A 50,342-nucleotide genomic window follows, 5' to 3' on the forward strand; every position below is an offset into this window, starting at 1 on the left:
GTCGACGCCGCCGCCGACGACACCCTGACGCTCGTCCCGGCACCGACCACCGGTGGTTGAGGAGCGAGCGGTGTCCCGGCGGTTGAGGAGCGAGCGCAGCGAGCGGGGCTTCCGGTGGTTGAGGAGCGAGCGCAGCGAGCGTCTCGAAACCCGGTGAGTCGAGGCGGTACCTACCCCAGGACGACGACGCCCGACGGCGTCGCGGCCGCGGTGACCGATCGATCGTGCGGTTCGACCGGCACGTCGTGGCCGACCTCGTCGTCGTAGAGCAGGCAGTAGACCGGAGTTCCGACGGGCACGCGCGCCAGCGCCCGGTCGTAGGAGCCGCCGCCGCGCCCCAACCGCATCCCGGACGACGAGACCGCGAGCCCGGGTACCAGCACGACGTCGGCGGTGGCGACGGCGTCGGGGCCGAGGGTCGTGCCGGTCGGCTCGAGGAGCCCGAGTCGCGCCGTGGCGAGGGAGTCGTCGCCGAGGTCGAGTCCCCAGTCCAGATCGCCATCGGGCTGCAGCACCGGGAGGAGCACCCGGATGCCGGCCTCGCGCAGCGCGTCACGCACCCAGGTGGTGCCCGGCTCGGTGCCGACGGCGACGTAGGCGGCCACGGTCGCGGCACGGCCGACGGCGGCGTCGGACAGCAGCACGGTGGCGAGTCGGCGTGCCTCCGCGCCCACGTCGGCCAGCGACCGGCGACCGCGCGCGGCGAGGATCTGGTCGCGCAGCGCCAGCTTGGCCGCGGACCGATCCAGGGGAGGTTGTGACAGGGCCACGTGGTGAGCCTAGGCTCCCGCTCATGGGGAGTCCCGCACTGGAGCAGGCTCGCGAGAAGATGGCCGCCGCCGGCGTCGACCAGGTCGCCATCGACACCTTCGCGCACTACTTCCGACTGATCGAGCACGGTGAGACCGGCATGATGCCGGAGTCGGCGATCGAGCCCGTCGACATCGAGAGTCTCGACGGCGTCGTGGTCGACGACGAGACCGCCGCCGAGGCGGTGCGCAGCACCGTGGTGATCAAGCTCAACGGCGGTCTCGGCACCTCGATGGGCATGGACCGCGCCAAGTCCCTGCTGTGCGTGCGGCGAGGGCTCTCCTTCCTCGACATCATCGCGCGGCAGGTGCTGCACCTGCGCGAGCAGTACGGCGCCCCGCTGCCGTTGATCTTCATGAACAGCTTCCGCACGTCGGCCGACACGATGGCCGCGCTGGCACGGTACGAGGATCTCGCCGTCGAGGGCCTGCCGCTGGAGTTCCTGCAGAACAAGGAGCCGAAGCTGCTGCTCGACAGCCTGGCTCCGGTCACCTTCCCCGACGACCCTGACCTGGAGTGGTGTCCTCCGGGCCACGGCGACCTCTACACCGCGCTGCGCGGCACGGGTCTGCTCGACTTGCTCATCGATCGCGGCTACCGCTACGTCTTCGTCTCGAACTCCGACAACCTCGGAGCCGTCCCGGACGCGCGGGTCGCCGGATGGTTCGCCCAGAGCGGCGCGCCCTTCGCCATCGAGGCGGTGCGGCGCACGGCGTCGGATCGCAAGGGAGGCCACTTCGCCCGTCGCAAGGCCGACGGGCGCATCGTGCTGCGCGAGACGGCTCAGACTCCCGACGCCGACCTCGAGGCGCTCGCCGATCTCGACCGGCACCGCTACACCTCCACGAACAACCTGTGGTTCGACCTGCTCGCGATGAAGCACGCCCTCGACGCGCGCGACGGCATCTTGGGTCTGCCGATGATCCGCAACGTCAAGAACGTCGACCCCAGCGACGCCAGCACGCCGAAGGTCGTCCAGATCGAGACCGCGATGGGTGCGGCGATCGAGGTGTTCGAGGGGTCGGCGTTGATCGAGGTCGGTCGCGACCGGTTCGTCCCGGTCAAGACGACCAACGACCTGCTCGTGCTGCGCTCCGACGTCTACGCGCTCGGTGGCGACTTCGTGCTCGACCAGCAGGCGCCCGTGATCCCCTTCATCGACCTCGACGGCGAGCACTACAAGCTGGTCGGAGAGTTCGACAAGCGCTTCCCCGAGGGTGCGCCGTCACTGGCTCGTGCGACCTCCTTCACCGTCGACGGCGACGTCACCTTCGGGCGGGACGTCCAGGTCGTCGGCGCCGTGGAGGTGGAGGCCGAGAGCGCCCAGCGCGTCGAGCCGGGCACCGTGCTCGCCGGCGATCAAGGCTGACCTCGGTGCCCGACGGGCTGCGATCGGTCGAGGAGCACCTCGACGCGATCCTGGGGGAGATCGAACCCCTCGCCGACTTCGCCCAGCCGCTGATCGACGCACTCGACCTGGTCTGCACCGAGGAGATCGTCGCCCCGATCCGGCTCCCGCGCTTCGACAACTCCGCGATGGACGGCTACGCCGTGCGTGCCGAGGACGTCGCGACGGCGGCGGAGGAGTCGCCGGTCAAGATGCGGGTGGTCGGCGAGATCGGTGCGGGGCAGGGCAATCGGCTCAGCCCGGGCGGCGCGCGGGCGCTGCCCGAGGGCACTGCGGTCAAGATCATGACGGGCGCCCCGATGCCTCGCAACGCCGACTGCGTCATCCCCTACGAGTGGACCGACCGCGGCGTCGACCAGGTGTGGATCGCGCAGTCGGCGCACCGGGGGCAGCACGTCCGCTACGCCGGTGAGGACGTCGCCCTGGGCGACCTGCTGATCGAGCCCGGCACCCAGCTCGGTCCGCGTCAGCTCGGGCTGCTCGCCTCGGTCGGACGCAACGCGGTGCGGGTGCGCCCCCGCCCTCGGGTGCTGATCGTCTCGACCGGCTCCGAGCTGCGCGACCCGGGCGCGGAGCTCGCGCCCGATTCCATCTACGACGGCAACTCCTACCTGCTCGCCGCGGCCGCGCGCCGTGCTGGGTGCGTGCCCTCCCGGGCGGGCGCCCTCCCCGACGACCCGACGTCGTTCCTCGCCGGCCTGGCCGCCAAGGTCGGGTCCGCCGACGTCGTCGTCACCTCCGGCGGCATCTCGATGGGCGACTACGACGTGGTGAAGGAGGCGCTCGGTGGGGACGACGAGGTCTGGTTCGGCGGGGTCGCGATGCAACCGGGGAAGCCGCAGGGGTTCGGCCACCTGCGGGTGGGTGCCGACGAGCGCCGGGTGCCGTTCTTCGCCCTGCCGGGCAATCCGGTCTCGGCCTACCTGTCGTTCGAGATCTTCGTGCGCCCCGCCCTGCGCCGGATGATGGGTATCGCGCCGGAGAGCCGTCAGCCGATCACCGCGCGGATCACCCACGACGTCCGCTCGCCCTACGGCCGCCGCCAGTTCCTGCGCGGCACCCTGACCGATGCCGGCGGACACCGCTCGGTCGCCGAGGTGGTACCGGTGGGTGGCTCCGGCTCGCACCTGGTCGGTGACCTCTCGGCGTCCGACTGCGTCATCGTCGTGCCCGAGCGGGAGATGGAGATCGCCGCCGGCTCGATGGTCAGCGTGATCCGCCTCGACGACTGATCCCTCCGCCGCCTCGCTCGGCGGCTCCACCCCTCTCCGTCTGCGGCCCGCCCGCTGACCGATCCGCTCCGAAGGACTGACATGGCCGACTCCGACCGACTCACTCATCTCGACGAGTCCGGCGCGGCGCGGATGGTCGACGTCTCCGGCAAGCCCGTGACCGCGCGGATCGCGACGGCGTCGGGTCGGGTCCTGGTCTCCGAGCGCGTCGTCGCGCTGCTGCGGGGGGACGGCGTGCCCAAGGGCGACGCGCTCGGCGTCGCGCGACTGGCGGGCATCATGGGCGCCAAGCAGACCTCGACGTTGATCCCGCTGTGTCATCCGCTGGCGCTCTCCTCCGTCGACGTCGGCCTCGTCGTCGCCGACGACGCCGTCGAGATCACCGCGGCCGTGCGCACCACTGACCGGACGGGCGTGGAGATGGAGGCGCTGACGGCGGTCTGCGTCGCGGGGCTCACTGTGATCGACATGGTCAAGGCAGTGGACAAGGCCGCGTCGATCACCGACGTCCGCATCGAGACCAGGAGCGGCGGCGTCTGGGGGGACTGGCAGCGATGAGCGACACGTCGCCGCCCGGCCTGCCCGCCGTCGTCGTCGTCGCGCCGAACCGCGCCGCCGCCGGCGTCTACGCCGACGAGACCGGTCCGTTGATCGTGGATGCCCTGCGGGCGTGGGGATTCGGTGTCGGCGACGCCGTCGTCGTCGGTGACGGTGACCCTGTCGGTCAGGCTCTGCGCGACGCCGTCGACGGCGGTGCGCGGGTGGTGTTGACCACCGGGGGCACGGGGCTCACGCCGACCGACCGGACGCCGGAGCAGACCCGGCCCCTGCTCGACCGCGAGGTGCCGGGCATCGCCGAGGCGATCCGCGCGGCCGGGGTGGCGAAGGGAGTGCCGACGGCGGTGCTGTCGCGCGGCCTCGCGGGGGTGGCGGGCCACTGCCTGATCGTGAACCTGCCCGGGTCGCGTGGGGGAGTGAAGGACGCCCTCGTCGTGCTCGAGCCCGTCGTGCGGCACGCCGTGGAGCAGATCGTGGGGAGCGACCACCGGTGAGGTGGCGACGCGGCGCGCCCGGGTGGCCCGTCGTCCTGACGTCGGGGTCGGCGCCGGTCGTGCGGGTGCGACCGCTGCGGTCCTCCGACGCGCGGGCCTGGGCCGAGGTGCGCGCGCGCAACGCGGCCTGGCTGATCCCGTGGGACGCCACGCCGCCGCCGGGTTCGCCGCCGCGCGGGGCCTCGTTCGTCGAGCTCGCACGGCGGATGCGCCGCCAGGCTCGCCGCGGCACGACGTTGCCGTTCGCGATCGAGGTGGACGGCGTCTTCGCCGGCCAGGTGACGGTCAACAACGTCGTGCGCGGTTCGGCTCAGTTCGCCTCGATCGGCTACTGGATCGACCGGAACGTCGCCGGCCGGGGCGTGATGCCGCGTTCGGTGGCGATGGTGATCGACCACTGCTTCCGCGAGGTCGGACTGCATCGGATCGAGATCGCCGTCCGGCCGGAGAACTCCAACTCCCTGCGCGTGGTCGAGAAGCTCGGCATCACCGAGGTCGGCTATGCCCGACGATTCCTGCACATCGACGGAGACTGGCGCGACCACCGGATCTTCGCCGTCACCAAGGAGGAGGTGCCGCTCGGCATGCTGCGGCGCTTCGAGGAGGGCGGGCTCTGACCGGCCTTCCTTCCCAACTGTCACACCCGCAATTTGCGACACACGGGTAGACATCCGTCCCGGCCTCCGCTATCGCTCCTAACCTCGGCACGTGGACTTGAGTGCGTTGATCTTCGTGGCCCTGGCGGTGGCCTGGGCCGTCTACCTCATCCCCCAGGCGCTCAAGCACCACGAGAACAGCGCCGCCACCCGCAACGTCGAGGGCTTCTCCTCCCGGCTCAGGGTGCTGGCCCGTCGCGAGCCGGTCGACTCGCGCACCGCTCGACTCGTCGTCGAGGGGCGTTCGGCGGAGGCGGAGCCGTCGGGCTCGTCCTCGTCGTCGTCCTCCAGGTCGTCGGTCAAGGTCGGCGAGACGCCTGCTGCACCGGTGGGTGCGGCCCACCTCGCCGCTCGTCGGGCCGCGGCCAAGCGCGCCACCGGCCGTCGACGCCGCGTGCTCGGCGCGATCCTCGCCGCGCTCGTCGGCGTCACCGGCGTCGCGATCGCCGGTGTGATCTCCGGGTGGTTCGTCGTGCTGCCCGTCGCCGTCCTCGCGGCGTGGTTGGTGGCGTGTCGGCTGATGGTGCGCCGCGAGATCGCCGAGCTGCCGCAGCGTGTAGTCGCGCCGTCCTCTCTCGATGAGGACGCCGTCGGCGAGACGACCGAGGAGATCGCGGCCGTCGTCGACGTCGCGGACACGGAGAGCACCGAAGCGACTCCCGGCGAGCCGAGTGACGGCGTCTCGCCGCCGCCGCCCGCCGGTGGCTGGGATCCCGTTCCGGTGACCCTGCCGACCTACGTGGGCAAGGAGCCCGCGGCCCGCCGTCGCGTGCGCACCATCGACCTGGACTCCACCGGCGTGTGGACCAGCGGCCGTTCCGCCGCCGATTCCCAGCTCGCCCGCGACGCCGAGGAGGCCGACCAGGCTGCTCGCGCGCAGGCCCGCGCCGCCGCCGCCCGCGACGAGCGCCGCGCCTCCGGCTCCTGACGTCTTGCCCGGTTTCAGGGCGACGTGGAACCGGTGCTAGCGTGTCCTCGCGCGTCCTCGTGGCGCGAAAGCTGGGGCTGTGGCGCAGTTGGTAGCGCGTCTCGTTCGCAATGAGAAGGTCAGGGGTTCGAATCCCCTCAGCTCCACCATCTGATGAATCCGGGCGCGCGATGCCCCGCCTGCGTCGGCGCTCAGCGCGCTCGCTTCACCGGGACGACGGCGACGGCCGCGGCCGCGACGAGCACGAAGGCGACGAGCCAGATCATGCGGTACCCACCGGTCGCGGCGACGACCCCGGCCGCCACCACCGGGCCGATGAGCTGGCCCAGGTTGGTGGCGATGCCGGCGACGCCGAGGTCGCGGGCCGCGCCGTCCTCGCGATCGGGGAGCACGTCGATGAACAGCGCCTGATCCACCGGCAGGTAGATCCCGAAGGCCAGGCCTCCGAGGATCGCCTGCGCGACGAGGGCGGGCACGGTCGGCGACGCGAGCGGGATGAGGAACGAGATCGCCATCAGCGCGGACGCCGCGATCACGAAGGGCTTGCGTCGTCCGAGCTTGTCGGAGAGTCGGCCGGCGACGACGACGGCGACGAGGATGGCGGGTGCGCTGACCGCCCCGAGGATCGGCACGAACCGGGTCGCCTCCGAGGGGCTCATGCCGGGCTCGACGTAGCTCTGCAGGATGAAGAAGCTCAGGGCCGTCGAGACCGTGTAGCCGAAGAACAGCAGAGCCCTCGCCACCCAGACGAGTCGGAAGTCGGCGTCGGTGAGAGGGATGAGGAACCCGCGCAGGAACGTGCGCCAGCTGAACGGTGGCAGCTCGACGTCCCGGGAGGAGCGGTCGGGCGACCCGAACACGAGGAAGGCCACCGCGGCGAGCAGGACGATGCCGAACAGGAGGTAGAAGTCGACGCCGAGCACGTGGAACAGCGCGCCCGTGACGACGATGCCGACCACGCCGCCCGCGAAGTTGCCGACGCCCGTGGCCGACGAGACCCCGCCCACCCGGTTCTCCGGCACCCGGTCGGCGATGGTGGCCAGCAGCGGGGTCTGCACCACGTTCCCCGCCATGACGAACAGGGGCCACAGGAGCATCAGGAACGCGATGGACGGCGAGAGACGCAGCCCGGCGAGCGCCAGGCACCCCGCCGCCGCCCCGGCCAGCGCCCAGGGCGCGCGCCGGCCGAGCCGGGAGCGCGTCCTGTCGGAGGCCACGCCGACCAGGACCTGCGAGATGATCGACGCCAGAGCGGCGAGCGTGGCGACCAGGCCGAGTGCGCTCGCGCGCGAGGAGTCGAAGCTCTCATAGGCGTCGAGCAGACGTCGCTGCTCCGCGTCGGGCACGACGGTGCCGTCCTCCACCTCCGACTTCAGGTCCGCGAGATCGGCGACGTCGACGTCGGCGTCCTGGCCCTGGAAGTAGGTGCCGAACGTCATGTCCTGAACCTGGTTGGGCAGCAGGATCGCCGGGGCGGCGGAGAAGATGACGGTGAGCGCGGCCAGCGCCAGCGCGAGCCTGATCGTGTAGCGGCGCAGCGAGCGACCTTCCAGCGACGGGCGGTCGCCGGGTACCGACACCTCAGGCGCCGCCATGACGCCCTCCGGTCCGTGAGCTCGCACGTCGAGTGGCGGCGAGCAGGGGGCGGCAGCGCCTCATCTACGTCCTCGGTTCGGGAGCGGACGCCGTCGAGTCGGGGCGCCGCGGAGTCAGGTCGGGCAGAATTAGAACAGGTTCTAGCTCAGGAGTGGAGTCGGCGCGGATGGCTGCCGTGGCGCAGCCGACCTCGGTGTGGCGCTCTCGGACCGGCGGCTCGGGTGGCGGGTCTCTGAGCTCGGGCGTGCTTGGATGACGGCGTGGAGACCGTCGCCCTCGTCATCGCGGCCCTGGCCGCGCTGCTGCACGTGTTCATCTTCTATCTGGAGTCCCTCGCGTGGACGGGTCCGCGAGCCCGTGCCGTGTTCGGCACATCGACCGACGAGGCGGAGGTCACCAGGTCGTTGGCGTTCAACCAGGGCTTCTACAACCTCTTCCTCGCCGTCCTGGTCGGTCTCGGCATCGCACTGGTCGCGGCGGACGAGCAGGTCGCCGGCCGCACGCTGGTGTTCGCAGGCGCCGGCTCCATGGCCGCCGCGGCGCTGGTGCTGCTGCTCTCCTCGCCGGCCCATCGCGGGGCGGCGATCAAGCAGGGCCTGCTGCCTGCCGTGGCTCTCGTGCTCCTCGCCGTCGCGGTCGCCTGACTCGCTCAGCTCCGTGCGCGCTCCTCGTAGGCCGCGCGCGCTGCGGGGTCGGCGTCTGCGAGAACGGAGTCGGCCTTGAGGGCTCGAGCCAGAGCATCACGGACGGCGCGCGGCATCAGGTCCGCGCTTCGGGCCAGGGTCTTCCCCCACCGCGGAACCCAGGTCTCGGGCCGGGGGCGGTCGAGTACCGACTCGATCGCCCGCGCGACGTCGTCAGCGGTGACAGGCTTGACACCACGTGCGGGCGGAACGCCGGCGGCGAGCTCGGTGAGCACCACGGTCGGCATCACCAGGCTGACGTCGATGCCGTGCGGCGCCAGCTCGCCCCGGGTGGCCTCGCTGAAGCCCACCACGGCGAACTTCGACGCCGAGTACGTGGCGCCGTGCGGAGAGGCGACGCGGCCCACGGCCGAGGCGACGTTGACGATGTGACCACCGCCCCGGGCGATCATCGCCGGGCCGACCGCCTTCGTACCGTGGATGACTCCATGGAGGTTGACGTCGACGATCGCGCGCGTGACGTCGTCGTGCTCCTCGACGATCGCGCCCAACGGCATGATCCCGGCGTTGTTGACCAGCGCCTCGACCGGGCCGAGATGGGCGATCCGACTGAGGAAGTCGCGCCACGAGCCGGCATCGGTGACGTCGAGGTCGCCGCCGTAGCAGGTGCCGTTGCTCGACGCTGCGATCTCGGCCGCCACCTGGGCGGCGAGCTCGCCGTCCCGGTCGCCCAGTGCCACGACGCGTCCGGCGCGAGTGAGGCGCTCGGCGGTCGCACGTCCGATGCCCCTGGCGCCTCCGGTGATCACGACCGTTCCGGGTCGGGTGGGCGTCTGGTTCATGCAGCACTCCTGTCGATGCGGTGGAGGGCGACGGGCTGGCCGTCGGCCGGGAAGGGGAGAGAGAGGTAGTTCAGCGGCGAGGTGGTCTCGGCGGTGGTCCAGGCGTACCGGCGCAGCAGGTGCACCAGGAGCAGCTTCACCTCGGCGCCGGCGAAGAACATGCCCAGGCACTTGTGCACCCCGCCGCCGAAGGGCTCCCAGGCGTGGCGGTGGGAGCGATCCTCGCGCCTCTCCTCGTCGAAGCGCTCGGGGTCGAAGACGTCGGGGGCGGTCCACCACTGCGGGTCGTGGTGCTGGTGGTGCACCATCGTGGCGGTCAACCGGCCCGCCGGGATCGGCACGCCGCACACCTCGGTCGGCTTCACGGTGTGCCGCGCCAGCACGGGCACGGGCGGCACCAGGCGCAGGCACTCCTTGATCACGAGGTCGAAGTCGGTGAGCTCGTCGAGTTCGGCGAGGGTCGGATGCTCGGGCAAGGAGCGTGCTTGCTCGCGGAGCCGTTCCTGCCAGGTCGAGTGCCTGCCGAGCTCGCGCATCGCCGTCGAGGTGGTGATGGTCGAGGTGTCGTGGGCGGCCATCAGCAGGAAGATCATGTGGTTGACCACGTCGCGGTCGGAGAAGGTGTCGCCGTCCTCGGAGAGCCGGCAGAGCACCGAGAAGAGGTCGTCGCCCTGGCCGGCGCGACGACGGGGGAGGTGGCGCGTCAGGAACTCCTCCAGCAGACGGCGTCCGGCGAGTGCCCGCCCCCAGCGAGTTCCCGGCAGGGGAAGTCGCACGAACGCCGTCGCAGCCTGCACGCAGTCGATGAACGCGGTGTTGACGGCGTCCAACTCGCCGGGTCGCGCCAGTTCGGCTCCGCCCATGAAGACGGCGGTGGCCAGGTCGAGGGTCAGCGTCTTCAGGGCCGGGTAGGCCAGCACTGAGCCGTCGTCGGGCCAGGCGTCGAGCAGAGCCGACGTCGTCGGGGAGAGCGCAGCCACGTAGGAATCGAGTCGGTCGCGGGTGAACGCCTGCTGCATCAGCCGGCGGTGACGGTGGTGCTCGTCGAAGTCGAGGAGCATCAGGCCGCCGTCGAAGAAGGGGCCGACCAGTGCACCCCAGCCGGGTCCGTTGGCGAAGGCCTTGTCCTTGTTGAGCAGCACCTCCGAACAGGCGTCGGCACCGATCACGACTGTCCACCGCCGTCCAGCGAACGACATGTGCGACACCGGTCCATGGTCGGAGAGCCGGCGCGCCATGAAGGCGGTGGGGTCGTGCAGATAGTCCAGGGTCGGACCCAGGAACGGGACCGCGCGGCGGAGGGGCGGAGAGGAGGTGCTCATCGACGCGTCCAATCTGACAGGGAGGACTGTCAGTTTTCCCATACCGAGGGGTCCTTCGTCAAGGGTCGGCCGTTAGAGTCCTGCGTCATGACCGGGTCGAAGCGCTCCGTCGCGCGACGCACCTACGGTGGCCAGACCGCCGACGAGCGCCGTGCCGACCGGCGGCAGCGCCTCGTGGATGCCGTCATCGCCGAGCTCGCCGTCCCCGGCCAGACCGTCACGATGACGGGGGTGTGCGCCTCGGCCGGTCTCACCGAGCGCTACTTCTACGAGAGCTTCGCCTCGCTCGATGCGCTGCTGGTGGAGGCGTTGGAGACGGTCGCGACGGAGATCCTCGCGGTGACCACGACAGCGGCCGCCGCGACGTCCGGGCCGGCGTCACGCCGTGTGCAGGACGTCGTCGAGGCATTCGCGCGCTACGCCGAGGAGCGGCCCGAACGCCTCCACCTGATCGTGATCAGCTCGCAGGCCTACCCGCATCTTCGGACGCGACGAGCAGAGCTGCTCGACACCTTCGGCGAGGCCTTCGCGGTGGAGTCGGCTGCGATCTACGGCGAGCACGCGTGGCCCGCACGCCGAGCGAAGGCGCATGGGATGGCGATGGTGGCCGGCCTGGCCGAGTTGTTCGCCGCCCAGTTCGCCGGCACTCTCGACCTCTCGCGCGAGGAGCTGATCGACTCGGCCCGGGCGATGTTCGAGGCGTTGGGGAGCCGGCACTCGCCGGTGTGACGCGAGGTCGCTCGAACCTGGCCGGGGCCCGGCTCAGGGGCTTGGTGACGTGGTGTCGTCCGGCGCCGGATCGTCGGTGGGCTCCTCGGTCGGGGTCGACGTCGGCGTGGCCGACGGGGTGGCGCTCGGCGTCGGCGAGTCGGTGGCCGAGGGCGGTGCGCTCGACGGCGGCGGGGTGCGGCTCGGGGTGGGGTCGGAACGCGGCGACGGTGTCGACGTCTCGTTCGGCTCGGACGTCGGGCTGCCGGCAGGTTCGCTCGGCTCCGGTGTCGGGTCGGGGGTGGACGTGGGTCGCGGCGTCGAGGGGATCGTGGCGTCACGCGGTTCGACCGGCTTGACGACCGCGTAGAGGCTCAGCGCCAGCACGAAGATCACGATGAGGATCACCGTCGAGCGGCGTGGCCCGTTCTCGTGCCAGTGGCGACGTATCTCGGTCAGGCTGATGGCCCCGGTCACTGCTCGGCTCCCGTCGCCTCGCCGGTGGAGACCTCGGCGCGCAGGTTCATGCCCTCCACGCGGAGCGTGCGGGTGATCAGCACCCGCAGCTGACGTCCGACCTCGAACTGCTTGCCGGGCAGGGTGCGCGCCACCACGCGGATCTTGAACAGCTCGGCCTCGATCGTCTCCACGCCCATCACCGCCGGGACGTCGAGCAGCAGCGGACTCAGCTTCTCGTCGGCGTATGCCGCTTCACCCGCCTGCCGCAGCACCTGGCTGACCTGGTTGACGTCGTAGCTGATCGGCACGGGCACGTCGATGACCGCGCGTGCCCAGTCGCGGGAGAGATTGGTGACCTGCACGATCTGGCCGTTGGGGGTGATCACCACCTCGCCGCTGTTGGTGCGCAGCGTGGTCACTCGCAGGCTGACGTTCTCCACGGTGCCGAGCACCGGGATCGTCACGCCGGTGACCGAGATCCTCACCAGGTCGCCGTAGCCGTACTGCTTCTCGGCGACGAGGAAGAAGCCGGCCAACAGGTCCTGGACGATGCGCTGCGCACCGAACCCGAGCGCGACGCCGGCGACGGTCGCCAGTGGCACGAACGCGGCCAGCGAGATGCCGATCAGCTGGGCCACGCCGACCGCTGCCAGGGCGTAGATGATCACCACCAGCACCCAGGTGAAGACCTGCGCGACGGCCCGCCGGTGCTTGGAGTCCTCCGAGCGCACCAGCGCGTCCTGGGAGGCCAGGTGCTCATCCGAACGCTCGGCGGCGAGGTCGGAGCTCCAGCGCACCAGGCGTGCCAACAGCACGGCACCGGTCGCGAGCAGCACGATCTCCAGACCGCTGCCGCGCAGCCAGTAGCCGACGTCGGCGAAGGAGTCGCCGATCGAGAGCGCTGTCACGGGCAGAGCTCGGGGCATGGGGCCATTCTCTCCCGGAGGCGCGATCACCTCAGGGTGAGTCCCAGCAGGACCGCGTTCAGCGCAACGATGACGCCCACGACCAACCAGGCCAGGAGGGACGTACTCCGCCGGTTGACCCACACGCCCATGACGTCGCGACGCTGGGTGAACAGCGCCAGAGGTATCAGTGCGAAGGGAATGCCGAAGGAGAGGACTACCTGAGACAGCACGAGCGCCCGAGTGGGATCCATGCCGACGGCGAGCACGACCAGCGCCGGCAGGATGGTGACGAGTCGCCGCGCTGCGAGTGGGATCTGCCGTCGGAGGTAGCCCTCCATCACGATCTGACCCGACAGGGTGCCGACGCTGGAGGCGGCGAAGCCGGACGCGAGCAATGCGAGGGCGAACAGCAGCGCGACGTCGCGGCCCAGCGTGGTCCCCAGCGCGGCGTGAGCCCCCTCGATCGTGTCGACGTCGGTGCCGCCGCCGAACACGGCAGCAGCCACGACCAGCAGCGAGAGGTTCATCAGGCCCGCAACGGTCATGGCTGTCACGACGTCGACCCGTTGGCTGGCCAGGAGGCGGGTGCGGTCGCCGTCGCGTACCGATTGGTAACGCTGAGCAGTGAGTGCACCGTGCAGATAGATCGCATGTGGCATGACGGTGGCGCCGAGCATGCCAGCGGCCAACAGCACGCTGTCGGCGCCCTCGAATCTCGGGACGGTTCCGCTCATCAACGCCGGCGGGTCGAATCCGCTGCGGAGGACGGCGACAGCGAATCCCAGCAGGATGACCGCGAGCAGTCCGGTGATAGCGATCTCGAAGGGTCGGTGGCCACGGCCCTGAAGCGTGAGCAGCCCGAAGGCCACGACGCTCGTGATGACGCCACCCAGCAGCAGGGGCAGGTCGAAGAGCAGGCTCAAGGCGATCGCGCCGCCGATCACCTCGGCGACGTCGGTGGCGATGGCGACGAGTTCGCCCTGCAGCCACAGTCCGCGAGTGACCGGCCTCGGGAAGTGTCGGCGACACAGCGCCGGCAGGCTCTCGCCGGTGGCGATTCCTGCCTTGGCGGAGAGGTATTGGATCAACATCGCCATCAGGTTGCTCGCCACCACGACCCAGACCAGCAGGTAGCCGTAGACGGAGCCCGCAGTGATGTTGGTAGCGAAGTTCCCGGGGTCGACGTAGGCGATCGCGGTGACGAAGGCCGGTCCGAGTAGCGGGAGCGTGCGACGCGCCTGTGGGCGGCGCTGCGAGGCGCGAGGGCGTCGATGCATGGAGCCTCCCTCGGTGCGCTCCAGCGCGATTGCGAATAGGGCCGACATCGGCATGAGGTGTTCGATGCGGTCAACGGATCGGATTTCTCATCTATTCGACGAAGTATCGAAATTTCTTGGTTCAGGGGGTTCCCGAATCGCTCTGAACTGTGCCTATGGTGGTGATTCCGCAGTGGAAATCCAGGGTCTAGAGCCGGGCTCGAGAAGCTGCGGGCCGACGAAGGGCAGGGTGTCTTCTTTACCGTTCGCGGGCGTTTATCGCCAGCCCCCACCGCGCGCAATCATGAGTGATCGATACGTCGATCGCGGATGACGCGCTACCCGAATCGGATTTCGATATCCATCGAGTTCCGAAAGGGAATTGATATGTTCGGGAAATCAGTAGTACGCGACATGATCAACCGCAGTGCCGAGAGCGAAGCGGACCGACGTCTGTTTCTTCGATCCGCCGGCGTCGCGGGCCTGGGCGCTGTGGGCGCCGGCGCGATCGCGACGGGTGTGGCGACCGCACCCACCGCAGCGGCGGCGGGCATCAGTGATGGCGCCGTCCTCAACTTCGCGCTCAACCTGGAGTACCTCGAAGCAGAGTTCTACCAACAGGCTGCCTTCGGCAAGAGTCTGCCGGGCAGCCTGATCGGGGGGAAGGGCGACCGCGGTGGCGTGATCGGTGGCCGCAAGGTCAACTTCGCGACGCCGATGATCGCCAAGTACGCCCGCGAGATCGCGATGGACGAGTTGGACCACGTGCGCTTCCTGCGGACGGCGCTCGGGTCGGCGAAGGTCGCTCGCCCTCAGATCGATCTGAAGCGGAGCTTCACGGCAGCGGCGAAAGCCGCTGGTCTGATCGGCGCCAACCAGACGTTCGATCCGTTCGCCAACGAGAATAACTTCCTGTTGGCGGCCTTCATCTTCGAGGACGTCGGTGTCACCGCCTACAAGGGCGCGGCACCGTTGATCTCGAACAAGACCTATCTCGACGCCGCGGCGGGAATCTTGGCAGTCGAGGCGTATCACGCAGGAATCGTTCGCACATCGCTGTATGCGAAGGACCTGCAGGGGCCGGCGCGCAAGATCTCCGATGCTCGCGATTCGTTGGACGGGAAGTCCGAGATCGACAAGGGGATCGGGACCAGCAAGAGCGCGAACCTCGTGCCGACCGATCGCAACGCCATCGCCTACTCGCGTTCTGCTCCGCAGGTGCTCAACGTCGTGTACCTGAACCCGAAGCGCGTCTCCCGAGGTGGCTTCTTCCCGCAGGGGGTCAACGGCACCATCAGGACCTCGGGCGGGAAGAAGTGAGTGCGGTGGACCTCTCGCAGGTGGTCGCACTCGCGGCCTGGGCGGCCATCTTCGTTCGCATCGCGCTCGGCGTGGCCGGGGTGCACTGCTCCGCGTCGTCGATGAGGCAGAGGATCTGACGAGCGGACTGACGGGGGCGGGTTCGGCGTGCGTCGGGCCCGCCCTCCCTCAGGCTCGAGCGAGCAGCCCGGCCGACGCCAAGAAGCGGTCTATCTCGATGCGGATCGCGACGCGCTCCGGGTTGGGCTGGGGGGTGCGGTACCGAGAGGCGTAGCGGTCGCAGGCTCGCTCGATCTCGGCCGGATCCTCGGTGACGCGTGCGCGGCCCTCCAGCGTCGACCACCGACCACCGTCCACGGCGCCCGCCGAGACCAGGGCGCCGGGGCCGGCGTCACGCAGGTTCGCCGCCTTGCGCGAGCCGCCGCGGGTGATCACCCACGCGCACTGCTGCTCGAGATCCAGGGCGACCCCGACCGGCACCAGGTGAGGACGCCCGTCGGGTCGCAGCGTGGTGAGCATGCAGAGGTGCCGCTCGGTCCAGAACTCCAGCAGGGCCGGGGGGACGTCGTCCCACCGGGGCACCCATGACGGCATCTGCGTCAGCCCCGCAGTGCGACGCGGGGACCGAGGTAGCGCTCGAGTGCCGCGCGCATCTGATCGCTGATCTCCCACGACGCCTGGGCCTCGGCATCCCAGAAGACCAGGGTCGTGTCGGCGATCAGCGCCGGCTCGTGGTCGGGAGCCACGCGCATCTCGGTGGAGACGCTGAAGGAGGTGCGACCGATCCCCGAGACCCACAGCCGCACCAGGAAGGGCTGGAACGGCGCGAACCGCATCTCCGCGTGGTAGTCGACCCGCTGGCCGCCGACCAGCTCCGCGACGCCCGACGGCATGTCGCAGAGCAGGCCGGTGCGCACCGGCTGGTGCGGCAGCGGTGCGAACCGGAAGAACTGGATCCGCGCCTCGTCGATGATGCGCATCGCCTCGATGTTGTCCACGTGCCCGCCGAGATTGATGTCGCGGAAACGCGCCTGGATCTCGCAGTCGAACAGCTCACCGGTCATGGCGGCGATCCTCGCAGGTGCGAGGACGCCGCACCGGTGCGGGATACTCCGGCATGCTCCGGACCCTCGCCGCCCCGTCGATCGCTGCCCTCGCGGCCCTCTCCCTCGCACTGCCGGCGGTCGCGGCCGACGTCGAGCATCGTGAGTCGACCCCCACCTCGCAACGCATCGGTCGCGTCGTCGCGCAGGACTGCAAGAACCTCGCCGTCACCGTCGAGTTGAACGCCGGGCAGAAACGCCGCGCCGCCGCGATGCTGCCCCGCGGTTTCAGGCTGACCTCCGAGCCGACACTGCTCGTGGAGAGCTCGACGTGCCGAACCGCCACCGTGGACGGCGTCCGCATCGGCCGGTTCTCGCTCTCGGAGTCGGCCCTCTCGATCGTCGCCCCGCACCCGATCACCTCGAGCGTGATGACAGAGCGATCGGCGGAGAACATCTTCATGCTCAGCCAGCTCGACACGAACCGACGGCTCTCCGGCTTCAAGGCCGGGGTCGGCTACCGGTCCGAGGTCACCGACATCGAGATCGACCTCGGCAACCCCCTGCTGCCCCGGACGGCGACCGCCACCGCCGGGGGCACGCTCGCGCCGTCTCACGTGGAGTCGCAGCTGACTCCGTCACTGCCCGACGGCGTGCGGATCCCGAATCCGGGCGTGGTCTACAAGCTCTGGACCCGCGACGACCGCGGCCGCGACGTGGTGACGACCAACTCCAACTTCTCCCTCGGCAACGTCGCGGTCGGCTTCGGCACCGTGCATGTCGAGCGCGGGACCCGCCTCTTCCGTCTGCTCGGTGGCGCCACGGCGTCGGGCTTCTCGTTCTCGGGCAGCGCCACCCGCTTCGTCAACGACACCCACCGCTTCGCGCGCTGAGGAGACGCTCGGGATCTCTCAGAGATGGGTCCGCAGGTGCCCGCACAGCGAGGCGTGGAATCGCTGGGCGACGCGCGCCTGCGGGGCGATCTGGTCGAACGCGTGGAACGCTCCCGGCGCGACGTGCAGATCGGTGGCGACGCCGGCCGAGCGGAGCCGCTCCGCGAACGCGAGGTCCTCGTCGTGGAAGAGGTCGCGGTCGCCCACGCCGACCCAGGTCGGGGGGAGGCCGGCGAGATCCGTGCGTCGCCCGGGCGCCGCGACCTCGGGATCCGCCCCGCCGAGGTAGGACCTCCAGCCGGCGACGTTGTCGCGTGCCGACCACACGAGGTGGCCGGCCGGCTCGGTCGCACGAGTGGTGCGGTCGTCGAGCATCGGATAGACGAGTCCGAGCGCGGCCGGCGTCACCTCGCCGCGATCGCGGGCGGTCAGGGCGGTCGCGGCCGCCAGGAGGCCGCCGGCGCTCGCCCCGGCGACGGCGATGCGCGCGGGGTCCGCCCACGGCTGCCGTGCCGTCCACAGCAGCGCGGAGTAGCAGTCCTCCACGGGCGCGGGGAACGGGTGCTCCGGCGCCAACCGGTAGTCGACGGCGACGACCACGGCGCCGACGTCGGCCGCGAGTCGTCGTGCGTAGCGATCCTCCTGCACCGCGGCCCCGATCACCGTGCCGCCGCCGTGGATCCACAGCAGCGCGGCCTGGCGTTCGCCGGGCGCAGTCGTCGTGGGTCGGTGCACGCGGACCGAGACCGCGTCGCTCACCGGATGGGACTCGACCCCGGACAGGCCGGCGAAGCGGAAGGCCACGCCCGTCGCGCCGCGCAGGAGCGGCAGGGTGCGGGGAAGGCCGAGGCCACGCGGGAGCACACGGCCGACCCGACGCAGCTCCGGGTCGAGCGTCGCGAGCAGGTCCCGTCGGGCGCTCATCGAGACGGGCTCACGGCGTCAGGATGCACGGGCACGTCCTCGTCGATCGGTTGGCGCTCGACCAGGTCGGCGACGCGCACGTGGCCGCGCTCGATCTCACCACTGGCGACGTCGAAGAGCCGGTAGCGCTGGGTCCCGCGGTGGAACGGCTGCGATTCCAGGAACACCACGCGCACCTCGCCCGGCTCGAAGTGACAGCGAGCCTGGAGAGCGGCCGCCAGCTGCTCGTGGTGCAGATGGCCGTCGCCGAAGTTCCAGCCGAGAGCGGTGCCGGCCACCAGCTCGCCGTCGAGGGCGAGGTACTCCTCGTGCTCGGGGCCGCAGGCGCGTGGCACCAGCGACCACAGCGCGCGGCCGTGCGGGTGGAAGCTGCGGAACGCGTACCCGAGATGGAGCGGCACCAGCGCCTCGTCCATCGACCCGTAGACCTTCTCCAACTGTTGATGCGGCATCAGGGACGCCTTGACGACGCCGGCGTCGAAGCGGTCCAGGGCCTTGCCGCGGAAGCACCAGACCGACGACGCCCAGTTCCCCGCGTAGTAGCGCATGGACGGGAGGAAGGAGACCTTCTCGGGCAGCAGGTTGCCGACCACGACCGACCCGAGGACGCACCCGACCAGGGCCGCGACCAGGGCCGGTTGCGTCAGGTCGCCGACGCCGGCGTCGGCATGCCCGACGAACAGCACCCCGATGCCGAGGATCATGAAGACGTTCCACTCCAGCGGAACGCCCATCGGGAAGCTGGAGATGATGTGCAGGTGGAAGGCGATCATCGCGATCGCCGCTCCGGCGGTGACCGGCCCGCCGTCGCTCAGCAGCAGGATCAGCGGTAGCCCGTATTCGACGACGGTGCCGCCATGCGCCAGCGCCTTCGAGACGCGGGAGGGGCGGAGGTCTTCGGGGAAGTCGCGGTGGAAGGCGCGCTTGATGCGCGGGCTGCGCCACACGGGGCTGTTGCTCTCCATCGCGGCGACGACGAACGGGAAGTGCCGGTTCAGCTTCGACGTCGCAGCTCCCCACCAGATGACGACGAACAGCAGCTTGGCGGCGATCACCGGGTCCTGAGCGGTGAGCAGGTACGTCAGGGCCAGCGGTGCGTAGACCTCCGAGCGGGCCGCCAGGAAGATCGCCTTGTCGCGCAGGCCGATCAGGGCCAGGAGCGCGAGTGGCAGGATCACCTGCCACTCGGGCAGCGCTCCCCAAGCCGCCCACGCGAGGCTGACGACGAAGGCGGCGTAGAGCGCGACGTCGACCGGGCCGCGGCGGTCGCCCGCGGTGAGCGGCACCTGACGCGGCCACGGGGCGAGGCGGATGGTGCCCGGGCGCAACCAGTACAGGAACGCACCCATGGGCGGGATGAACCGCAGGTTCAACGGGCCGAACCCGCAGCCCAGCCCCAGCACCTCGAAGAGCATCGTCCAGAGCACGAACTTGTAGAGGACGGTCGGGTCGGTGCCCCAGTCGCCGACGGCGAACGCACCGTCGATGCCCGGCGTCGAGAGCACCAGCACCCAGCCGACCGCGGCGTAGACGACGATCTTGAGCAGGTAGAAGACGATCAGCACGTCGGGCGAGCCGAAGCCGTGCTCGGCGAAGTGGCGGGCCATCGGCCGCATCCGCTCCTGGCGCGGCAGCGCATGCCAGGAGTCGTGGTCGACGACGGGCAGGTTCGGTTGCAGGAATCCCATGTCGCCGATCACCTGGCCCGATCGGCTGCCGGCATGCGGAGGACCGCCTTGACCACCTCGGCGCTGCGGGCCGCGACGGCGGCGTAGGCCTCGGCGGCGTCGGCGAGATCGTAGGAGTGGGTGAAGATGCCGTCGGTGCGGATGCGCCGGTCTGTCACACGCGGGACGAGATCCGCCCAGGTGCGCTGCACCGGCGCCGTCGTCATCTGGAGACTGATACTGCGGAAGACGCCCATGAGCACCGGCAGCGGGTAGGGGTCGAGGTTGTGGACGCCGATCACCGAGATGGTGCCGGCTGCACGCACCGCTCCGAACGCCTGGTTCAGGGAGGCGTCGGTTGCCACCGCGTCGATCACCGAGTCCACCCCCAGCCCCTCGGTGCGCTCGAGCACGGCACCGAGCACCGTCTCCGGGGTGTCGCCCTCGACCGGTACGGCGCCGAATTCGGTGGCACGCTCGCGTCGACCGGCCACGGGGTCTGCCGCCAGCACTCGACCGGCACCCTGGGCGAGGGCGGCACGCACGGCGCAGAGCCCGACCGCTCCGAGGCCGAGCACCAGCACGTCGTCGCCCGGCGTGATCGCGGCACGCTGCGCGCCGACCCACCCGGTCGCGAGATTGTCGGTGAGGAGGAGCGCCGCCTCGTCGTCGACGCCGTCCGGGATCGTGAGCAGGTTGAAGTCGGCCGCGGGGACGGCGAGCAGCTCGCTCTGGGCGCCCCCGAGCGCGCCGGACCCGAAGACCTGCGCACCGTCGCGGCATCGCACCGGGTCGGAGGTGGCGCATCCGGGGCAGGCGCCGCAGCCGGCCACCGAGGAGACCATCACCCGGTCGCCCACCCGCACCCGTGTCACCTCCGATCCGACCGCGATCACCGTGCCGACGGCCTCGTGCCCCAGTGCCACCGGGAAGAGCGGCAGGTCGCCGTCGTAGAAGTGCAGATCCGACCCGCAGATAGCCGCCAGGTGCACTTCGACGACCGCGGCGTCAGGAGCGGGGCCACCCGGATCCGGGACTGTGTCGACGCTGATCCGACCCGGCGCGTGGGCTACGACCGAAAGCATGAGCGGCAACCTAGGCGTGTAGACACTTGCTGACAAGTGTGTACTGTCCCGTGACGTGCGCAACTCTCACGCGGGACAGCCCTTCGATGTCACCGAGGTCTCCGACCAGCAGCTGACGGCGCTGCTCGAGGACGTCTCGGTGCCGGCGCTGCTCGCGTCGTGCCTCCACCTGGTCTCGCCGGCGCGACGAGCCGAGCTGCTGGCGGGCGAGCTGCGGCCGCAGGGCCTGTTCATCAACGAGGTCCAGGGCTTCATGACGCCGGAGCAGCAGCAGGCCGGGAGGGAGCTCGCGCACTCGATCCTGTGCGACTACCGAGACCGCGGGTGTCCCGAGCCCGAACCTCTCTCCGCCGCGGACCTGCACGCCATCATGGGGTGGCTGGCCGTCGAGCCGGTCCCTGATGAGTACCTGCCCATGCTCCTGGAGGAACTGGGATTCGACGGTGTCGACCACCGTGCACCAGCCCCCGTCCCTCACGCCGAGCACTACCCGGTCGTCGTGGTGGGTGCGGGGATGTCGGGCGTCCTGGCCGCGATCCGACTGGAGCAGGCGGGCTTCCCCTACGTGGTCCTGGAGAAGAACGACGGCGTCGGCGGCACGTGGTGGGAGAACACCTACCCGGGTGCCCGGGTCGATGTGGCCAGCCACTTCTACTCCTACAGCTTCGAGCCGGGGGACCACTGGAGCGAGTTCTTCTCCCGCCAGCCCGAGCTGCAGGCCTACTTCGCGCGGGTCGCCGCCGAGCACGGCGTCCTCGACAAGATCCGCTTCGGTGCGCAGGTCGAGGGGGCCGACTGGGACGAGGAGAGCGGTACCTGGCAGGTGCGACTGGCCTCGGGCGAGGTCGTCGTCGGCCGGGCGCTGGTGGCCGCGGTCGGACAGCTGAACCGGCCGCAGGTACCCGAGTTCGCCGGTGAGTTCGCCGGCCCGGCATTCCACACGGCCCGGTGGAGGCACGACGTCGACCTGCGTGGCAAGCGTGTGGTGATGATCGGTGCGGGCGCCACCGGGTTCCAGATCGCCCCCGCGATCGCCGACGACGTCGCCAGTCTCACCGTCATCCAGCGCACGGCGCAGTGGATGTTCCCCAACGCCGGCTACCACGATGTCGTGGGGCCCGGTGTCGCCTGGGCGACGCGCCACGTGCCCTTCTACGGGCGCTGGTTCCGCTTCCTCGTGATGTGGCCGATGTGCGACACCGGGCTGGCCGCGGCGAAGGTCGATCCGGCCTGGGGGCCGCAGGAGCGGTCCGTCAGCGAGGTCAGCGAGATGGTGCGCGGCATGTTCACCGAGTGGATCGCCAGTCAGGTCGGCGACGACGAGGCGCTGCTCGCGCAGGTCGTTCCGGACTACCCCCCGACGGGGAAGCGCACCCTCCAGGACAACGGCTCCTGGCTCCGCACGTTGCGCCGCGATCACGTGCGACTGGTCCGTGCGGGGGTCGACCGGTTGACTCCGGGCGGCGTCGTCGACACCGACGGCGTCGAGCACCCTGCCGACGTCGTCGTCTTCGCCACGGGGTTCGCCTACAACGACTTCCTGGTGCCCTTGGCCATCCGCGGCCGCGACGCCGTCGACCTGCACGATTCCTGGGGCGGGCATCCCGGCGCGCACCTCGGCGTGACGGTCGCCGGTTTCCCCAACCTCTTCCTGCTGTTCGGACCTGGGACGAACTTCGCCGGGGGCAGCAGCATCGTCTTCGGATCCGAGTGCGCCGTGAACTTCACCATGGCCTGCCTGACGCGGTTGGCGCAGGGCGAGCACCGTGCGGTCGAGGTCACGGCCGCGGCCTATGCGGAGTACGACCGCCGGCTGCAGGCCGAGATGCGCACGATGGTGTGGTCATCTCCCCACATCGAGCACAACTACTACCGCAACGAGCACGGCGAGGTGCGGGGAGTGAACCCCTTCCGCTTCGTCGACTACTGGCGGTGGACCCAGGGGCCGGCCGACGAGGACTACGACCTCCGGTGATCCGGCCCGTCGCCGCACGCGATCGCATCCTCCGTGCCGCGGAGACCTGTCTGCGTCGCGACGGGATCCGGCGGACGACGGTCGCCGCCGTCGCCGACGAGGCCGGTCTCTCGCGCGCGTACGTCTACCGGTTCTTCGCCGACAAGCCGACCCTGCTCTCGGCCGCCCTGATCCGGCGTGACGAGGAGTTCTGGCTGGCGGCGCGGCTGCGGGTCGCGGGCGCGGCGAGCATCGCGGAGATGATCGCCGAGGCCGTGTTGCTCTCCCGGGCCTCGCCGCTCGGGCCGCTCGCACTCGAGCTCGCGGAGCGCGAGCCGGAGGCCTTCGCCGAGGTGGTGGGCACCTACGTGCACGAGGTGGTGCCCGGGCTCTCCGACTTCTGGATCCGCCAGCTCGAGGAGGCCGCCGGGCGTGGGCTGCTCCGTGACGAGCTCGACATCGAGGTCACCGCAGAGTGGGTCGTCCGGATCGTGGTGTCCCTGGTCGGCGTCCCGGGGCGCAGGGTCGACGTCGACGATCGCGAGGAGCTGGTGGAGTTCCTGCGGACCTACGTCGCTCCGGCGTTGGAAGGTCAGCCGCGGCGTTGACGTCGGTCACCCACGCGGCGGATGCCGCCGAGGATGCTCAGCCCGACCGACGGGGTGACGTCCAGGGAGCGCACGAGCGCCCCGCGCCAGCGGGGCACGACCCGGAACAGCTGGCGGCTCTCCAGGAGCGCGAGGCCCGCCGCCGCGACGTCGTCCTCGGCCAGCGGTCTCGGGCCCGAGAAGAGGAGTGCGGCGCCGGGGTCGTGCGCTCGATCGGCGACCATCGCCGTACCGACGACGTCGGGGCACAGCGCGCGGGCCCGGATCGGGAGCCCGGCGTGGTGCAGGTCGCCCTGCAGCGACGTCGTGAAGGACAGCACCGCCGCCTTGGTGGCTGCGTAGAGCGCGAGGCCGGGCACGGGCATCAGCGCAGAGATCGAGGCGACGTTGAGGATCGCGCCGCCGTCGGAGCCCATCGCCCGCACGGCGGCGGCCGAGCCGGCCATCACGCCGCGGATGTTCACATCGAGGATCGCGGTGAGCTGGTCGTCACCGTGCTCCCAGCTGCTGCCGGCGAGCAGGATGCCGGCGTTGTTGACCCAGACGGCGACGCTGCCGAGTTCGGCTGCCTCGGCGGCGACCTCACGGTGGGACGCGACGTCGCGGACGTCCTGGGCGAGCCCGATGGCGCCGCGACCGATGTCGGCGGCGGCGCGACGCGCGGAGTCGCCGTCGATGTCGGTCAGCACGACGCGATGACCGGCGTCGGCCAGCCGACGCGCGAAGGCGAGTCCGATGCCCCGTCCCGCGCCTGTCACGACTGCGCTGGTGGCCACGGCCGACGATCCTAGCGGCGGGCGTCGGGACGGCCCGGTGGCATCACGGTGCGCCGTCGCCGGTGAGGGGATGTTCGGATGGCTCACCTACAGTGGGCGCCGTCCACGCCACCCCCGCGCCGACTGCTGATGAGAGGGCACACCACCACCATGCGTTCGGAGTTCCGGCTCGCGATCGTGGCACTGCTCGCCGCGCTCGTCGTGACGATCACCGTGGCGCCGTCGGGTGAGACCGCGGGCCGCGTGGTGCGCAGTCAGCTCGCCGGCGAGAACGTCCGGCTCACCCTGCCCACCGGGTCGGGCGACCCCCGTGGGCTCGTCATCTGGTTCCACGGACAGGGCGGCAACGTCAACGACCGGATCGACGGCCCGTGGCTCGGCGCGCTCGTGCGCAACGGCTACGCCATCGCCTCCTCCGACTTCCACCTCCAGTCGTGGGGGAACCCGGAGTCCACCGAGGACGCCACCCTCCTCATCGACTGGGCACGCCAGCAGATCGACGCCCCGATCGTGCTGTGGGTCTCGGGCTCCATGGGCGGCGCGGTGTCGCTGAACGCCCTCGTGCACGGCGTCGAGCCGCCGCCGTGCTGGTACGGCGTCAAGCCCGCGATCAACCTGCGCAAGATGGGCAACGTGCCCACGGCCACCCGCTACATCGGCGAGGCCTACGACGGCGAGGTGCCCGCCGACCGCAACCCGATCGACAACCTCGATCGTCTCCCTGACGACGTCCGCTACCGCGTGGTGGCCTCCGAGGGCGACGATTGGGTTCCGATCTTCCAGAACGCCGGCCCGCTGGTCAGCACGCTGGAGGAGCGCGGCGCCGAGGCCTCCTACTTCCTCGCCGAGGGTCCGCACATGGACCCGTCCCACTGGGACGCCGCCGACCTCGTCGCCTTCGCCGACTCCTGCGCGGAGTAGGTCCGCCGGCGCCGCCGGAGGGTGAGCGCCTCACCGGTGGTCGAGCTTGTCGAGACCCTCGCGACCGGTGGTCGAGCTTGTCGAGACCCTCGCGACCGGTGGTCGAGCTTGTCGAGACCCTCGCGACCGGTGGTCGAGCTTGTCGAGACCCTCGCGACCGGTGGTCGAGCTTGTCGAGACCCTCGCTGGGTTTCGAGACGCGGGTGGACACTTTGTTCCTCAGTGTCCACCAGCTCCTCAACCTCCTCGCGCTACGCGCCCGCTCCTTCGTCGCGGGCGCTGCGCTCGGACTCAGATCCAGCGGTGGAACCACATCCGGTCGAGCCAGCCATCGCGGGTGATCACCTCATAGCTGAGGATCGGGTAGAAGTAGGCGAAGTTGGCGACGACGAGCACGGTGAAGGCGCCGGCGGCGACCACGCCCGCCGTGCGCCGTCGCGACGGCGCGGGATCGGGCCCGATCAGACGGCCGAGCACCAGGGTGATGGCCAGGATCGTGAACGGCAGGCACGCGATCGCGTAGAAGTAGAAGATCGGCCGGTCGTCGTAGAGCAGCCAGGGCAGCCACGTCGAGCCGGCACCGACGACGGCCAGGCCGTAGCGCCAGTCGCGCGTGCCGACCCAGAGGAACGCGGCCGCGATGAGGGCCAGCGCGCCGCCCCACCACAGGATCGGAGTGCCGATCAACAGCACCTGGCGGTAGCAGGTGCTGTCCTCGGCGGCCGTGCAGCCCTGCTCGCCCGGCTCGACCTCCAGGTCGGTGGCCACCCCGACGGGGCGGTTGATCAGCAGCCAGCCCGACGGTGACGACTGGTAGGTGTGACTGCTGCAGTTCAGGTAGTGGGTGTGGAAGGTGTAGACGTCGCGGTGATAGGCCCACAGCGACCTCAGTGACTGCACCAGCTCGGCGGGGCCGCTCGCGTCCGGTTCCGTCGCCGTCGGCCAGCGACGGGTCGGATCGGTCTCGTGGTCGGTGGTGCGGTCCTCGCCCTCGCCGACGCACGGCCGTTCGGCGACGAACTGGGTGTACTGCGTGGAGGAGAGATACTCCTCGTACTCGCCCGCGTTGGCCAGCCACGCCGTCCACGACGCGACATAGACCACGACGGCCACGAGCACGAGCTGGGCGAACGCCGGGACGCCGTCGACCAGCGCGCTTCGCAGGACGGCGCGGCGCACGCCGAAGGAGCGTCGGGCCCCGGCGCTCCAGAGCCACACCAGCAGACCGAACGCCGCGAGCGGGTAGGCGGCCGTCCACTTGGTGCCCAGCGCGAGGCCGAAGCAGAGCCCGGCGGTGAGTAGCCAGGGGCGCACGAGCAGGCCGCGGACGGGTCCCCAGTCGCCCTGGCCGGGAGGCTCGTCCGGGTCGATCAGCCGCGCCATCCGCGCGCGATGCCAATCACGGTCGGCCACCAGGCACGAGACGCCGCACAGCAGGAAGAACGCCAGGAAGATGTCGAGCAACGCCAGTCGGGAGAGCACGAAGTGGAGCCCGTCGAAGGCGAGCAACAGCCCTGCCAGGCACCCGAGCAGCGTCGAACCGGTGAGCCGCCGAGCGAGTCGGCACAGCACCAGCACCATCAGCGACCCGATGACCACGGCCGCGATGCGCCAGCCGAACGGGTCCATGCCGAACGCCTTCTCCCCGAGCGCGATCAGCCACTTGCCGACCTCGGGGTGCACCTCCATGGAGGGACCGTCGCCCCAGAGGTCGGTCGTCCGACCGTCGATGATCGCGTCGTTGACCGGCACCCCGTCGACGTCGGCGAGGTAGTTCCGCACGTAGCCGTTCTGGAGCAGCGACCAGGCGTCCTTGGCGTAGTAGGTCTCGTCGAAGGAGAACCGGTCGGGCGTGCCGAGGCGCCACACGCGCATGCAGAAGGCCAGCAGGGCGATCCCGACGGGCACCAGCCAGCCGAGCAGCCGGTCGCCGCGACGGCCGAGACCGTGCGCGCGCGACGTCGCGCGCTGCCAGGCGTCGGGGATCGCACTCACGCGGGGACTCTACGATCACCTCATGGTGGACGGCGTGACCGGCAAGGCGGAGGGAGGCGTCTTGGTGCTCGCGGCGACGCCGATCGGGCGTCCCGACGACGCTCCGCCTCGTCTCGCGGTGGAGCTGGCCGCCGCCGACGTGATCGCCGCCGAGGACACCCGCCGGCTGAACCGGCTCTGCAGCGACCTCGACATCACCCTGTCGGGACGGGTGGTCTCCTACTTCGAGGGCAACGAGCACGCCCGCACGCCCGCGCTTCTGGAGGCGCTCGAAGCGGGGCAACGGGTGGTGCTGGTGACCGACGCCGGGATGCCGAGCGTGTCCGACCCCGGCTACCGGATCGTCGCGGCCGCCGTCGCCGCCGACATCCGGGTGACGTCGGTGCCGGGCCCGAGCGCGGTGCTCACCGCGCTCGCGGTCAGCGGACTCCCGGTCGACCGTTTCTGCTTCGAGGGGTTCCTGCCTCGCAAGGCGGGCGAACGCGCACGCCGCCTGACCGAGCTCGCCGACGAGCGACGCACGATGGTCTTCTTCGAGGCTCCCCACCGCACCGAGGCGGCGCTGGCCGCGATGGCGCAGGTCTGGGGCGAGGGCCGCGCGGGCGCGGTGTGCCGCGAGCTCACCAAGACCCACGAGGAGGTGCGTCGCGGCGGTCTCGGTGCCTTGGCCGCCTGGGCGGCTGACGGCGTGCGTGGCGAGGTCACCATCGTGGTCAGCGGGGCGCCGCACGCTCCGGCGGTGGCGACGGACGCGGACAGCCTGCGCGCGGCGGTCGCGGAGCGGGAGGATCAGGGGATGTCGCGCAAGGAGGCGATCGTCGAGGTCGCCCGCCTGGCCGGCATTCCGAAGCGCGAGGTCTACCAGGCGGTGCATGTGTCATGAGTGAGCAGACGTCCCCGATCGTCGGCGAGCCGCGGCGGATCGAGCGATTCCAGCGGGTCGGACTGACCTTCGACGTGCGTGACGAGGGGCCGATCGACGGCGCGGTGATCGTGCTGCTGCACGGCTTCCCGGAGCGCGCGTCGTGTTGGGACGCCGTCGTTCCCCAGCTGCACGAGGCCGGCTACCGCACGCTGGCCCCCGACCAGCGCGGCTACTCGCGCGGCGCGCGTCCCCAGCGCCGACGCGACTACGCCTCGCGCGAGCTCGCCCTCGACGTGATCGCCCTGATCGAGGAGGCGGCCACCGACGGCGCCCGGGTGCACCTGGTCGGACACGACTGGGGTGCGATCGTGGCGTGGGCCGTCGCGGCCGTTCGCCCGGACCTGCTCGCCTCGCTGACGGCGTTCTCCGTGCCCCACCCGCAGGCCTACCTGCGCGCCTTGGCCGGGCCGCAGCTCCCCAAGTCCTGGTACATGGCGATGTTCCAGGTGCCGTTCCTGCCCGAGCGCCTGGCCGCACGACGCGATGGCATCTTCGACCGCTTCCTGCGCATCGGCGGTATGAGCGAGGGCGAGGTGTCCCGTTTCCGCAGCGAGATGGTCGAGGACGGCGCGCTCGCGGGCGGTCTGGGCTGGTACCGGGCGATGCCGTTCATGGATCGCAGCCAGCTCGGGGTCCGCATCCAGGTGCCGACCGCGATGGTGTGGAGCGACGGCGACGGCTTCCTCGCGCGGGCCGGTGTGCTCGGCACGGAGAAGCACGTCGAGGCCGATTACCAGCTGGAGATCATCGAGGGCGTCGACCACTGGATCCCGACCCACGCGCCCGAGCGGGCCGCGGCCGCCATCCTGCGTCGGGTGGACGGCGTGGCGACCGCTTCATGAGCTCGAAGGTCCGTGGCCAGCGCGACGGCAGCCCTCCGCCGCCCGCCGAGCCGCTGCCCCATCCTGTGGTCGACAACCACTGCCACCTCGACATCGCGGCGGTGAGCGGCCTGGACGTCGCCGAGGCGCTGGCGGCTGCACGCGCGGCCGGCGTGCCGCGCATCGTGCAGATCGGCTGCGACCTGGAGGGTGCCCGCTGGGCCGTCGAAGCGGCGCGCGCGCACGAGGGACTGGTGGCGGGAGTCGCGCTGCACCCGAACGAGGCACCGCGGCTGGCGGCCCTCGGTCGGCTGGACGACGCCCTGGCCGAGATCGAGAGTCTGGCGGCGCTGGACGTCGTCCGCGCGGTGGGGGAGACCGGCCTCGACCACTTCCGCACCGGCGACGAGGGCCGGGCATCGCAGGAGGAGTCGTTCCGACGGCACATCGACCTGGCCAAGCGACTGGACAAGACGCTGGTGATCCACGACCGCGAGGCCCACGACGACGTCCTGCGCGTGCTGGACGCCGAGAGCGCGCCGTCGCGGTGGGTGATGCACTGCTTCTCCGGCGACGCCGGTTTCGCGCGGGAGTGCCTGGACCGTGGCGCTCATCTGTCGTTCGCCGGCACCGTCACCTTCAAGAACGCCGATCCCCTGCGCGAGGCGCTCGCGCTGGCACCGCGCGACCGCATCCTGGTGGAGACCGACGCGCCCTACCTCACGCCGACGCCCTTCCGCGGCCGCCCCAATGGCTCCTACCTGATCCCGTTGACGATGCGTGCGATGGCGCAGGTGCGCGGAGACGATCTCGGTGAGCTCTGCGCGGCGGTCGAGGCCAACACCTTCGCCGCCTTCGGCGGTCCCTGGGCCCCGCTGGGCGTTGACCCGTCTTCAACTGAAGACGGGTCAACGCCTGAGGCGTGACTGGTGTGACGTGTGTTACTCAAGTGAGTCCGAAGGGGTGATCCTGACCACCCGTCAGGGCTAGAAGCGCGTGTTCGGTTTGCAATCTGCAGTGAACCGCTGTTGTTGTGGACGACGTTGGCCGGGATCGGGAACCACCCGTCCGGCGCGGTCAGTAGGCCACTCGGAGCCCTCTGACGATCACCTCATGACCACCCCGGCTGGGTGGTCGGCCCGGTGATGCGCCGGCGCCCGAGGCCCGGAGAGCACGACGTTCGGAGCATGATGACCACCGATGGCCACCATCACACTTCCCCCCAGCACGACCCCGTAGACAGTCTCGGCTCGCAGCCCCCGCAGCGTGGGCTCGCCGGACGCTTCGCCGCCACCCTGGCTCACCCCCGCATCGCCCGCCTCGCGCGCAGCCGCACGGCCCTGGTCGCCCTGACGGCGACCGCCGCGCTCGCCGTCGCCGGCACCGCCTACGGCTACCAGGCGCTGAGCACGACCGTGACCATCAGCGTCGACGGGCAGGAGCGCCAGGTCTCGACCTTCGGCGACACCGTCGAGGACGTGCTCGCCTCGGAGGGCCTCGAGGTCGGTGAGCGCGACATCGTCGCGCCCGCCCTCGACGAGCCGATCGTCGACGGCTCGCTGATCAACGTGCGCTTCGCCCGCCCGCTCGACCTCACCGTCGACGGGAAGGAGTCCACCCACTGGGTGACTGCCACCAGCGTCGATGCCGCGCTCGTGCAGATCGGCCGCTCCTTCCGCGACGCCCAGCTCTCGACCAGCCGCGGCGGTCTCATCGACCGCAGCGGCCTCGAGCTCGAGGTGGTCACGCCCAAGAAGCTCACGTTCGTGATCGCCGGCCGCAAGCCGATCACCCGCACGGTGCGCGCGCTCACGGTGACCGACGCGCTGGACAAGGTCGGGGTGAAGGTGCGTGAGCACGACCGCACCGTCCCGGGCCGCAACCGCACGCTCGCCGACGGCGACAAGGTGGTCTTCACCCGCATCCGCTGGGAGCAGAAGAAGGTCAACCGCGAGCGGTTCGACGTCGACGCGATCGAGCAGGCCGACGACTCGATGACCTCGGGCACGACGTCGGTCGTGCGCGCGGGCGAGGACGGCGTGCGCAACGTCGTCTACCGCTACGTCTTCCGCAACGGCAAGCTCTTCAAGACCCACGTGCTGCGGCAGAACGTGCTGCGCGAGCCGGTCGCCGCGGTCGTCAAGGTCGGTACCGCGCCGGCCTACGCCTCCGGAAACTCGGTGTGGGATGCGCTGGCGCGCTGCGAGTCGGGTGGCAACTGGGCGATCAACACCGGCAACGGCTACTACGGCGGTCTGCAGTTCAACCCGGGTACCTGGCAGGCCTACGGCGGCAGCGGGCTGCCGCACCAGCACTCGCGCGAGGAGCAGATCCGCGTGGCCGAGCGCCTGCGCGCCGCGACCGGGGGCTACGGTTCCTGGCCCGGCTGCGCCGCCAAGCTCGGTCTCCCGCGCTGACCGAGCAGCACCACGAGGCGACGCGGACCGATCAGGGTCCGCGCGCCCGTGCTCGATACGGTGACGCCATGACGTCCGCCGGCCCCCGACTGCTGGGGCCGGCGGACGTTCGGCGTCTGGCCGCCGAGCTCGACGTCAGGCCCACCAAGCAGCGTGGCCAGAACTTCGTGATCGACGCGAACACGGTGCGTCGCATCGTCCGGGAGTCCGGCGTCGGCGCCGAGGACGTCGTGGTCGAGGTGGGCCCCGGGCTCGGTTCGCTCACGTTGGCGCTCCTCGAGGTCGCCGCGCGCGTGGTGGCCATCGAGATCGACGAGCGGCTGGCGGCCCGGTTGCCGTTCACGATCGCGGAGTACGCCCCCGAGCAGACGGGCGCGTTCGAACTGGTGACCGCCGACGCGCTGCGTGTCACCGAGCTGCCCGGCCCGCGGCCGTCCGCGCTCGTGGCGAACCTGCCCTACAACGTCTCGGTGCCGGTGCTCCTGCACCTGCTGGCGCTGCTGCCATCGCTCGAGCGGGGGCTGGTGATGGTGCAGGCCGAGGTGGCCGATCGGCTGGCCGCACGCCCGGGCTCCAAGACTTACGGCGTGCCGTCGGTGAAGGCCGCCTGGTACGCCGACGTCCGCCGTGCGGGCGCGATCGGACGCAACGTCTTCTGGCCGGCCCCCAACGTCGACTCCGGTCTGGTCGCCTGGGAGCGCCGTGACCCGCCGCCGACGACGGCGACGCGCGAGCAGGTGTTCGCGGTCGTCGATGCGGCCTTCGCCCAGCGTCGCAAGACCGTCCGTTCGGCCCTGCGGGCGGTGAACGCGGTCGAGGACGTCGACGCCGCGCTCGCCGCCGCCGGCATCGACCCGATGACCCGGGGAGAGGCGCTCGACGTGGTGCAGTTCGCCGCGATCGCGGCTGCCCTACCGCGCCCGGCAGGCGAGCCCCCGGCAGGAGCACCGGTATGAGGAGCCACGCCACTCCGGCATCGGTCCGCGTACGCGCCGCGGCCAAGGTCAATCTCCACCTCGGCGTCGGTGCCGCCCGCGAGGACGGCTTCCACCCGCTGACCACCGTGTACCAGGCGATCGGCCTGTTCGACGACGTCACGGTCGAGCGGAGCGACGTCGACCGGTTGGAGCTGCACGGCGAGAGCTGGGTCGAGACCTCCTCGATCCCGCTGGACGCGACGAACCTGGCCGCACGTGCCGCCGCGCTGCTCAGTGCTCATCACGGGCGACCGCTCCCGTCGTCGGTGTCGATCCGCAAGGCGATCCCGGTCGCCGGCGGGCTCGCCGGTGGCTCGGCAGACGGCGCCGCGACGCTGGTGGGCATCGACCGCGCGTGGGGGCTGGAGACGCCCGACGAGGTGCTCCTCGAGATGGCCGCCGACCTCGGCAGCGACGTCCCGTTCGCACTGATCGGCGGCACGGCGTTGGGCACCGGCCGCGGCGAGCTGGTCGACCCGATCGCCGACGAGGCGACCTGGTGGTGGGTCGCCGTCCCGAACCGGGTGGGGCTCTCCACCCCGCAGGTCTACGGGCACTTCGACCGGCTCTTCCCCGACGCCGACCCGGTGCCGCCCTCGGCCGACGCGCTGATCGAGGCCGTCGTCAGCGGTGAGCCGGTACGACTCGCGCGCACCCTGCACAACGATCTCCAGGCCCCCGCGGTCGATCTGCGGCCGGAGTTGGGCGAGCTGATCGACCAGGGCGAGGCTGCCGGCGCCCTACGGGGCCTGATCTCCGGATCCGGTCCCACGGTGGTCTTCCTCTGCGATGGCGCCGACGGCGCGCGCGAGGTCGCTGCGGAACTCGGCGGTGCCGGACACGACGTCGTACTGGTGGCCAACGGGCCGGTCGCCGGAGCGCATGTCGTCCACGGCCTCGCCGGGCTGGGCGAGGGGGGCGTCGATGGCTGAGGGCAACCTGCTGAACCTGGAGCGGGTCTCGAAGTCCTACGGCATCCGGCCGCTGCTGAGCGAGGTGTCGCTCGGCGTGGGCGCCGGTGACCGGATCGGCATCGTCGGGCGCAATGGCGACGGCAAGACCACGCTGCTCGAGGTGATGACGGGGATCGAGGAGCCTGACAGCGGACGCGTCTCGCGCACGCGCGGACTCCTCGTCGGCTACCTCCACCAGGGCGATGAACTCGACGACAGCCACTCCGTGCGCGACGCCGTCCTGGGTGGGCGGGCCGATCACGAGTGGGCGGCCGACCCGCGACTGCGCGAGATCGTGGCCGAGCTCCTGGCCGGGGTCGACCTCGACCGTGCGGTGCTCGGCCTCTCCGGCGGGGAGCGACGCCGTTGCGCGTTGGTGGCGCTGCTGCTCGGTGAGCACGACCTGCTCGTGCTGGACGAGCCCACCAACCACCTCGACGTCGAGGCGGTCGCCTGGCTGGCGGACCACCTGCGTCGTCGGTCGTCGGCGCTCGCGGTGGTCACCCACGACCGGTGGTTCCTCGACGCCGTGTGCGAATGGACCTGGGAGGTGCACGACGGCGTCGTCGACGTCTACGAGGGCGGATACGCCGCGTTCGTGCTCGCCAAGGCCGAGCGCACCCGTCAGGCGGCAGCGACCGAGGTCCGCCGTCAGAACCTGATGCGCAAGGAGCTGGCCTGGCTGCGCCGCGGAGCGCCCGCACGCACGTCGAAGCCCAAGTTCCGTATCGACGCCGCGAACGCGCTCATCGACGACGTTCCGCCGCCGCGCGACCGTCTCGAGCTCCAGCGATTCGCCACGCAACGGCTCGGCAAGGACGTCATCGACGTCGAGGACGTCGACCTCTTCCGCGGCGAGCGCCAGCTGCTCGACCACGCCACCTGGCGGATCGGCCCGGGCGACCGGATCGGCATCGTGGGCGTCAACGGCGCCGGCAAGACCTCGGTGTTGAACCTGCTCGCCGGCGGGCTCGCGCCCGCCGTCGGCAAGGTCCGGCACGGGCGCACGATCGCCCTCCAGCATCTGACCCAGGAGCTGGACGACCTCGACCCGCAGGGCCGTGTGCTCGACACGGTGGAGTCGATCCGCCGCGTCACCCGCACCACGGACGGGGAGATCACCGCGACGTCGATGCTCGAGCGGTTCGGTTTCACCGGCGATCGGCTGACGGCGCGCCTGGGGGACCTCTCGGGTGGTGAGCGACGCCGGTTCCAGATGCTGCGGCTGCTCCTGACCGAGCCGAACGTGCTGTTGCTCGACGAGCCCACCAACGACCTCGACATCGAGACGCTCACGGTGCTCGAGGACTTCCTCGACGGCTGGCCGGGCACCCTGATCGTCGTCTCGCACGACCGCTACTTCCTCGAGCGCGTGACCGACTCGATCTGGGCACTGCTCGGTGACGGCCAGATCTCGATGCTGCCGCGTGGTGTGGATGAGTACCTGGAGCGTCGCGAGCGCACGAGGGACGAGCGGGATCCCGTCAGGCACGACGCTCGAGCGAGCGACCCGACCGAGGAGCGACCGGGGCATCTCGAGACGCCCAAGGCCAAGGCCGGCTCAGCCGAGGAGCGTGCCGCGCGCAAGACCCTCGCTCGGCTGGACAAGCAGCTCGAGCGGCTCGCGGCCCAGGAGGCTGCGCTGAACGTCTCGCTCGCCGAGAACCTGACCGACTACGCGAAGCTGGCCGAGCTCGGCGCCGAGCTCGATGCCGTGCTGGCGGAGAAGGAGGTCGTCGAGCTGGAGTGGCTCGAGGCCGCCGAGGTGCTCGAGTAGGCCCCGCGCCATACCCCTGAGAGGTCGCGCGAACAGGGCAGATCAGGCGAACGGCGCCAGCAGCTGCCGCAGCAACCCGGCGAGACGCTCCTGGTCGCGTCCGCCCAGCCCGCTGAGCAGTGCACGCTCGGCGTCGAGCAGGGCCTCGAACGCGCCGTCCACGGCGGTCTTGCCCTCGGGGGTGAGGCGCACGATCACCCCGCGCCGGTCCTCGGGATCGGGGTACCGCTCGACGAAGCCGCGCGCGACGAGGCGGTCGACGCGGTTGGTCATGGTGCCGCTGGTCACCAGGGTCTCGCGCAGGAGGCGGCCGGGGGAGAGCTCGTAGGGCTCGCCGGTGCGGCGCAACGCTGCCAGGACGTCGAACTCCCACGACTCGATGTCGTGGGCGCTGAAGGCGTCGCGGCGGGCGAGGTCGAGGTGGCGCCCCAAGCGGCTGATCCGGGAGAACACGGCGACCGGATCGAGGTCGAGGTCGGCGCGTTCACGCGCCCACGCCTCGATCAGCTCGTCGACCTCGTCCCGCATGAGCGCGAGCATAGCGGGTGGATCGAGAATCTTGACATCAAGATAGATCGGGACACACGATGGCGTCATGCGCCTTCACCATGTCCAGGTCTCATGTCCGCCCGGCGGGGAGGAAGCCGCGCGTGCGTTCTACGGAACCGGCCTCGGTCTCGACGAGGTGGCGAAGCCGGCGGCGCTGGCGGTGCGCGGCGGCGTCTGGTTTCGGTCGTTCGACGGTGAGTGCGTCACAGCCGAGCTCCACGTCGGTGTGGAGGAGGGCTTCGCGCCTGCTCGTCGGGCCCACCCGGCCTTCGCGTACGAGACGGTCCCCGAACTCGACGGCATCATCGCCCGCCTGCGCACCGCGGGCTTCGCCGTCGACGAGCGCGAGCGCCACACCTTCCCCGGCTTCGAGCGTGCGCACGCCGTCGACCCGCACGGCAATCGGGTGGAACTCCTCGCGCCGGAAGTTACTGTCCAGTAGGGTCGGCTCATGAGCCAGGTTCAGAAGCTGTGGGACACCGCGACCGCCGTCCCCGTCGTCGGATCGTCGGTGGGCAAGCGGGTGTTCTCGTTCGCGTTCAGCCAGAAGGCTCCGTACTTCTGGACGATCCGCGCCCGCTTCGTCGACGTGCGGGCCAACCGCGCCGAGCTGGTGATCCCGAAGCGTCGCGGCGTCCAGAACCACATCGGCACCGTGCATGCGATCGCGCTGTGCAACGGGCTCGAGGCGGCGATGGGCGCGCTCGCCGAGGTGACGATCCCGGGTGACCGTCGGTGGATCCCCAAGGGCATGGACATCGCCTACACGGCCAAGGCGACCAGCGACATCACCTGCGTCGCCGAGACCGACCCTGAGCAGTGGACCGCCGACCTCGCCTCCGGTGGCTACGACCTGCCCGTCCGGGTCAAGGGTGTGCGTGACGACGGCACGGTCGTGATCGAGGGCCACATCAAGCTCTGGATCAGCCCCAAGACCCGGTCGTGACGGTGACCCGTCCGCCGGAGCGGACGGGTCATGTCAGACGGTGGTGCCGGCAGGCGCCGCGACCGCGGAGACCTCGAGCTGCTTGCGCTCGCCGACGTAGCGGCGCTGCAGCCAGGTCGCGAGCGCCGTCAGCAGCAGGTTGACGGCGATGTAGAGGCCGGCGATCACGATCATCGTCGGGATGCGGTTGTCGAACTCCAGGTAGATCTGCTTGCTGACCGCCGTCAGGCCGGGTGCCAGCACGTACTGGCCCAGAGCCGTGTCCTTCAACGCCACGATGCACTGGCTGATCAGGGCCGGCAGCATGATCTTCACGGCCTGGGGGAGGAGCACCAGGTTCATCACGGCCGTCTTGCGCAGGCCGATGGCGTAGGCCGCCTCGGCCTGCCCCCGAGGCACGGCGAGGACGCCGGCGCGCAGGATCTCGGCGATGACGGCTCCGTTGTAGACCATCAGCGCGATGACGACGGCGCGGAAGGACGAGTCGTTGTTCTGGATGCCGAGCGCGAACCAGGTGAAGATCATCATCAGCAGCACCGGGACGGCGCGGAAGAACTCCACGACGAGCCAGCAGGGCCACCGGATCCAGGCGTGCTCGGAGAGCTTGCCGATGCCGAAGACGACGCCGAAGACGACGGCGCCCACGATGGCGGCTGCCGCCATCTTCACGGTGTTCAGCAGGCCGTCGACGAGCAGCACCTCGAGGTAACGGGGAGTCGAGAAGACCTCCCACTTCTCCCCGGCGAACTGGCCGGCGTCCGCCAGCTTCCAGACCGCGTAGGCGATGACGCCGACCGTGGCGATCGTGGCCAGCACGCTGTAGAGCCGATGCCGACGCGCTGTGCGGGGGCCCGGTGCGTCGAAGAGGACGTTGCTGCCGCTCATCGTGCGACCGCCCACCGTCGCTCCAGGCGGAGCGAGAGCAACGAGACGAGCTCGACGAGGACGACGTACCCCAGAGCGAACATGGCGAAGATCCCGATCCGCTCGGTGGCACCGAAGTCGCGCAGCAGGTCGCGCATCGACTGCGTGGCCTCGGCGACGCCGAACACGGCGGCGACCGAGGTGTTCTTGATGAGTGCGATCTGCACGCTCGCCAACGGCGGCAGGGCGGCACGGAACGCCTGAGGCAGGACGACCTCGCGCATCACCCCGCCGAACGGGAGTCCGATCGCGCGGGCAGCCTCGGCCTGGCCGAGGGGGACGGCGTTGACGCCCGAGCGCATCGCCTCGCACACGAAGGCGGAGGTGTAGAGGGAGAGCGAGACGACCGCGGCGCCGTAGAAGGAGGTGAAGTTCAGGTCGCCGACCTGGACGTCGAGCCACTTGAAGTGGATGCCGAGGACGGGCGCCAGGAAGGCGAAGAACGCGAACACGATCACCAGCGGTGTGTTGCGGACGCAGGTGACGTAGACGCTGGAGGCCAGGCGCAGCACCGCGATGGGGCCGACGCGCATCGCGGCGAGCAGCGTGCCGAGCAGGAGTGAGAGCAGGCCGGAGATCACGAACAGCGCGACGGTGTAGCCGAAGCCGCGGAAGAACAGGTCGAGGTTCTCGACGATGGCGTTCATCGGCCTCCTCTCAGGCGTGGTCGGCGGGAACGGGGGTCAGGAGCGGTCCGGTCCGTGCTGCCCCGGGGTGTGAGTGCCCGGGGCAGCACGGCGTCCGGTGGTTCCTGGCGTCCAGGCGATCGGATCAGGACGGGCAGGCGTCCAGCGTCGGCGGGTCGGGAACCTCGACGCCCGAGGGCCCGAGCGTCAGCTCGAACGCCTCGGCCCACGAGCCGTCCTCGAAGGCCTCCTCGAGCACGCCGTTGATCCACGCGCACATCTCCGGGTGGTCCAGCGAGTAGCCGATACCGATGCGCTCCTCGGAGAACTCGTCGCCCACGACCTTCAGCTCGCCCTCGTTCTGAGCGGCGTAACCGGCCAGGATCGTGCCGTCGGTCGACATCGCCGAGACCGAGCCGTCGAGGACCTTCTGCACGCACTCGGAGTAGGAGTCGAACCCGACGCCCTTGGCACCGGCCTCGTTGATCCGGTCGATGGAGGTCGAACCGGTCACCGAGCAGATCTCCTTGCCCTGGAGCTGGTCGATGCTCTCGATGTCGCTGTCCTCGGGCACGAGCAGTTGCTGGCCGGTGAGGAAGTAGGGCCCGGTCTGGCCGACGACCTTGCGGCGGTCGTCGGTGATCGAGTAGGAGGCAAGCACCAGATCGACCTTGCCGGACTCCAGGAAGGGCTCGCGGTTGTCGGAGATCGTCTCGACGTAGTTGACCTTGCTGGTGTCGTTGGGGTCGATGCCGAGGTCGGCGACGAGCAGCTTCGCGATCTCGATGTCGAAGCCCGACGGCAGTTCGTCGGCCGCGCCCTTGAATCCCAGTCCGGGCTGGTCGTACTTCACGCCCACCTGGATCGTGCCCGCGTCGGCGATCTCGGCCATCCGTGAGCCGTCCTCGAACTTGCCGTCCTCGACCTCCTCCGCCTCGACGTCGCGTCCGTCGCTGTCGCTTCCGGCGTCACCGCAAGCGGCCAGGCCGCCGACGAGGAGCACGGCCGCCGCGGCGGCCCGGAACCTGAGGGTTCTCATGCGTGTTCCTTTCAGTGTTTGAGGATCTTGCCGAGGAAGTCCTTGGCGCGATCGCTCTGGGGGTTGGTGAAGAAGGTCTCGGGGGCAGCCTCTTCGACGATGGCTCCGTCGGCCATGAAGATCACGCGGTCGGCGGCGGTGCGCGCGAACCCCATCTCGTGGGTGACGACGATCATCGTCATGCCGCCCTGGGCGAGGTCGACCATGACGTCGAGGACCTCTTTGATCATCTCCGGGTCCAGGGCCGAGGTCGGCTCGTCGAAGAGCATCACCTTCGGCTCCATCGCGAGTGCGCGGGCGATCGCCACGCGCTGCTGCTGACCACCGGAGAGCTGGGCGGGGTACTTCTCGGCCTGATGTCCGACGCCGACCCGGTCGAGCAGCTCGCGGCCGCGCTTCTCGGCGTCCACCTTGGACTTCCTGCGCACCTTGATCGGACCGAGGGTGACGTTCTCGAGGATCGTCTTGTGGGCGAAGAGGTTGAAGCTCTGGAACACCATGCCGACCTCGGCCCGCAGGTTGGCGAGCTCCTTGCCCTCCTGGGGCAGCGGGCGGCCGTCGAGCGAGATCGCGCCCTTGTCGATGGTCTCCAGCCGGTTGATCGTGCGGCACAGCGTCGACTTGCCCGAGCCCGACGGGCCGATGACGACGACCACCTCGCCGCGGTGCACGGTCAGGTCGATGTCCTGCAACACGTGCAACTGGCCGAACCACTTGTTCACGCCGTCCAGCACGACCAGGGGCGTGCCCGGCGTCCCGGCCTGGCGGCCAGCCTCCTCGGTCAGGGTCATGCGTCGTGACCATAGCGACAGATAGTCACATCGGGCTACGCGGTCTAGTCACGAACCGATGACGATCCGTCGCAGCGAGGCCGCTCCGCCGGCATCCTCGGAGTTCTCGGATGGAGCTTCACGCTCTTACTCTTGGTCGGTCATGAGCAGCGCAGCGACCACGCCCCGGACCTACGAGGTCAAGACGTACGGGTGCCAGATGAACGTCCACGACTCCGAGAGGCTCTCGGGGCTCCTGGAGGACGCCGGCTACGTCGCGGCCGTCGACGGCGCGCAGGCCGACGTCGTCGTGTTCAACACCTGCGCGGTACGGGAGAACGCCGACAACAAGCTGTACGGCAACCTGTCGCACCTGGCGCCGATCAAGGCGGCGCGCCCCGACCTGCAGATCGCGGTGGGCGGGTGCCTGGCGCAGAAGGATCGCGCGACGATCACCGACCGCGCGCCCTACGTGGACGTCGTCTTCGGCACGCACAACATCGGATCCCTGCCGGCGCTGCTCGATCGTGCGCGCTCCCAGCAGGAGGCGCAGGTCGAGATCCTGGAGTCGCTCGACGTCTTCCCGAGCACGCTTCCCACCAAGCGCGACTCGGCCTACGCGGCCTGGGTCTCGATCTCGGTCGGGTGCAACAACACCTGCACGTTCTGCATCGTGCCCGCACTCCGCGGCAAGGAGAAGGACCGGCGCCCCGGCGACATCCTGGCCGAGGTGCGTGCCCTCGTCGCGGACGGCGTCAGCGAGGTGACGCTGCTCGGCCAGAACGTCAACGCCTATGGCGTCGAGTTCGGCGACCGGCAGGCGTTCTCCAAGCTGCTGCGGGCCTGCGGGGAGGTCGACGGCCTCGAGCGCGTGCGGTTCACCAGCCCCCACCCGGCCGAGTTCACCGACGACGTGATCGAGGCGATGGCGGCCACGCCGAACGTGATGCCGCAGCTGCACATGCCGCTCCAGTCGGGCTCTGACCGACTGCTCCGGGCGATGCGCCGCTCCTACCGTCAGGACAAGTACCTCGGGATCATCGAGCGGGTGCGCGCGGCCATGCCCGACGCCGCGATCACCACCGACATCATCGTCGGCTTCCCCGGCGAGACCGAGGAGGACCACCAGGCCACGATGGACGTCGTGCGCCAGGCCCGCTTCGCCGGCGCGTTCACCTTCCAGTACTCCAAGCGCCCCGGCACCCCCGCGGCGACGATGGAGGACCAGGTGCCCGCCGACGTCCTGCGCGACCGATACGACCGCCTCGTCACGCTCGTCAACGACGTGGCGTGGGAGGAGAACAAGCGTCTGGTCGGCCGCACCGTCGAGCTGATGGTCGCCGAGGGCGAGGGGCGCAAGGACGCCGCGACCCGCCGGCTCTCCGGGCGCGGCCCCGACAACCGGCTCGTGCACTTCACCGACCCCGCCGAGACCGGTCTCGGCGGGGTGCGCCCCGGCGACATGGCCACGGTCGAGGTCACCTACGCCGCGCCGCACCACCTCGTGGCCGAGCGTGTGCTCGCCGTGCGCCCGACCCGCTCGGGCGACGCCTGGGAGGCGCGGACGGCGACCCCCTCGGCCACCGGCGTCGCGCTCGGCATGCCCTCGCTCGGCATCCCTGCCGCCCTGCCGGACGCACCCGCGTGCGGCGTCTCCTGAGGATTCCGGCGAGGAGATCGTCATGACGCTGCCCGCGCTGGACGCCGTCGAGCAACGCCTGCTGGGAGCGCTTCTCGAGAAGCAGGTCACCGTGCCGGCGTCCTACCCGATGACCGCGAACGGCCTGCGCACCGCGTGCAACCAGAGCTCGAGCCGCCAGCCGGTCACCGACTACGACGAGCGCACCGTCACCGAGGGCGCCAAAGCGCTGAAGGACCGCGACCTGGTGCGGATCGTGTGGAGCGACAGCGGCCGACGGACCCTCAAGTACCACCAGCTCCTCAGCGACGTCCTCGATCTCGACGCCGCCGAGCGCGCCGTCGTCACCGTCCTGCTGCTGCGCGGGCCGCTCTCGCCCGGTGAGGTCCGCACCAGCGCCGACCGGCTGCACGCGTTCGCCGACAAGGCGGCCGCGGAGGCCACGCTGAACGCCCTGGCCGCCCGCGACGAACCCCTCGTGCGCGCGCTGCCGCGACGTGCCGGCGCACGGGAGGTGCGATGGGTCCACCTGCTGGGCGATCGCCCCGTCGACGTCGAGAGCCCGGGGGGCGCTGGAGATCCGGGGTCCGCGTCGTCCGAGCCGGACGTCGATCCGGAGGCTCGCGACGCCCGGGTGGAGGCCGCCTACGATGCGATCGCGCCGGCCTACGCGGACGCACTCGTCGACGAGCTCGACCACCTGCCGTTCGAGCGCTGGCTGCTCGACCGCGTCGTCCGCCTCGCAGGCGCGGCGCCCGTGGTCGAGGCGGGCTGCGGCCCGGGGCACCCCACGGCGCGCCTCGCCGACCTCGGCGCCGCCGCCACCGGGCTCGACGTGACGGCGGCGATGATCGAGCAGGCGCGGGCGCGTTTCGGTCAAGCCACCTACGAGGTCGGCGACCTGCGTCGCCTGATGCGTCCGACCACCGCCGGCGGCTGGGGCGCGGTGCTCGCCTGGTACTCCCTGATCCATTTCGGCGCGAGCGAACTGCCGACCGTGATCGAGGGTCTGGTGCGGCCGCTGCAGCCGGGTGGATGGCTGGTCTACGCCGGACATGCCGGCACGGGGGTCCGGCAGGTGGAGGAGTGGTTCGGCCACGACGTCGGGCTGAGCGTCGTCGAGCGCGAGCCGGCCGACGTGGCGGCGCTCTTCGAGACGGCCGGGCTGGTCGACGTCGAGTGGTACCGGCGCGCTCCGATCTCGGCGCGGGGGGAGACCACCGAGCGCGCCTACGTGCTGGGACGACGCCCCGGGGGCGGCGCCCACTAGCTCAGGCGGGTGACTCCTCCTCCTGGTCGACGTCGCTCTCGCCGTCCTCGTCGCGCGTGGCCTGCGTCGAGGTGTCCTCGGGCTGGCGCATCTCGTCGGGCAGCGCGTCCTCCACGGCCGGGTTGTCGGCGGGGTCGAGATCGGCCACCAGCGGAGCTCCGTCGTCCTCGCCGTCTCCGGTGAAGCCGTCGCTGAAGGGCACCGCGTCGGGGCCGCCCGGATCGGGCTCGCCCGGCTCGATCTGGGGCTCGGGTCGGGGGCCGAGGTCGTCGTCGCTCATCTGGCCAGCGTGCCCCGCGGGAGGGCGGCGCGGTTCACCCGACGCGGCGAGGAGACGTGGGTGGCCGCCGCGCCGGCTCAGAAGCCGAACGTCGTGTACGGCGGGATGTGCCCGGCGGCGATCCCGTCGAGGACGGCGCGCTCGTGCGGCACCACCGGCCCGGGCAGGTCGTCGAGCGACGCGAGCGGACACCAGCGCAGCTCGGCGCACTTGGTGGGCTCCACGATGCGCGGGGTGCCGGTCCACGAGCGTGCAGTGAAGAAGAAGTCGATCCGCTCGTCGATCGGCAGGTCGTGCCGGGTGCGGTGCATGCCGGTGACGAACTCCAGGTCGAGGTCGGCGACGGCGATCTCCTCGGCCGCCTCGCGGCGCGCGGCGTCGAACGCCGTCTCGCCGCGCTCGACGTGCCCCGCCGCTGCCGCGGCCCAGTGCTCGTCCATGTAGCCCGTGCCGCGACGAAGCTGCAGCAGCACCTCCGTGACGCCGTCCTGCTCGCGGAGGAGGAAGACGTAGGCGGCCGGGACGACGACGAAGCGGCCGTGCTCGGTGCTCACTGGGAGGGCTGGTCCTGCGACGACCCGGCGTTCTCCTCCTGCTGCTCGGCGGCCGCGTTCTCGCCGTCGTTCTCGTCGGGCAGGTCGTCGCCGCCCATCATCGGGGGCCTCCGGGCGCGTCGTCGCCCGGGCGCCCGTCGAGCTTCTCCAAGCCCTCCTTGGCCTTGCTCTGCGCCTTGGCGATCTTGTCGCTGTGCTTGCCGCCGGTCCTCTGATCCACGGCCGCGGCCGCCTTGTCGATGCCGCCGGTGATCTTCTCGCCGTGCTTGTCCACGGCCTTGCCCACTTGGGCACGCACCTTGTCGGCGTCCACCTTCTTCGCCGCCCGCAGCGCCTTGTCGAGGAATCCCACGTCGCTCTCCTTCTGGTCGCAGATCACGCGCCACCGTGCAGATGACGGTGTGACGTCGATGCTTGCGAGACTACCCAGGTGAGCGCGCCTGTGATCCCACCCGTCGTGGCGATCGTGGGCCCGACGGCGTCGGGGAAGACCGGGCTCTCGCTCGCCCTCGCCGAACGCCTCGACGGCGAGATCGTCAACACCGACGCGATGGCGGTCTACCGCGGCATGGACATCGGCATCGCCAAGCCGGTCCCCGCCGAGCGACGCGGGATCCCGCACCATCTGCTCGACACCCTGAGCGTGCGCGACCCCGCCACGGTCGCGGAGTTCCAGATCTGGGCCCGAGCGGCGATCGCGGAGATCCGCTCCCGCGGCCGGAGCCCGGTGCTGGTCGGTGGCAGCGCGCTCTACACGCGCGCGATCGTCGACCGGTTCGAGTTCCCCGGCACCGACCCCGCCGTCCGCGAGCGGTGGGAGGCGGAGGCCGAACGGCTCGGCTCGGCGGCCCTGCACGCCCGGCTGGCGGAGGTCGATCCGAGCGCCGCGGCGAGCATCCTCCCCGACAACACCCGGCGGATCGTGCGGGCTCTGGAGGTCGTGGAGATCACCGGGCGTCCGTTCTCGGCGTCCCTGCCGGAGCTGACCTACGACGACCCGCGCACCGTCCAGATCGGCGTCGAGATCGACCGACCGACACTGGATGCGCGGATCGAACGTCGCGTCGCGGCGATGTTCGACGACGGGTTGGTCGCGGAGGTCGAGCACCTGCTCGCCCAGGGGCTCCGCGAGGGCAGGACGGCATCGCGGGCTATCGGCTACCAGCAGGTGATCGCCCACCTCGACGGCGAGCTCGGCCTCGACGAGGCGCGCGAGCGCACCGTCGTCGCGACCCGGCAGTTCGCTCGTCGTCAGCTCGCGTGGTGGCGCAAGGATCCACGCATCGTCTGGCTGCCCTACGACGCACCCGACCTGGTGGAACGGGCCGTCGCTGCTGTGGGGGCCGTGCGCACCGTGGCGTGAGCGCCCAGCCGCTCGCCGGCCGGGCGTGTCGACAGGCGTCACGGGCGTGCCAGCAGGAATGTCGGTGGCCAGTGGCACGGTCCTCGGGTGACCTCCCGCTATCGCTACTACACCGCTGCCACCCTCGACGGCTTCCTCGCCGACGAGCACCACGACCTCGGCTGGCTCTTCGCCGCCCAGCAGGAGCGGGGCGCGGGGCACGACTACGACGCGTTCATCGCCGGCGTCGGTGCCGTGGTGATGGGTGCGAGCACCTCCACGTGGGTGGTCGACCACCTCGACCATCCCGACATCGGCGGCGCCTGGCCCTACGAGCAACCCGCGTTCGTCTTCACCCACCGCGACCTGCCGCGGGTGGCCGAGCAGATCCGGTTCGTGGAGGGGCCGGTCGCGGGCCATCGTGGGGCGATCGAGGCGGCCGCCGGTTCGCGCGACGTCTGGGTCATGGGCGGTGGCGGTCTGGCCTCCGACTTCGCCGACGCCGGCATGCTCGACGACGTCCTCATCACCGTCGCGCCCGTCGCGCTCGGGTCGGGCCAGCCGCTGTTCTCCCGTCCGGTCGACCTGCAGCTCACCTGGACCGCGCGCGACGGCGACTTCGTCGCCGCGAGCTACGACGTGCTCGGCCCGCGGAAGAACCGGTCGGACGCGGCGGAGGGCGAGGGGTGAAGAACCTGAGATCCGCATCACATCGCCCGGTCGCGGGCGTTTATCCGTTCGCCGATGAGTCCGCGCTCGTGTCAGGGTCGGTCCTGCTATGACGACGACGCCTGAGTCTCTCGAGACGCCCGACGCCCCCGACCGCCAGCCCGCGACGCAGGCGGCGTCCCCACAGGCACCTGCCGGCGAGGCGAGCCCCGACTACGGCGTGCTGCGCTGGCTGGTCGCCGGCACCTTCATCGTGATCCTCAACGAGACGATCATGGTCAACGCGATCCCGCGTCTGATGGTCGAGTTCTCCGTCGACTTCCGCGCCGCGCAGTGGCTCACGAGCGCGTTCATGCTGACGATGGCCGTGGTCATCCCGATCACCGGGTGGTTCCTGCAGCGGGTGACCACGCGCCAGGCCCTCGGTACCGCCATGAGCATCTTCTGTGCGGGCACGCTGCTCGCCGCCCTCGCGCCGACCTTCGAGGTGCTGCTCGCGGGGCGCATCGTGCAGGCGACCGGCACCGCGGTGATGATGCCGCTGCTGATGACCACCTTGATGACCGTCGTCGCCGAGCGCGACCGAGGCCGGATCATGGGCAACGTGACGCTGGCGATGTCGGTGGCGCCGGCCCTGGGCCCCGCGGTCTCCGGCGTGATCCTGGACGTCGCGTCGTGGCGCTGGATGTTCGGCGTCGTGCTCCCGATCGCCGCACTGATCACCGTCGTGGGGCTGCAGCGCCTGCAGAACGTCGGTGAGACGGTCGCAGGCTCCGTCGACTGGTTCAGCGTCGCCCTCTCGGCCGCGGGCTTCGGTCCGCTGGTCTACGGCCTCTCGCAGTTCGGTGGAGACGCGGCGGCCTGGGTGCCGTGGACGTGTGTCGCGGTCGGCCTCGCGTCGATCGCCGTCTTCGTGGGGCGCCAGCTCCAGCTCCAGCGGGGCGGCTCGCCGCTGCTCGACCTCCGCGCGCTCAAGCACCGCTCGTTCACCCTGGCGCTGTTGCTGATGTCGGTGGCCTTCATGGCGATGCTGGGCTCGATGATCCTGCTCCCCACCTACCTGCAGGAGGTGCGCGGGCTCTCCGAGCTCGAGACCGGCCTCCTGGTGATGCCCGGCGGTCTCGCGATGGGTCTGCTCGGTCCGCAGGTCGGCAAGATCTACGACCGCGTCGGCGGCCGACCGCTCGTCATCCCGGGCTCGATGGCCGTCCTCGTCGCGCTGACCCTGCTCACGCGGGTCCAGGTCGACACCTCGATGGCCTACCTGCTGCCGGTGCACATCCTGCTCATGGTCGGCCTCGCCGCCGTCTTCACGCCGGTCTTCACCATCGGTCTCGGCGCCCTGCCGCCGGAGCTCTACTCCCACGGCAGCTCGCTGCTCGGCACGCTGCAGCAAGTCGCCGCGGCGGCCGGTGCGGCGATCATCGCCGCGGTGATCACGGCGCGGGAGACCAGCCTGCTCGGTGATGGAGTCGCGGCGTTGGAGGCCAAGGTCGGTGGCATGGAGTGGGGCTTCGGCGTCGGGGCGATCCTGGCGATCGTGGTGCTTGCCATCGCGATCGTGATGCCCGGCCGGGTGGCTGCCGGTGCGCCGGGCTCGCACAGCGGTCACTGACGCCGATCGTCGCGTCGTCGTCGGCGGTCGGGAGCGCGGGTCGCGGCACTAGGTTGACGCCATGACCTCCCTCCCGACCTCCGGCGCCGCTCTCGTGACGGGCGCCTCCTCCGGCATCGGCCGCGAGATCGCGCGCGAGCTGGCCCGCCGTGGGCACGACGTCGTCCTGGTGGCGCGCTCGGCCGACAAGCTGGCCGAGCTCGCCGCCGAGCTGACCGCGAGCGGCGTCCGCGCCGAGGCGCTCGCCACCGATCTCGCCGATCGCGCGGCTCGGGCGGCCCTGCCTCAGCGCGTGTCCGACCTCGGCCTCGATGTCACCATCCTGGTCAACAACGCGGGGCTCTCGACGCTCGGCCTCATCGCCGAGTCCGACCCCGAGGATGAGATGACGATGGTCGAGGTCGACGTCGTCGCCGTGGTCGATCTCTGCTCGCGCTTCCTGCCGGGCATGGTCGCGCGGCGGAGCGGTGCCGTCCTCAACGTCGCCTCGACGGCCGCGTTCCAGCCGCTGCCGGGCCAGGCGGGCTACGGCGCCGGCAAGGTGTTCGTCCTCTCCTACACCCAGAGCCTCGCGGCCGAGCTCAAGGGCACCGGCGTCACCGCGACGACGCTGTGCCCCGGCCCGGTCGACACCGGCTTCGGGGAGACCGCCGGCTTCAGCAAGGAGGAGGCCGAGGCCGCGCTCCCGTCGGTGATGTGGGTCAGCGCCGCCGACGTCGCGCGGGCCGCCGTCGAGGGGATGGCGAAGGGCCGGCTCGTGGTCATCCCCGGAGCCGTCAACCGAGTCGCCGCCGCGATCTCCCAGGTCACCCCACGCACGCTGTTGCTGCCGATGCTCGCGAAGAGCCACCCGGCGCTGAAACGACGGGCGCGCTGAGGCGACCACCCCGTACCGTGGACGACGTGGAGGAGTGGCAGTTCGTCGATTCCGAGGCCGCACTCGCCGCGGTGCTCGGCACGTCGACTGCGGCTGCGGCCGGCAAGGTGCGCACGTCGTTGGCCGCGGAGGACCGCGCCTGGCTCGCGGCCTCGCCCTTCTGTGTCATGGCCACGGCCGATTCCGACGGGCGATGCGATGCCTCGCCCAAGGGCGATCCGGCCGGTCAGCTGGTGCACGTGATCGACGACGTCACGATCGCGATCGCCGAGCGCCCGGGCAATCGGCGCGCCGACGGGTATCGCAACCTCCTGGCCAACCCCTTCGTCGGGCTGAACTTCCTGATCCCCGGCCGCGGCGACACGCTGCGGGTCAACGGTCGCGCGCGCCTGGTGAGCGAGGCGCCGTTCTTCGACGCCATGACGGTGCGCGGACATCGCCCGGTCCTGGCAGCGATGGTCGAGATCGAGACGGTCTTCTTCCACTGTGCCAAGGCTTTCCTGCGCTCGGGCCTGTGGGATCCCGAGACCTGGGTGCCGCAGCAGGTGCCGCGACGCGCGGTTCTGGCCCATCGCCTCGAGGGCGCCGGCCGCTCGCTGGAGGAGATCGACGCGCACTATGCCCCGGAGAACTACGAGCGAGGTCTCTATGGCTGAGCAGTACCCCTTCCTCAAGGGCCACGGCACCCGCAACGACTTCGTGATCCTCCCCGACCTCGACGGCACCCTGCACGGTCAGCTCGACGACGACCGCGTGCGCGCCCTGTGCGACCGACGCTCGGGCATCGGAGCGGACGGCGTGCTGCGCGTCGTGCGCGGCGGCGTCGTCGCCGGCACCGACCCGGCTGTGCCGTGGTTCATGGACTATCGCAACGCCGACGGGTCGGTCGCGGAGATGTGCGGCAACGGGATCCGCGTGTTCGGTCGCTACCTCGTCGCGGCCGGGCTGGCACGGGCCGACGAGCCGTTGCCGGTGGACACCCGCGACGGCGTCAAGGTGCTGACCTTCACGCCGTCCGGCGAGGTGACCGTCGACATGGGCGAGCCCCGCATCGCCGAGGAGACGACGGTCTCGGTGGGCGAGAGCGTCTGGTCGGCGTTGCACGTGGACATGGGGAACCCGCACGCCGTCGCGTTCGTCGACGACCTGGCCGAGGCCGGAGCGCTGCTGGAGTCGCCGGTCTTCGACCTCGCGGTATACCCGCGGGGGGTGAACGTGGAGTTCGTGGTGCCGCGCGGGGAGCGGCACGTCGCCATGCGGGTGCACGAGCGCGGCTCGGGCGAGACCCAGTCGTGCGGCACCGGAGCCTGCGCGGTGATGGTGGCTGCGGCACTGCGCGAACAGCCCGACGGCGGCGCACGCGACGTCGACTACCGCGTGGATCTCCCCGGCGGCACGCTCACCATCCGGTGGACCGCCGGCAACCGGATCCAGATGACCGGCCCCGCCGAGATCGTGGCCTCCGGCGCGACCGGACTCTGATCGACATCTCACCGTGACACCACCGCTGTCACGGTGAACGCGGCGGCTCTATGCTCCGGTCCATGGATCTGACTGGAACTTCTGCCATCGTCACCGGCGGCGCCTCGGGCATCGGTGCCGCGTGCGTGCGTCAGCTCGCTGCCAAGGGCGCGACCGTCGTCATCGCCGACCTGCAGGCCGACAAGGGTGAGGCCCTCGCCGCCGAGGTCAAGGGTGTCTTCGCTCAGGTCGACGTCACCGACACCGACCAGATCGCAGCCGCCGTCAAGGCCGCGGCCGAGATCGCTCCGCTCAAGGCCGTCGTCAACTCCGCCGGCATCGGCTGGGCGCAGCGCACCATCGGCCGTGACGGACAGCTGGAGTCGGCCCACTCGCTGGAGGCCTTCACCAAGGTCATCGCGATCAACCTGATCGGTACCTTCGACATGGTGCGCCAGGCGGCCACCGTGATGAGCACCAACGACGCCGACGCCGACGGCTGCCGCGGCGCCATCGTCAACCTCGCCAGCGTGGCGGCGTTCGACGGCCAGATCGGACAGGCCTCCTACTCCGCGTCCAAGGGCGGCGTGGTCGGCATGACGCTGCCGGTCGCTCGTGACCTCTCGGCTGCCGGCGTCCGACTCAACACGGTCGCGCCCGGCCTGATCGAGACCCCGATCTACGGCGAGGGCGAGGCCGCCGAGCAGTTCAAGGCCAACCTCGGTCAGAACGTGCTCTTCCCCAAGCGCCTCGGGACGCCCGACGAGCTGGCCTCGATGGTCGTGGAGTGCATCACCAACTCCTACATGAACGGCGAGACGATCCGCGTCGACGGCGGCATCCGGATGCCCCCCAAGTGACCCACGCGCGTTGACCCGTCTTTAGATAAAGACGGGTCAACGCG

53 protein-coding genes and 1 tRNA gene are annotated in these 50,342 nt (G+C 71.0%); 33 read left to right on the forward strand and 21 right to left on the reverse strand.

Going from position 1 to position 50,342, the window contains the following annotated elements:
* Positions 1–170 precede the first annotated feature (170 nt).
* Positions 171–770, reverse strand: a complete 600-nt coding sequence (locus KSO97_RS06960) for a 5-formyltetrahydrofolate cyclo-ligase (protein ID WP_232677391.1) — start codon at positions 768–770, stop codon at positions 171–173.
* 23 nt (positions 771–793) lie between these two features.
* On the opposite strand from KSO97_RS06960, the gene KSO97_RS06965 reads away from it, so the two are divergent.
* From KSO97_RS06965 to KSO97_RS06995, 7 genes are all read left to right on the forward strand, one after another.
* A complete protein-coding gene (locus KSO97_RS06965; RefSeq protein ID WP_232677392.1) occupies positions 794–2,179 on the forward strand; it encodes a UTP--glucose-1-phosphate uridylyltransferase in 1,386 nt (461 codons plus the stop codon).
* A 5-nt stretch (positions 2,180–2,184) separates the two neighbouring features.
* Positions 2,185–3,450, forward strand: a complete 1,266-nt coding sequence (glp, locus tag KSO97_RS06970; RefSeq protein WP_232677395.1) for a gephyrin-like molybdotransferase Glp — start codon at positions 2,185–2,187, stop codon at positions 3,448–3,450.
* 81 nt (positions 3,451–3,531) lie between these two features.
* A complete protein-coding gene (gene moaC / locus KSO97_RS06975; protein ID WP_232677396.1) occupies positions 3,532–4,008 on the forward strand; it encodes a cyclic pyranopterin monophosphate synthase MoaC in 477 nt (158 codons plus the stop codon).
* Positions 4,005–4,502: a molybdenum cofactor biosynthesis protein B gene (locus KSO97_RS06980; protein ID WP_232677397.1), complete on the forward strand. Its 498-nt coding sequence runs from the start codon at positions 4,005–4,007 to the stop codon at positions 4,500–4,502. The genes moaC and KSO97_RS06980 overlap by 4 nt, the downstream gene beginning before the upstream one ends.
* Positions 4,499–5,119, forward strand: coding sequence for a GNAT family N-acetyltransferase (locus tag KSO97_RS06985; RefSeq protein ID WP_232677398.1), 621 nt, complete (start codon positions 4,499–4,501; stop codon positions 5,117–5,119). Before KSO97_RS06980 ends, KSO97_RS06985 begins: the two co-directional genes overlap by 4 nt.
* A 91-nt stretch (positions 5,120–5,210) precedes the next feature.
* A complete protein-coding gene (locus KSO97_RS06990; protein WP_232677399.1) occupies positions 5,211–6,086 on the forward strand; it encodes a hypothetical protein in 876 nt (291 codons plus the stop codon).
* 73 nt (positions 6,087–6,159) lie between these two features.
* A tRNA-Ala gene (locus KSO97_RS06995) sits at positions 6,160–6,235 on the forward strand.
* A gap of 42 nt (positions 6,236–6,277) precedes the next feature.
* Here the strand turns inward: KSO97_RS06995 and KSO97_RS07000 are convergent.
* A complete protein-coding gene (locus KSO97_RS07000; RefSeq protein ID WP_232677401.1) occupies positions 6,278–7,681 on the reverse strand; it encodes an MFS transporter in 1,404 nt (467 codons plus the stop codon).
* 261 nt (positions 7,682–7,942) lie between these two features.
* Here KSO97_RS07000 and KSO97_RS07005 point away from each other — a divergent pair, with 261 nt between their 5' ends.
* On the forward strand, positions 7,943–8,326 hold the full coding sequence (locus KSO97_RS07005) for a DUF1304 domain-containing protein (RefSeq protein ID WP_232677402.1): 384 nt from the start codon (positions 7,943–7,945) through the stop codon (positions 8,324–8,326).
* A 5-nt stretch (positions 8,327–8,331) separates the two neighbouring features.
* On the opposite strand, the gene KSO97_RS07010 is transcribed toward KSO97_RS07005, so the two are convergent.
* Both KSO97_RS07010 and KSO97_RS07015 read right to left on the reverse strand, forming a co-directional pair.
* Positions 8,332–9,168 (reverse strand): SDR family oxidoreductase, encoded by an 837-nt coding sequence (locus tag KSO97_RS07010; RefSeq protein ID WP_232677403.1) that lies wholly within the window; start codon positions 9,166–9,168, stop codon positions 8,332–8,334.
* The gene (locus KSO97_RS07015) at positions 9,165–10,490 is read right to left on the reverse strand and encodes a cytochrome P450 (protein WP_232677404.1); all 1,326 of its coding nucleotides are present in this window, start codon (positions 10,488–10,490) and stop codon (positions 9,165–9,167) included. The genes KSO97_RS07010 and KSO97_RS07015 overlap by 4 nt, the downstream gene beginning before the upstream one ends.
* An 87-nt stretch (positions 10,491–10,577) precedes the next feature.
* Between KSO97_RS07015 and KSO97_RS07020 the strand changes: the two genes are divergently transcribed.
* Both KSO97_RS07020 and KSO97_RS07025 read left to right on the forward strand, forming a co-directional pair.
* Entirely contained in the window at positions 10,578–11,219 is a 642-nt protein-coding gene (locus KSO97_RS07020; protein ID WP_232677405.1) for a TetR/AcrR family transcriptional regulator, read from the forward strand.
* Positions 11,220–11,268: 49 nt separating this feature from the next.
* Complete coding sequence (locus tag KSO97_RS07025) at positions 11,269–11,568, forward strand: hypothetical protein (RefSeq protein WP_232677406.1); 300 nt, start codon at positions 11,269–11,271, stop codon at positions 11,566–11,568.
* Between the two features lie 103 nt (positions 11,569–11,671).
* On the opposite strand, the gene KSO97_RS07030 is transcribed toward KSO97_RS07025, so the two are convergent.
* Together KSO97_RS07030 and KSO97_RS07035 are read right to left on the reverse strand one after the other, a co-directional pair.
* A complete protein-coding gene (locus KSO97_RS07030; protein WP_232677407.1) occupies positions 11,672–12,583 on the reverse strand; it encodes a mechanosensitive ion channel family protein in 912 nt (303 codons plus the stop codon).
* A gap of 26 nt (positions 12,584–12,609) precedes the next feature.
* On the reverse strand, positions 12,610–13,842 hold the full coding sequence (locus KSO97_RS07035; RefSeq protein ID WP_232677408.1) for an Nramp family divalent metal transporter: 1,233 nt from the start codon (positions 13,840–13,842) through the stop codon (positions 12,610–12,612).
* Between the two features lie 309 nt (positions 13,843–14,151).
* Here KSO97_RS07035 and KSO97_RS07040 point away from each other — a divergent pair, with 309 nt between their 5' ends.
* Entirely contained in the window at positions 14,152–15,141 is a 990-nt protein-coding gene (locus KSO97_RS07040; RefSeq protein WP_232677409.1) for a ferritin-like domain-containing protein, read from the forward strand.
* Between the two features lie 168 nt (positions 15,142–15,309).
* Here KSO97_RS07040 and KSO97_RS07045 read toward each other — a convergent pair whose 3' ends face one another.
* Together KSO97_RS07045 and KSO97_RS07050 are read right to left on the reverse strand one after the other, a co-directional pair.
* On the reverse strand, positions 15,310–15,735 hold the full coding sequence (locus KSO97_RS07045) for a pyridoxamine 5'-phosphate oxidase family protein (RefSeq protein WP_232677410.1): 426 nt from the start codon (positions 15,733–15,735) through the stop codon (positions 15,310–15,312).
* A gap of 5 nt (positions 15,736–15,740) precedes the next feature.
* On the reverse strand, positions 15,741–16,205 hold the full coding sequence (locus KSO97_RS07050; protein WP_232677411.1) for a thioesterase family protein: 465 nt from the start codon (positions 16,203–16,205) through the stop codon (positions 15,741–15,743).
* Positions 16,206–16,258: 53 nt separating this feature from the next.
* Here KSO97_RS07050 and KSO97_RS07055 point away from each other — a divergent pair, with 53 nt between their 5' ends.
* Positions 16,259–17,077, forward strand: a complete 819-nt coding sequence (locus KSO97_RS07055) for a hypothetical protein (RefSeq protein WP_232677413.1) — start codon at positions 16,259–16,261, stop codon at positions 17,075–17,077.
* 18 nt (positions 17,078–17,095) lie between these two features.
* On the opposite strand, the gene KSO97_RS07060 is transcribed toward KSO97_RS07055, so the two are convergent.
* From KSO97_RS07060 to KSO97_RS07070, 3 genes are read right to left on the reverse strand one after another with little or no spacing between them, the layout of a single operon-like run.
* Positions 17,096–18,001 (reverse strand): alpha/beta hydrolase, encoded by a 906-nt coding sequence (locus KSO97_RS07060; RefSeq protein WP_232677414.1) that lies wholly within the window; start codon positions 17,999–18,001, stop codon positions 17,096–17,098.
* Positions 17,998–19,689, reverse strand: a complete 1,692-nt coding sequence (locus KSO97_RS07065; protein ID WP_232677415.1) for a DUF3556 domain-containing protein — start codon at positions 19,687–19,689, stop codon at positions 17,998–18,000. Before KSO97_RS07065 ends, KSO97_RS07060 begins: the two co-directional genes overlap by 4 nt.
* A gap of 8 nt (positions 19,690–19,697) precedes the next feature.
* A complete protein-coding gene (locus KSO97_RS07070; protein WP_232677416.1) occupies positions 19,698–20,753 on the reverse strand; it encodes an alcohol dehydrogenase catalytic domain-containing protein in 1,056 nt (351 codons plus the stop codon).
* Positions 20,754–20,808: 55 nt separating this feature from the next.
* Between KSO97_RS07070 and KSO97_RS07075 the strand changes: the two genes are divergently transcribed.
* The gene (locus KSO97_RS07075) at positions 20,809–22,728 is read left to right on the forward strand and encodes an NAD(P)/FAD-dependent oxidoreductase (RefSeq protein ID WP_232677417.1); all 1,920 of its coding nucleotides are present in this window, start codon (positions 20,809–20,811) and stop codon (positions 22,726–22,728) included.
* On the forward strand, positions 22,725–23,315 hold the full coding sequence (locus KSO97_RS07080) for a TetR/AcrR family transcriptional regulator (protein ID WP_232677418.1): 591 nt from the start codon (positions 22,725–22,727) through the stop codon (positions 23,313–23,315). Before KSO97_RS07075 ends, KSO97_RS07080 begins: the two co-directional genes overlap by 4 nt.
* Here KSO97_RS07080 and KSO97_RS07085 read toward each other — a convergent pair.
* A complete protein-coding gene (locus KSO97_RS07085; protein WP_232677419.1) occupies positions 23,300–24,091 on the reverse strand; it encodes an SDR family oxidoreductase in 792 nt (263 codons plus the stop codon). The two genes, KSO97_RS07080 and KSO97_RS07085, sit on opposite strands and share 16 nt — an antisense overlap.
* Positions 24,092–24,241: 150 nt before the next feature.
* On the opposite strand from KSO97_RS07085, the gene KSO97_RS07090 reads away from it, so the two are divergent.
* Positions 24,242–25,012 carry a S9 family peptidase gene (locus KSO97_RS07090; protein WP_232677420.1) on the forward strand — a complete coding sequence of 257 codons (771 nt, stop codon included), beginning with the start codon at positions 24,242–24,244 and terminating at the stop codon, positions 25,010–25,012.
* A 291-nt stretch (positions 25,013–25,303) separates the two neighbouring features.
* On the opposite strand, the gene KSO97_RS07095 is transcribed toward KSO97_RS07090, so the two are convergent.
* On the reverse strand, positions 25,304–27,007 hold the full coding sequence (locus KSO97_RS07095) for a dolichyl-phosphate-mannose--protein mannosyltransferase (RefSeq protein WP_232677421.1): 1,704 nt from the start codon (positions 27,005–27,007) through the stop codon (positions 25,304–25,306).
* Positions 27,008–27,029: 22 nt separating this feature from the next.
* Here KSO97_RS07095 and rsmI point away from each other — a divergent pair, with 22 nt between their 5' ends.
* From rsmI to KSO97_RS07135, 7 genes are all read left to right on the forward strand, one after another.
* The gene (gene rsmI / locus KSO97_RS07100; RefSeq protein WP_232677423.1) at positions 27,030–27,890 is read left to right on the forward strand and encodes a 16S rRNA (cytidine(1402)-2'-O)-methyltransferase; all 861 of its coding nucleotides are present in this window, start codon (positions 27,030–27,032) and stop codon (positions 27,888–27,890) included.
* Positions 27,887–28,774, forward strand: a complete 888-nt coding sequence (locus tag KSO97_RS07105; RefSeq protein WP_232677425.1) for an alpha/beta fold hydrolase — start codon at positions 27,887–27,889, stop codon at positions 28,772–28,774. The genes rsmI and KSO97_RS07105 overlap by 4 nt, the downstream gene beginning before the upstream one ends.
* Positions 28,771–29,679: a TatD family hydrolase gene (locus tag KSO97_RS07110; RefSeq protein ID WP_232677426.1), complete on the forward strand. Its 909-nt coding sequence runs from the start codon at positions 28,771–28,773 to the stop codon at positions 29,677–29,679. Before KSO97_RS07105 ends, KSO97_RS07110 begins: the two co-directional genes overlap by 4 nt.
* A gap of 261 nt (positions 29,680–29,940) precedes the next feature.
* Positions 29,941–31,170, forward strand: coding sequence for a resuscitation-promoting factor (locus KSO97_RS07115; protein WP_269782142.1), 1,230 nt, complete (start codon positions 29,941–29,943; stop codon positions 31,168–31,170).
* Between the two features lie 68 nt (positions 31,171–31,238).
* The gene (gene rsmA, locus KSO97_RS07125; RefSeq protein ID WP_232677428.1) at positions 31,239–32,126 is read left to right on the forward strand and encodes a 16S rRNA (adenine(1518)-N(6)/adenine(1519)-N(6))-dimethyltransferase RsmA; all 888 of its coding nucleotides are present in this window, start codon (positions 31,239–31,241) and stop codon (positions 32,124–32,126) included.
* Positions 32,123–33,079 (forward strand): 4-(cytidine 5'-diphospho)-2-C-methyl-D-erythritol kinase, encoded by a 957-nt coding sequence (locus KSO97_RS07130; RefSeq protein ID WP_232677430.1) that lies wholly within the window; start codon positions 32,123–32,125, stop codon positions 33,077–33,079. The genes rsmA and KSO97_RS07130 overlap by 4 nt, the downstream gene beginning before the upstream one ends.
* Positions 33,072–34,877, forward strand: coding sequence for an ABC-F family ATP-binding cassette domain-containing protein (locus KSO97_RS07135; RefSeq protein ID WP_232677431.1), 1,806 nt, complete (start codon positions 33,072–33,074; stop codon positions 34,875–34,877). The genes KSO97_RS07130 and KSO97_RS07135 overlap by 8 nt, the downstream gene beginning before the upstream one ends.
* A gap of 42 nt (positions 34,878–34,919) precedes the next feature.
* Here KSO97_RS07135 and KSO97_RS07140 read toward each other — a convergent pair whose 3' ends face one another.
* Positions 34,920–35,405 carry a MarR family winged helix-turn-helix transcriptional regulator gene (locus tag KSO97_RS07140; RefSeq protein WP_232677432.1) on the reverse strand — a complete coding sequence of 162 codons (486 nt, stop codon included), beginning with the start codon at positions 35,403–35,405 and terminating at the stop codon, positions 34,920–34,922.
* A gap of 67 nt (positions 35,406–35,472) precedes the next feature.
* Here KSO97_RS07140 and KSO97_RS07145 point away from each other — a divergent pair, with 67 nt between their 5' ends.
* Positions 35,473–35,868 (forward strand): VOC family protein, encoded by a 396-nt coding sequence (locus KSO97_RS07145; RefSeq protein ID WP_232677434.1) that lies wholly within the window; start codon positions 35,473–35,475, stop codon positions 35,866–35,868.
* A 9-nt stretch (positions 35,869–35,877) separates the two neighbouring features.
* Positions 35,878–36,372: a hotdog fold domain-containing protein gene (locus KSO97_RS07150; RefSeq protein WP_232677435.1), complete on the forward strand. Its 495-nt coding sequence runs from the start codon at positions 35,878–35,880 to the stop codon at positions 36,370–36,372.
* Positions 36,373–36,405: 33 nt separating this feature from the next.
* Here the strand turns inward: KSO97_RS07150 and KSO97_RS07155 are convergent, their stop codons facing one another.
* From KSO97_RS07155 to KSO97_RS07170, 4 genes are all read right to left on the reverse strand, one after another.
* Positions 36,406–37,257 (reverse strand): amino acid ABC transporter permease, encoded by an 852-nt coding sequence (locus KSO97_RS07155; RefSeq protein ID WP_232677436.1) that lies wholly within the window; start codon positions 37,255–37,257, stop codon positions 36,406–36,408.
* A complete protein-coding gene (locus KSO97_RS07160; RefSeq protein WP_232677437.1) occupies positions 37,254–37,943 on the reverse strand; it encodes an amino acid ABC transporter permease in 690 nt (229 codons plus the stop codon). The genes KSO97_RS07155 and KSO97_RS07160 overlap by 4 nt, the downstream gene beginning before the upstream one ends.
* Before the next feature lie 124 nt (positions 37,944–38,067).
* On the reverse strand, positions 38,068–38,961 hold the full coding sequence (locus KSO97_RS07165) for a glutamate ABC transporter substrate-binding protein (RefSeq protein WP_232677438.1): 894 nt from the start codon (positions 38,959–38,961) through the stop codon (positions 38,068–38,070).
* Between the two features lie 11 nt (positions 38,962–38,972).
* A complete protein-coding gene (locus KSO97_RS07170) occupies positions 38,973–39,752 on the reverse strand; it encodes an amino acid ABC transporter ATP-binding protein (protein WP_374198473.1) in 780 nt (259 codons plus the stop codon).
* 142 nt (positions 39,753–39,894) lie between these two features.
* Between KSO97_RS07170 and miaB the strand changes: the two genes are divergently transcribed.
* On the forward strand, positions 39,895–41,391 hold the full coding sequence (gene miaB, locus KSO97_RS07175; RefSeq protein WP_232677439.1) for a tRNA (N6-isopentenyl adenosine(37)-C2)-methylthiotransferase MiaB: 1,497 nt from the start codon (positions 39,895–39,897) through the stop codon (positions 41,389–41,391).
* Between the two features lie 22 nt (positions 41,392–41,413).
* Positions 41,414–42,640 carry a DUF480 domain-containing protein gene (locus tag KSO97_RS07180; protein WP_232677440.1) on the forward strand — a complete coding sequence of 409 codons (1,227 nt, stop codon included), beginning with the start codon at positions 41,414–41,416 and terminating at the stop codon, positions 42,638–42,640.
* Position 42,641: 1 nt separating this feature from the next.
* Here KSO97_RS07180 and KSO97_RS07185 read toward each other — a convergent pair whose 3' ends face one another.
* The 3 genes from KSO97_RS07185 to KSO97_RS07195 form a co-directional block, all read right to left on the reverse strand.
* A complete protein-coding gene (locus tag KSO97_RS07185; RefSeq protein WP_232677441.1) occupies positions 42,642–42,920 on the reverse strand; it encodes a hypothetical protein in 279 nt (92 codons plus the stop codon).
* A 77-nt stretch (positions 42,921–42,997) separates the two neighbouring features.
* Positions 42,998–43,474, reverse strand: coding sequence for an NUDIX domain-containing protein (locus tag KSO97_RS07190; RefSeq protein WP_232677442.1), 477 nt, complete (start codon positions 43,472–43,474; stop codon positions 42,998–43,000).
* 97 nt (positions 43,475–43,571) lie between these two features.
* On the reverse strand, positions 43,572–43,826 hold the full coding sequence (locus tag KSO97_RS07195; RefSeq protein WP_232677444.1) for an antitoxin: 255 nt from the start codon (positions 43,824–43,826) through the stop codon (positions 43,572–43,574).
* 78 nt (positions 43,827–43,904) lie between these two features.
* Between KSO97_RS07195 and miaA the strand changes: the two genes are divergently transcribed.
* The 7 genes from miaA to KSO97_RS07230 all read left to right on the forward strand — a co-directional run bounded on the left by miaA (position 43,905) and on the right by KSO97_RS07230 (position 50,298).
* Complete coding sequence (gene miaA, locus KSO97_RS07200; RefSeq protein WP_232677445.1) at positions 43,905–44,837, forward strand: tRNA (adenosine(37)-N6)-dimethylallyltransferase MiaA; 933 nt, start codon at positions 43,905–43,907, stop codon at positions 44,835–44,837.
* Between the two features lie 87 nt (positions 44,838–44,924).
* The gene (locus KSO97_RS07205) at positions 44,925–45,506 is read left to right on the forward strand and encodes a dihydrofolate reductase family protein (protein WP_232677446.1); all 582 of its coding nucleotides are present in this window, start codon (positions 44,925–44,927) and stop codon (positions 45,504–45,506) included.
* A gap of 88 nt (positions 45,507–45,594) precedes the next feature.
* On the forward strand, positions 45,595–47,100 hold the full coding sequence (locus KSO97_RS07210) for an MDR family MFS transporter (protein ID WP_232677447.1): 1,506 nt from the start codon (positions 45,595–45,597) through the stop codon (positions 47,098–47,100).
* Between the two features lie 61 nt (positions 47,101–47,161).
* Positions 47,162–47,977, forward strand: coding sequence for an SDR family oxidoreductase (locus KSO97_RS07215; RefSeq protein WP_232677449.1), 816 nt, complete (start codon positions 47,162–47,164; stop codon positions 47,975–47,977).
* A gap of 26 nt (positions 47,978–48,003) precedes the next feature.
* Positions 48,004–48,633, forward strand: coding sequence for an MSMEG_1061 family FMN-dependent PPOX-type flavoprotein (locus tag KSO97_RS07220; RefSeq protein ID WP_308188267.1), 630 nt, complete (start codon positions 48,004–48,006; stop codon positions 48,631–48,633).
* Entirely contained in the window at positions 48,626–49,459 is an 834-nt protein-coding gene (gene dapF, locus KSO97_RS07225; RefSeq protein ID WP_232677450.1) for a diaminopimelate epimerase, read from the forward strand. The genes KSO97_RS07220 and dapF overlap by 8 nt, the downstream gene beginning before the upstream one ends.
* A 62-nt stretch (positions 49,460–49,521) precedes the next feature.
* A complete protein-coding gene (locus KSO97_RS07230) occupies positions 49,522–50,298 on the forward strand; it encodes an SDR family NAD(P)-dependent oxidoreductase (protein ID WP_232677451.1) in 777 nt (258 codons plus the stop codon).
* Positions 50,299–50,342: the final 44 nt, after the last annotated feature.

This window comes from Nocardioides sp. R-C-SC26 (genome assembly GCF_021246465.1).
GTDB lineage: Bacteria > Actinomycetota > Actinomycetes > Propionibacteriales > Nocardioidaceae > Nocardioides.

Excerpts from the sequence above, each read along its gene's own strand:
- KSO97_RS07010 (WP_232677403.1), bottom strand. The coding sequence starts at position 9,168 with ATGAACCAGACGCCCACCCGACCCGGAACGGTCGTGATCACCGGAGGC.
- KSO97_RS07090 (WP_232677420.1), top strand. The coding sequence starts at position 24,242 with ATGCGTTCGGAGTTCCGGCTCGCGATCGTGGCACTGCTCGCCGCGCTC.
- KSO97_RS07180 (WP_232677440.1), top strand. The coding sequence starts at position 41,414 with ATGACGCTGCCCGCGCTGGACGCCGTCGAGCAACGCCTGCTGGGAGCG.
- KSO97_RS07070 (WP_232677416.1), bottom strand. The coding sequence starts at position 20,753 with ATGCTTTCGGTCGTAGCCCACGCGCCGGGTCGGATCAGCGTCGACACA.
- KSO97_RS07065 (WP_232677415.1), bottom strand. The coding sequence starts at position 19,689 with ATGGGATTCCTGCAACCGAACCTGCCCGTCGTCGACCACGACTCCTGG.
- KSO97_RS07210 (WP_232677447.1), top strand. The coding sequence starts at position 45,595 with ATGACGACGACGCCTGAGTCTCTCGAGACGCCCGACGCCCCCGACCGC.
- dapF (WP_232677450.1), top strand. The coding sequence starts at position 48,626 with ATGGCTGAGCAGTACCCCTTCCTCAAGGGCCACGGCACCCGCAACGAC.
- KSO97_RS07165 (WP_232677438.1), bottom strand. The coding sequence starts at position 38,961 with ATGAGAACCCTCAGGTTCCGGGCCGCCGCGGCGGCCGTGCTCCTCGTC.
- KSO97_RS07230 (WP_232677451.1), top strand. The coding sequence starts at position 49,522 with ATGGATCTGACTGGAACTTCTGCCATCGTCACCGGCGGCGCCTCGGGC.
- rsmI (WP_232677423.1), top strand. The coding sequence starts at position 27,030 with ATGGTGGACGGCGTGACCGGCAAGGCGGAGGGAGGCGTCTTGGTGCTC.
- KSO97_RS07185 (WP_232677441.1), bottom strand. The coding sequence starts at position 42,920 with ATGAGCGACGACGACCTCGGCCCCCGACCCGAGCCCCAGATCGAGCCG.
- KSO97_RS07000 (WP_232677401.1), bottom strand. The coding sequence starts at position 7,681 with ATGGCGGCGCCTGAGGTGTCGGTACCCGGCGACCGCCCGTCGCTGGAA.
- miaB (WP_232677439.1), top strand. The coding sequence starts at position 39,895 with ATGAGCAGCGCAGCGACCACGCCCCGGACCTACGAGGTCAAGACGTAC.
- KSO97_RS07040 (WP_232677409.1), top strand. The coding sequence starts at position 14,152 with ATGACGCGCTACCCGAATCGGATTTCGATATCCATCGAGTTCCGAAAG.
- KSO97_RS07110 (WP_232677426.1), top strand. The coding sequence starts at position 28,771 with ATGAGCTCGAAGGTCCGTGGCCAGCGCGACGGCAGCCCTCCGCCGCCC.
- KSO97_RS06980 (WP_232677397.1), top strand. The coding sequence starts at position 4,005 with ATGAGCGACACGTCGCCGCCCGGCCTGCCCGCCGTCGTCGTCGTCGCG.
- KSO97_RS07215 (WP_232677449.1), top strand. The coding sequence starts at position 47,162 with ATGACCTCCCTCCCGACCTCCGGCGCCGCTCTCGTGACGGGCGCCTCC.
- KSO97_RS07055 (WP_232677413.1), top strand. The coding sequence starts at position 16,259 with ATGCTCCGGACCCTCGCCGCCCCGTCGATCGCTGCCCTCGCGGCCCTC.
- KSO97_RS07145 (WP_232677434.1), top strand. The coding sequence starts at position 35,473 with ATGCGCCTTCACCATGTCCAGGTCTCATGTCCGCCCGGCGGGGAGGAA.
- KSO97_RS07105 (WP_232677425.1), top strand. The coding sequence starts at position 27,887 with ATGAGTGAGCAGACGTCCCCGATCGTCGGCGAGCCGCGGCGGATCGAG.
- KSO97_RS06965 (WP_232677392.1), top strand. The coding sequence starts at position 794 with ATGGGGAGTCCCGCACTGGAGCAGGCTCGCGAGAAGATGGCCGCCGCC.
- KSO97_RS07155 (WP_232677436.1), bottom strand. The coding sequence starts at position 37,257 with ATGAGCGGCAGCAACGTCCTCTTCGACGCACCGGGCCCCCGCACAGCG.
- KSO97_RS07030 (WP_232677407.1), bottom strand. The coding sequence starts at position 12,583 with ATGCCCCGAGCTCTGCCCGTGACAGCGCTCTCGATCGGCGACTCCTTC.
- KSO97_RS07015 (WP_232677404.1), bottom strand. The coding sequence starts at position 10,490 with ATGAGCACCTCCTCTCCGCCCCTCCGCCGCGCGGTCCCGTTCCTGGGT.
- moaC (WP_232677396.1), top strand. The coding sequence starts at position 3,532 with ATGGCCGACTCCGACCGACTCACTCATCTCGACGAGTCCGGCGCGGCG.
- KSO97_RS07045 (WP_232677410.1), bottom strand. The coding sequence starts at position 15,735 with ATGCCGTCATGGGTGCCCCGGTGGGACGACGTCCCCCCGGCCCTGCTG.
- KSO97_RS07050 (WP_232677411.1), bottom strand. The coding sequence starts at position 16,205 with ATGACCGGTGAGCTGTTCGACTGCGAGATCCAGGCGCGTTTCCGCGAC.
- KSO97_RS07150 (WP_232677435.1), top strand. The coding sequence starts at position 35,878 with ATGAGCCAGGTTCAGAAGCTGTGGGACACCGCGACCGCCGTCCCCGTC.
- rsmA (WP_232677428.1), top strand. The coding sequence starts at position 31,239 with ATGACGTCCGCCGGCCCCCGACTGCTGGGGCCGGCGGACGTTCGGCGT.
- KSO97_RS07130 (WP_232677430.1), top strand. The coding sequence starts at position 32,123 with ATGAGGAGCCACGCCACTCCGGCATCGGTCCGCGTACGCGCCGCGGCC.
- KSO97_RS07035 (WP_232677408.1), bottom strand. The coding sequence starts at position 13,842 with ATGCATCGACGCCCTCGCGCCTCGCAGCGCCGCCCACAGGCGCGTCGC.
- KSO97_RS07135 (WP_232677431.1), top strand. The coding sequence starts at position 33,072 with ATGGCTGAGGGCAACCTGCTGAACCTGGAGCGGGTCTCGAAGTCCTAC.
- KSO97_RS07160 (WP_232677437.1), bottom strand. The coding sequence starts at position 37,943 with ATGAACGCCATCGTCGAGAACCTCGACCTGTTCTTCCGCGGCTTCGGC.
- KSO97_RS07140 (WP_232677432.1), bottom strand. The coding sequence starts at position 35,405 with ATGCGGGACGAGGTCGACGAGCTGATCGAGGCGTGGGCGCGTGAACGC.
- KSO97_RS07020 (WP_232677405.1), top strand. The coding sequence starts at position 10,578 with ATGACCGGGTCGAAGCGCTCCGTCGCGCGACGCACCTACGGTGGCCAG.
- KSO97_RS07115 (WP_269782142.1), top strand. The coding sequence starts at position 29,941 with ATGATGACCACCGATGGCCACCATCACACTTCCCCCCAGCACGACCCC.
- KSO97_RS07170 (WP_374198473.1), bottom strand. The coding sequence starts at position 39,752 with ATGACCCTGACCGAGGAGGCTGGCCGCCAGGCCGGGACGCCGGGCACG.
- KSO97_RS07060 (WP_232677414.1), bottom strand. The coding sequence starts at position 18,001 with ATGAGCGCCCGACGGGACCTGCTCGCGACGCTCGACCCGGAGCTGCGT.